This window comes from Exiguobacterium sp. s161 (assembly GCF_018619045.1).
Lineage (GTDB): Bacteria > Bacillota > Bacilli > Exiguobacteriales > Exiguobacteriaceae > Exiguobacterium_A > Exiguobacterium_A indicum.
In genome coordinates, this window is sequence record NZ_JACSNH010000005.1 from 1 (window position 1) to 57671 (window position 57671).

At 47.0% G+C, this 57671-nt stretch carries 55 protein-coding genes and 1 pseudogene (1 of these 56 running past the window's edge); 29 read left to right on the forward strand and 27 right to left on the reverse strand.

The genetic code is table 11. From position 1 onward, the window contains the following. Positions 1-318 precede the first annotated feature (318 nt). The gene (locus KNQ14_RS12550) at positions 319-1188 is read right to left on the reverse strand and encodes a nucleotidyltransferase-like protein (RefSeq protein ID WP_035398755.1); all 870 of its coding nucleotides are present in this window, start codon (positions 1186-1188) and stop codon (positions 319-321) included. 114 nt (positions 1189-1302) lie between these two features. On the opposite strand from KNQ14_RS12550, the gene KNQ14_RS12555 reads away from it, so the two are divergent. Continuing rightward, positions 1303-1665 carry a DUF2614 family zinc ribbon-containing protein gene (locus tag KNQ14_RS12555; protein WP_029340912.1) on the forward strand — a complete coding sequence of 121 codons (363 nt, stop codon included), beginning with the start codon at positions 1303-1305 and terminating at the stop codon, positions 1663-1665. Positions 1666-1679: 14 nt separating this feature from the next. Here KNQ14_RS12555 and perR read toward each other — a convergent pair whose 3' ends face one another. After that, complete coding sequence (gene perR, locus KNQ14_RS12560) at positions 1680-2102, reverse strand: peroxide-responsive transcriptional repressor PerR (RefSeq protein ID WP_369792039.1); 423 nt, start codon at positions 2100-2102, stop codon at positions 1680-1682. Positions 2103-2277: 175 nt separating this feature from the next. On the opposite strand from perR, the gene KNQ14_RS12565 reads away from it, so the two are divergent. Beyond that, entirely contained in the window at positions 2278-3576 is a 1299-nt protein-coding gene (locus KNQ14_RS12565) for a glutamate-1-semialdehyde 2,1-aminomutase (protein WP_214861207.1), read from the forward strand. A gap of 49 nt (positions 3577-3625) precedes the next feature. On the opposite strand, the gene KNQ14_RS12570 is transcribed toward KNQ14_RS12565, so the two are convergent. The 4 genes from KNQ14_RS12570 to mutY form a co-directional block, all read right to left on the reverse strand. Then, positions 3626-5359 (reverse strand): ABC transporter ATP-binding protein, encoded by a 1734-nt coding sequence (locus KNQ14_RS12570; RefSeq protein ID WP_055966722.1) that lies wholly within the window; start codon positions 5357-5359, stop codon positions 3626-3628. A 90-nt stretch (positions 5360-5449) separates the two neighbouring features. Then, positions 5450-5992, reverse strand: coding sequence for a nucleoside tri-diphosphate phosphatase (gene ntdP / locus KNQ14_RS12575; protein WP_023467311.1), 543 nt, complete (start codon positions 5990-5992; stop codon positions 5450-5452). Positions 5993-6108: 116 nt separating this feature from the next. After that, positions 6109-6534 carry an SRPBCC family protein gene (locus KNQ14_RS12580; protein ID WP_214861209.1) on the reverse strand — a complete coding sequence of 142 codons (426 nt, stop codon included), beginning with the start codon at positions 6532-6534 and terminating at the stop codon, positions 6109-6111. Further along, a complete protein-coding gene (gene mutY, locus KNQ14_RS12585; RefSeq protein ID WP_195865949.1) occupies positions 6534-7550 on the reverse strand; it encodes an A/G-specific adenine glycosylase in 1017 nt (338 codons plus the stop codon). The genes KNQ14_RS12580 and mutY overlap by 1 nt, the downstream gene beginning before the upstream one ends. Positions 7551-7653: 103 nt before the next feature. Between mutY and KNQ14_RS12590 the strand changes: the two genes are divergently transcribed. Then, a complete protein-coding gene (locus tag KNQ14_RS12590) occupies positions 7654-8637 on the forward strand; it encodes a metal-dependent hydrolase (protein ID WP_023467308.1) in 984 nt (327 codons plus the stop codon). 45 nt (positions 8638-8682) lie between these two features. Here KNQ14_RS12590 and KNQ14_RS12595 read toward each other — a convergent pair whose 3' ends face one another. The 5 genes from KNQ14_RS12595 to KNQ14_RS12615 all read right to left on the reverse strand — a co-directional run bounded on the left by KNQ14_RS12595 (position 8683) and on the right by KNQ14_RS12615 (position 14272). Beyond that, positions 8683-8955 carry a YfhJ family protein gene (locus KNQ14_RS12595; protein ID WP_023467307.1) on the reverse strand — a complete coding sequence of 91 codons (273 nt, stop codon included), beginning with the start codon at positions 8953-8955 and terminating at the stop codon, positions 8683-8685. Further along, positions 8952-9272: a DUF1811 family protein gene (locus tag KNQ14_RS12600; protein ID WP_214861211.1), complete on the reverse strand. Its 321-nt coding sequence runs from the start codon at positions 9270-9272 to the stop codon at positions 8952-8954. The genes KNQ14_RS12595 and KNQ14_RS12600 overlap by 4 nt, the downstream gene beginning before the upstream one ends. Positions 9273-9332: 60 nt before the next feature. After that, entirely contained in the window at positions 9333-11393 is a 2061-nt protein-coding gene (locus tag KNQ14_RS12605) for an ABC transporter ATP-binding protein (protein ID WP_174316031.1), read from the reverse strand. Positions 11394-11407: 14 nt separating this feature from the next. Beyond that, positions 11408-13135 (reverse strand): ABC transporter ATP-binding protein, encoded by a 1728-nt coding sequence (locus KNQ14_RS12610; protein WP_214861212.1) that lies wholly within the window; start codon positions 13133-13135, stop codon positions 11408-11410. A gap of 321 nt (positions 13136-13456) precedes the next feature. Continuing rightward, on the reverse strand, positions 13457-14272 hold the full coding sequence (locus tag KNQ14_RS12615; protein ID WP_214861214.1) for a RecX family transcriptional regulator: 816 nt from the start codon (positions 14270-14272) through the stop codon (positions 13457-13459). Between the two features lie 132 nt (positions 14273-14404). Here KNQ14_RS12615 and KNQ14_RS12620 point away from each other — a divergent pair, with 132 nt between their 5' ends. From KNQ14_RS12620 to KNQ14_RS12650, 7 genes are all read left to right on the forward strand, one after another. Beyond that, entirely contained in the window at positions 14405-15313 is a 909-nt protein-coding gene (locus KNQ14_RS12620; RefSeq protein ID WP_214861216.1) for a TIGR01777 family oxidoreductase, read from the forward strand. A gap of 18 nt (positions 15314-15331) precedes the next feature. Beyond that, a complete protein-coding gene (locus KNQ14_RS12625) occupies positions 15332-16471 on the forward strand; it encodes an amidohydrolase (protein ID WP_214861218.1) in 1140 nt (379 codons plus the stop codon). A 230-nt stretch (positions 16472-16701) separates the two neighbouring features. Beyond that, positions 16702-17262, forward strand: coding sequence for a GNAT family N-acetyltransferase (locus tag KNQ14_RS12630; protein ID WP_023467300.1), 561 nt, complete (start codon positions 16702-16704; stop codon positions 17260-17262). A gap of 127 nt (positions 17263-17389) precedes the next feature. Beyond that, positions 17390-18073: a response regulator transcription factor gene (locus KNQ14_RS12635; protein WP_023467299.1), complete on the forward strand. Its 684-nt coding sequence runs from the start codon at positions 17390-17392 to the stop codon at positions 18071-18073. Then, complete coding sequence (locus KNQ14_RS12640; RefSeq protein WP_023467298.1) at positions 18070-19464, forward strand: sensor histidine kinase; 1395 nt, start codon at positions 18070-18072, stop codon at positions 19462-19464. Before KNQ14_RS12635 ends, KNQ14_RS12640 begins: the two co-directional genes overlap by 4 nt. Further along, positions 19461-20027: a TVP38/TMEM64 family protein gene (locus tag KNQ14_RS12645; RefSeq protein ID WP_214861220.1), complete on the forward strand. Its 567-nt coding sequence runs from the start codon at positions 19461-19463 to the stop codon at positions 20025-20027. Before KNQ14_RS12640 ends, KNQ14_RS12645 begins: the two co-directional genes overlap by 4 nt. A gap of 32 nt (positions 20028-20059) precedes the next feature. Beyond that, positions 20060-20938: an aldo/keto reductase gene (locus KNQ14_RS12650; RefSeq protein WP_214861222.1), complete on the forward strand. Its 879-nt coding sequence runs from the start codon at positions 20060-20062 to the stop codon at positions 20936-20938. Between the two features lie 50 nt (positions 20939-20988). Here the strand turns inward: KNQ14_RS12650 and rlmD are convergent, their stop codons facing one another. Both rlmD and KNQ14_RS12660 read right to left on the reverse strand, forming a co-directional pair. Beyond that, on the reverse strand, positions 20989-22374 hold the full coding sequence (rlmD, locus tag KNQ14_RS12655) for a 23S rRNA (uracil(1939)-C(5))-methyltransferase RlmD (protein ID WP_058265782.1): 1386 nt from the start codon (positions 22372-22374) through the stop codon (positions 20989-20991). Positions 22375-22414: 40 nt separating this feature from the next. After that, entirely contained in the window at positions 22415-22627 is a 213-nt protein-coding gene (locus KNQ14_RS12660) for an SE1561 family protein (protein ID WP_023467294.1), read from the reverse strand. A gap of 84 nt (positions 22628-22711) precedes the next feature. On the opposite strand from KNQ14_RS12660, the gene yfkAB reads away from it, so the two are divergent. From yfkAB to KNQ14_RS12675, 3 genes and pseudogenes are all read left to right on the forward strand, one after another. Beyond that, entirely contained in the window at positions 22712-23824 is a 1113-nt protein-coding gene (gene yfkAB / locus KNQ14_RS12665) for a radical SAM/CxCxxxxC motif protein YfkAB (protein WP_214861224.1), read from the forward strand. Positions 23825-23911: 87 nt separating this feature from the next. Continuing rightward, entirely contained in the window at positions 23912-24094 is a 183-nt protein-coding gene (locus KNQ14_RS12670; RefSeq protein WP_023467292.1) for a hypothetical protein, read from the forward strand. 68 nt (positions 24095-24162) lie between these two features. Further along, positions 24163-25317, forward strand: a pseudogene (locus KNQ14_RS12675) (MFS transporter); the annotation flags it as partial. 41 nt (positions 25318-25358) lie between these two features. Here KNQ14_RS12675 and KNQ14_RS12680 read toward each other — a convergent pair. Continuing rightward, the gene (locus tag KNQ14_RS12680; protein ID WP_023467290.1) at positions 25359-25646 is read right to left on the reverse strand and encodes a hypothetical protein; all 288 of its coding nucleotides are present in this window, start codon (positions 25644-25646) and stop codon (positions 25359-25361) included. A gap of 163 nt (positions 25647-25809) precedes the next feature. Next, complete coding sequence (locus tag KNQ14_RS12685; RefSeq protein ID WP_214861229.1) at positions 25810-26739, reverse strand: DMT family transporter; 930 nt, start codon at positions 26737-26739, stop codon at positions 25810-25812. 185 nt (positions 26740-26924) lie between these two features. Between KNQ14_RS12685 and KNQ14_RS12690 the strand changes: the two genes are divergently transcribed. Continuing rightward, positions 26925-28874 carry a heavy metal translocating P-type ATPase gene (locus KNQ14_RS12690; RefSeq protein ID WP_214861230.1) on the forward strand — a complete coding sequence of 650 codons (1950 nt, stop codon included), beginning with the start codon at positions 26925-26927 and terminating at the stop codon, positions 28872-28874. A 49-nt stretch (positions 28875-28923) separates the two neighbouring features. On the opposite strand, the gene KNQ14_RS12695 is transcribed toward KNQ14_RS12690, so the two are convergent. The 4 genes from KNQ14_RS12695 to KNQ14_RS12710 form a co-directional block, all read right to left on the reverse strand. Beyond that, positions 28924-29832: a YihY/virulence factor BrkB family protein gene (locus tag KNQ14_RS12695; RefSeq protein WP_023467287.1), complete on the reverse strand. Its 909-nt coding sequence runs from the start codon at positions 29830-29832 to the stop codon at positions 28924-28926. An 86-nt stretch (positions 29833-29918) separates the two neighbouring features. Further along, on the reverse strand, positions 29919-30347 hold the full coding sequence (locus tag KNQ14_RS12700; RefSeq protein ID WP_214861231.1) for an NUDIX hydrolase: 429 nt from the start codon (positions 30345-30347) through the stop codon (positions 29919-29921). A 28-nt stretch (positions 30348-30375) separates the two neighbouring features. After that, positions 30376-31287, reverse strand: coding sequence for a guanosine-inosine kinase (locus KNQ14_RS12705; RefSeq protein WP_029340887.1), 912 nt, complete (start codon positions 31285-31287; stop codon positions 30376-30378). A gap of 175 nt (positions 31288-31462) precedes the next feature. Beyond that, a complete protein-coding gene (locus KNQ14_RS12710; protein WP_029340886.1) occupies positions 31463-32356 on the reverse strand; it encodes a 1,4-dihydroxy-2-naphthoate polyprenyltransferase in 894 nt (297 codons plus the stop codon). A 159-nt stretch (positions 32357-32515) separates the two neighbouring features. Here KNQ14_RS12710 and KNQ14_RS12715 point away from each other — a divergent pair, with 159 nt between their 5' ends. From KNQ14_RS12715 to menC, 6 genes are all read left to right on the forward strand, one after another. Beyond that, positions 32516-33901 (forward strand): isochorismate synthase, encoded by a 1386-nt coding sequence (locus KNQ14_RS12715; RefSeq protein WP_214861232.1) that lies wholly within the window; start codon positions 32516-32518, stop codon positions 33899-33901. Then, on the forward strand, positions 33891-35534 hold the full coding sequence (gene menD, locus KNQ14_RS12720; protein ID WP_214861233.1) for a 2-succinyl-5-enolpyruvyl-6-hydroxy-3-cyclohexene-1-carboxylic-acid synthase: 1644 nt from the start codon (positions 33891-33893) through the stop codon (positions 35532-35534). Before KNQ14_RS12715 ends, menD begins: the two co-directional genes overlap by 11 nt. Beyond that, on the forward strand, positions 35531-36307 hold the full coding sequence (gene menH, locus KNQ14_RS12725) for a 2-succinyl-6-hydroxy-2,4-cyclohexadiene-1-carboxylate synthase (RefSeq protein WP_214861234.1): 777 nt from the start codon (positions 35531-35533) through the stop codon (positions 36305-36307). The genes menD and menH overlap by 4 nt, the downstream gene beginning before the upstream one ends. A gap of 18 nt (positions 36308-36325) precedes the next feature. Further along, positions 36326-37150 (forward strand): 1,4-dihydroxy-2-naphthoyl-CoA synthase, encoded by an 825-nt coding sequence (menB, locus tag KNQ14_RS12730; protein WP_023469886.1) that lies wholly within the window; start codon positions 36326-36328, stop codon positions 37148-37150. Between the two features lie 63 nt (positions 37151-37213). Next, positions 37214-38596 (forward strand): o-succinylbenzoate--CoA ligase, encoded by a 1383-nt coding sequence (gene menE / locus KNQ14_RS12735; RefSeq protein WP_371743355.1) that lies wholly within the window; start codon positions 37214-37216, stop codon positions 38594-38596. Further along, positions 38593-39663, forward strand: a complete 1071-nt coding sequence (gene menC / locus KNQ14_RS12740) for an o-succinylbenzoate synthase (RefSeq protein WP_214861238.1) — start codon at positions 38593-38595, stop codon at positions 39661-39663. The genes menE and menC overlap by 4 nt, the downstream gene beginning before the upstream one ends. A 78-nt stretch (positions 39664-39741) precedes the next feature. Here menC and map read toward each other — a convergent pair whose 3' ends face one another. From map to KNQ14_RS12765, 5 genes are all read right to left on the reverse strand, one after another. Beyond that, the gene (gene map / locus KNQ14_RS12745) at positions 39742-40503 is read right to left on the reverse strand and encodes a type I methionyl aminopeptidase (protein ID WP_023467279.1); all 762 of its coding nucleotides are present in this window, start codon (positions 40501-40503) and stop codon (positions 39742-39744) included. A gap of 13 nt (positions 40504-40516) precedes the next feature. After that, positions 40517-41707, reverse strand: a complete 1191-nt coding sequence (locus KNQ14_RS12750; RefSeq protein ID WP_023467278.1) for an EAL-associated domain-containing protein — start codon at positions 41705-41707, stop codon at positions 40517-40519. A gap of 72 nt (positions 41708-41779) precedes the next feature. Further along, positions 41780-42046 carry a hypothetical protein gene (locus KNQ14_RS12755; protein WP_023467277.1) on the reverse strand — a complete coding sequence of 89 codons (267 nt, stop codon included), beginning with the start codon at positions 42044-42046 and terminating at the stop codon, positions 41780-41782. A 106-nt stretch (positions 42047-42152) separates the two neighbouring features. Next, positions 42153-43712 carry a degradosome RNA helicase CshA gene (gene cshA, locus KNQ14_RS12760; protein ID WP_035398788.1) on the reverse strand — a complete coding sequence of 520 codons (1560 nt, stop codon included), beginning with the start codon at positions 43710-43712 and terminating at the stop codon, positions 42153-42155. Between the two features lie 332 nt (positions 43713-44044). Beyond that, positions 44045-44899, reverse strand: a complete 855-nt coding sequence (locus KNQ14_RS12765; protein WP_023467275.1) for a CvfB family protein — start codon at positions 44897-44899, stop codon at positions 44045-44047. A 233-nt stretch (positions 44900-45132) separates the two neighbouring features. Between KNQ14_RS12765 and KNQ14_RS12770 the strand changes: the two genes are divergently transcribed. The 7 genes from KNQ14_RS12770 (at position 45133) to KNQ14_RS12800 (ending at position 52517) form a co-directional block, all read left to right on the forward strand. Beyond that, on the forward strand, positions 45133-45300 hold the full coding sequence (locus KNQ14_RS12770) for a hypothetical protein (protein WP_214856485.1): 168 nt from the start codon (positions 45133-45135) through the stop codon (positions 45298-45300). Positions 45301-45424: 124 nt separating this feature from the next. After that, positions 45425-45730, forward strand: a complete 306-nt coding sequence (locus KNQ14_RS12775; protein WP_023467273.1) for a hypothetical protein — start codon at positions 45425-45427, stop codon at positions 45728-45730. Positions 45731-45768: 38 nt separating this feature from the next. After that, positions 45769-46026 (forward strand): hypothetical protein, encoded by a 258-nt coding sequence (locus tag KNQ14_RS12780; RefSeq protein WP_023467272.1) that lies wholly within the window; start codon positions 45769-45771, stop codon positions 46024-46026. Between the two features lie 78 nt (positions 46027-46104). Beyond that, the gene (locus KNQ14_RS12785) at positions 46105-46803 is read left to right on the forward strand and encodes a lysophospholipid acyltransferase family protein (protein WP_214861240.1); all 699 of its coding nucleotides are present in this window, start codon (positions 46105-46107) and stop codon (positions 46801-46803) included. Between the two features lies 1 nt (position 46804). Then, positions 46805-48706 carry an ABC-F family ATP-binding cassette domain-containing protein gene (locus tag KNQ14_RS12790; RefSeq protein WP_214861242.1) on the forward strand — a complete coding sequence of 634 codons (1902 nt, stop codon included), beginning with the start codon at positions 46805-46807 and terminating at the stop codon, positions 48704-48706. A 171-nt stretch (positions 48707-48877) separates the two neighbouring features. Further along, positions 48878-50719: a diguanylate cyclase domain-containing protein gene (locus KNQ14_RS16940; RefSeq protein WP_214861244.1), complete on the forward strand. Its 1842-nt coding sequence runs from the start codon at positions 48878-48880 to the stop codon at positions 50717-50719. Between the two features lie 10 nt (positions 50720-50729). Then, positions 50730-52517, forward strand: a complete 1788-nt coding sequence (locus tag KNQ14_RS12800) for a GGDEF domain-containing protein (RefSeq protein WP_214861246.1) — start codon at positions 50730-50732, stop codon at positions 52515-52517. 55 nt (positions 52518-52572) lie between these two features. On the opposite strand, the gene KNQ14_RS12805 is transcribed toward KNQ14_RS12800, so the two are convergent. From KNQ14_RS12805 to KNQ14_RS12815, 3 genes are read right to left on the reverse strand one after another with little or no spacing between them, the layout of a single operon-like run. Further along, positions 52573-53217, reverse strand: a complete 645-nt coding sequence (locus KNQ14_RS12805) for a hypothetical protein (protein ID WP_214861248.1) — start codon at positions 53215-53217, stop codon at positions 52573-52575. After that, positions 53214-54386 carry a DEAD/DEAH box helicase gene (locus KNQ14_RS12810; RefSeq protein WP_023467266.1) on the reverse strand — a complete coding sequence of 391 codons (1173 nt, stop codon included), beginning with the start codon at positions 54384-54386 and terminating at the stop codon, positions 53214-53216. Before KNQ14_RS12810 ends, KNQ14_RS12805 begins: the two co-directional genes overlap by 4 nt. 28 nt (positions 54387-54414) lie before the next feature. Continuing rightward, positions 54415-54843, reverse strand: a complete 429-nt coding sequence (locus KNQ14_RS12815) for a hypothetical protein (RefSeq protein ID WP_023467265.1) — start codon at positions 54841-54843, stop codon at positions 54415-54417. Positions 54844-55182: 339 nt separating this feature from the next. Here KNQ14_RS12815 and pflB point away from each other — a divergent pair, with 339 nt between their 5' ends. Beyond that, positions 55183-57432, forward strand: coding sequence for a formate C-acetyltransferase (gene pflB, locus KNQ14_RS12820; RefSeq protein ID WP_055966668.1), 2250 nt, complete (start codon positions 55183-55185; stop codon positions 57430-57432). A gap of 34 nt (positions 57433-57466) precedes the next feature. Continuing rightward, positions 57467-57671 carry the 5' end (the start) of a pyruvate formate-lyase-activating protein gene (gene pflA / locus KNQ14_RS12825; protein ID WP_214861250.1) on the forward strand. 515 nt of this gene lie beyond the right edge of the window, so only the first 205 of its 720 coding nucleotides appear in the window; the start codon lies at positions 57467-57469; the stop codon falls past the right edge of the window.

Sequence of the window (57671 nt, forward strand, 5' to 3'; positions counted from 1 at the left end):
AGTCACGATTGACGAAGCTTGCGCTTCATTCGTTTTTGTATTCCGTAGAATACGATTTTTGCCTCATCGTTCAGTTTTCAAAGTTCGTCGTGTCGTTTTCAGCGACTTTAATAAGATATCACGGAATAACTTAAGCGTCAATCCCTTTTTGAAATCTTTTTTCTTTCTCGTCACCGTCCAGTGCGTGTTGCTCTGTCGACATGTATTAATATACTATCTCGGTATAATACCGTCAATAGTTTTTCTAAAAAAACTTTTGAAATCTTTTTCCTTCTATATATAGCCAAAACAACACATAGAAAAAAATAAAGCCGATCGTCATACGACCGGCTCATACGTTACGAGTTCGACCCCTGCTCCTTTAGTTGTTTGATACGAAATCCTGATCAGACCTTTTCGCATGAAGAAATCAATCAGACTACTTAAATCCACTTTGACTTCTTGCAGTCGCTCTTCTTCCATCAATTCATACATCGTCCAAGGACTTGTCCGCTCACGCATGATTTCAAATAAATAGCGTCCTCCCGATAAGACCTTCGACTGCAGAAGATGCTCAAGTCCAATCAAGGCGAGGTGAATACGTTGATCTAATGTCTCTTCACTCATCAATAATTGTTCATACAGTTTATAGACATCCGGATCGTCGAGTCGCGCTTGTTCCCAGACGACCGTCTCGGGATGTTTTCCTTTTTCCAGAACAGATAATCGCGCGAGATGATGTAATGCATGATGGACGTGTGTATAGGCATCATAATGATGTCCGCGACTGAACAAGTTCCTTCCGTCTTGGAAACGACGCAAAAGTTTAGCGAACGAAATCGTCATCTGTAAACATCTTTCCTCATCAGGAAAGTTTAATAGCTGCCGTTTTAAATCAACTAAGTAATCATTTCGTTCAAAAACGATCGTTCCTTCTGCAATCCAGTGAATCGCGCGTCGATTGGCATTTAACAAAATCCAGCGTGATAAGACATCTTCATGTACAAGGTGTAACGACACCTTTAGTGTATTCAGTCGATAATGTTTAATCGTCCACTCGACTTCTGGGTCTCTCGTGATGACGACAAGAAGTGTATCAAATTGATCCGTCAGGGAATCCCGCGGTTGCCGTTTCTCAACAGCAATGATCCCTTGTGTTTCGCGATAAGCCGCGTACTCCGAATAAATCGTTCGTGTTGCTTGTTCCATGTACTTCTCACCCTTCTATACGAACTCGTCGTTACCATTTTCGACAAAAAAACAAGCTTTCCTTCTTCAGGCAATCCCACTTCTTATGCTAGACTGACAACAGGGGGAATTCACTTGAAAAAACAACGTAAAAATAAAATAAACCGCGCGAGAAACTTAGCTATGTTTCTTGTGTTCGGTGGGATGCTCGTCATGTATGGCGGTCTATTACTCAAACAATTTGAAATCATCATGGTCTTACTCATGCTTCTCGGTTTCGTCATGGTTCTCGCCAGTACGGCACTCTATTTCTTGATTGGTCTGACATCAACGAAGGCAGCTGTCGTCACTTGTCCGAACTGCGGAAAAGAAACAAAGGTCCTTGGTCGCGTCGACTTATGTATGCATTGCGATGAACCACTGACGATGGATCCGTCTCTTGAAGGAAAAGAATTCGATGAAAAATATAATAAACATAATAAACGAGCTCCCCGCTAAGGCAGCTCGTTTTTTTATTGGACATTCGATTGACAGTCCGGACAAGTTCCGTACACTTCTAATCGGTGACGATCGACTTTAAAGCCCGTTAAGTGCGCCGCAACCGTTTCGACATCATCGAGCACAGGATAGTTGAAATCAACGATCTTTCCACAGTTCTCACAGATCATGTGGTAATGGCGTGTCGTAACGAAATCGAAGCGACTTGAAGCGTCTCCGTAATTCATTTCCTCAACGATTCCCTTTTCTCGAAACACGCGTAAGTTATTATATACAGTCGCCACACTCATGTTTGGAAAACGATGTTCGAGTGCACGATAAATCTCATCCGCTGTCGGATGCGTGTGTCCCGTCGTTAAATATTCCAAAATCGCGTGACGTTGTGGTGTCATTCGAACGCCTGATTCCCGAAGTGACTTCACGGCGTCATCCAGCATTTCGTTAGCCACGTCCATCCCCTCATTTCTATCTTTCATTGATTATCAGATTGTAATCTTTATAATTAGTCTACCTACAAATAGGCATTCCGTCAACGGCTCTGCACCGGATTTGACGTCCATGATACAATCATATCGTGATATTTTTCACGAATCATCGATTGGAGGAATCCTCATGTCTACCCACACTACACGTCCTACTTCAGAGGCGTTATATGAAATCGCACAAGAGTGTATCGTTGGTGGCGTCAACAGCCCATCCCGTTCATTCAAAGCCGTCGGTGGCGGCGCACCTGTCTATATGGAACGCGGAGAAGGTGCTTACTTTTATGATGTCGATGGCAATCGCTATATCGATTACTTAGCAGCCTACGGTCCAATCATCACGGGACACGGTCATCCTCACATTACGGAAGCGATCACCCATGCTGCCCAAAACGGTCTTCTTTACGGCACACCACACCGTCTAGAAATCGACTTTGCACATAAACTACAAAAAGCGATCCCTTCGCTTGAAAAAGTACGCTTTACGAACTCGGGAACCGAAGCCGTCATGACGACGATTCGTGTCGCACGTGCGTATACGGGTCGTGAGCTCGTCGTGAAGTTCAGTGGATGTTACCACGGTCACTCGGATTTGATGCTGATTGCAGCAGGTAGTGGACCGGCGACACTTGGTTCTCCTGATTCAGCTGGTGTCACGAAAGCGACGGCAAAAGAAGTCATCACGACACCGTTCAATGATATCGAATCGTACCGTCAAATCATGGAACAATGGGGCGATCAAGTCGCTTGTGTACTCGTTGAACCGATCGTCGGAAACTTCGGTATCGTCGAACCGCAACCTGGATTCCTTGCTGCGGTCAACGAAATCACGCATGCACACGGCGCACTCGTCATCTATGATGAAGTCATCACAGCCTTCCGCTTCACGTACGGCAGTGCACAAGAGTTACTCGATATCCGTCCTGATATGACGGCACTCGGCAAAATCATCGGTGGTGGTTTACCGATCGGCGCTTATGGCGGTCGCAAAGAAATCATGGAACACGTCGCGCCACTCGGTCCGGCTTACCAAGCAGGTACGATGGCAGGTAACCCAGCATCCATGGCTGCGGGTATCGCTTGTCTTGAATTACTTGAGAAGCCTGGTGTCTATGAAAAACTTGATCACCTTGGCGCCTTACTCGAACAAGGTGTGCTAGAAGCAGCAAAACGTCATGACGTCACGATTACGATCAACCGTCTAAAAGGTGCCATGACGGTCTACTTCACGGATGAAACAGTCATCGATTACGATGGTGCAGAACGTGCAGATAGCGAGATGTTCGGACGTTTCTTCAAATTGATGCTAGAAGAAGGCGTCAACCTTGCCCCTTCGAAATACGAAGCGTGGTTCTTGACGACGGAACATACGGAAGCCGACATCACAGAGACGATCGCAGCAGTCGATCGTGCCTTTGCTCGACTCTAAGTCCCCCCACTAAAAAAGCAGCGACCTCGCAAAGGTCGCTGCTTTTGTGTTATTCGACGAGTTCCAGATTTTGAATGGCATACAGTTCGAAATAAGCGCCTCGTTTTTGCATGAGGACTTCGTGTGTTCCGATTTCCGTAATTTGACCATTTTCGATGACGACGATCTTATCGGCATCGGTAATCGTTGATAAACGGTGCGCGACAGTAAACGTCGTCCGTCCTTTCGCGAGACGCGCTAACGAATCTTGAATCATCGCTTCGCTCTCTAAATCGAGCGCACTCGTCGCCTCATCCAAAATCAGAATCGGCGGGTTCTTCAAGAAGACCCGAGCGATGGCTAGACGTTGCTTTTGACCACCCGATAACTTGACGCCTCGTTCACCGACCGGCGTATGATAGCCGTTCGGTAACCGTTCGATGAATTCGTGGGCATTCGCTGCTTTTGCCGCTGCGACGACTTCCTCATCCGTCGCCTCCGGATTCCCCATCTTAATGTTCATCTGAACCGACTCACTGAAGAGAATCGACTCCTGCATGACCATCCCGATCTGATCGCGAAGACCACGCAACTTCAAGTCACGAATATCAACGCCGTCAAGCGTGATCCGACCGGCAGACACATCATAGAAGCGTGGAATTAAACTGACGAGCGTCGATTTCCCACCACCTGACATCCCGACGAAAGCAATCCGTTCACCTGCCTGAACGTCAAGCGTTAAGCGATCAATCGCTAGCTCGCCGCCTTCTTCATAAGCGAAACTGATATTTTCGAACTGAACGTTCCCGCGGACATCTTTTGGATCGCGTGCATTCGGTTTTTCCGTGATGTCATATGGCTCATCTAAAAACTCAAACATTCGGTCCATCGAAGCGATCGACTGCGTCAACGTCGTTGAGGAGTTGACGAGACGACCGAGCGGCGCATACAGACGGTCGATATAACCAATGAACGCAACCATCGTCCCGAGTGTCACTTGTCCGTTCAAGACGAAGAACGCCGCTGTCCCGAAGATCAGGATCGGTGCGAAGTCCGTAATCGTCGAGACGACGACGTACGTCCGCGCATTCCAGTTCGTTTGACGCAGCGCCGCTTTTAAGAACCCATCATTTTGATGTTTGAACGCTTTGTTCTCGTGCGGTTCGAGTGCAAAACTACGAATTACTGCCATGCCGTTGACCCGTTCCGTCAAATGACCTTGTAGTTCCGCAAGGGCTGCCGAACGTTCCCGTGTCAATCCGCGTAAGCGACCGTAAAAGAACTTAACGGCGAGGGCGTAGAATGGTAACGGAATAATGGCGACGAGCGTCAACTTCGGATCAATCGTCCACATGATAGCGATCGCAATGAAAATCGTAATCATATCAAGCCATAGGTTCATTAATCCCGTGACGACGAAGTCTTTCGTCTGCTCGACATCATTGATGATTCGCGAGATGACTTCTCCGGTTTTCGTATTCGAATAAAAACGAAGCGATAATTTCTGAACATGATCAAACAATCGATTACGAACGTCAAATAAAATCTTCGACGCTGACCATTGCGCGAGGTATTGACGGACGTATTCAAGCGGTGGCTTGACGATCAGGAAGATGAAGACACCCGCTCCGATCAAATACGCCAATTGTTTACTTTTTTCCGCCATCGGCATCGTGTTTCCAGTTAGGATATTGTCGATGATGTACTTATACAACAACGGAAGTCCAAGTGGGATCGAGAACTTGATGATCCCGACGAAGACCGTCAGGAGAATCTGTTTTTGATACGGCTTGACGAACGCCATATAGCGGCGGATCGAACCTTGTTTCTTACGTTTTGCTTGTGTTGCCACGTGTTTCACTTCCTTCAATTAAAAAAAGACGATGGCGAACCATCATCTCCGATATCTTGTTTCATATTCACGATACCACATATCCACGAAAGCCGGGTTGAATGGACCCTTCCGACTGCGAATCCACTGAATCAGGATTTGGACATTGTCTTTCAAAATACGATCAATCGCCTTCGGATAATTCATCTCGCGGCGATGTTTCTCATATTCGTCCTCATCGAGGATCATGTAGGACATGTCCGGATACACTTTGATATCTAAATCGTAATCAATGTACTTGACTGCTCGATCTTTCTCATCGAACGTAGAAGGTGATCCAAGATTGCAGTAATAGTAAATGCCATCCTCCCGAATCATACAAATGACATTGAACCAGAGTTCTGTTGAAAAGTAACAGATTGCAGGCTCTCGTGTTCGCCACTGACGACCATCCGATTCACTGACCATGATGCGGTCATTGAACCCAATCAATTCTTCTTCCGTCGATTTCAGCACGAGCGTTTCTTCCCAAACTCTGTGTAAGCTCCCGTTATGTTTGAAACTTTGAATCTCAATCTTGCTACTTTCTTTTGGGAATCGACTCATGTGCTACTCCTTTCTAAAGCGTTTTTCTTCCATTCTGTTATACTCTCGTGCTTATTATACCCATTTTCAGAACGCATGAAAAACGAAAGGGTATTTTTTCAGAAAAATGACGGAATTCAGGCTTGAAAGTGATTCAAAATCGCACTTTTTCGTTGTTTGAACATCGGTTTCAAGATGAATGCTTCAATGACGAAGGCGGGCAAGAAGGATGCATACGTCACTTCATCCACGAAAAAGACGCCAGATTCACGTTCTTCGACTCGGTGCACATGGCACCATGACCGGAATGGATATGGCACTTTTGTACCAACATCGACGAAGACATATTCTTCTACGAAAGGAATCCAAGACGTCCACGAGACAAATAGTGGAGGAACACCAACGCGTAAACGAATCGTATTTCCCGCTCGTGTCCGCGTATCGCCCGACGTCTTCACTTGTGGAAATACCGTCAATCGACTTAAGGCCTTGGCGTCACTTAAAAAATCCCACGCTTGTTCCTTTGATGTATCGACACGTGTCTCAAAACGAAAAGTATGCATTAGATTTCCCCCTTTAATAGTCGATCAATCTTCATTTGCGCGACAGATACCGGATGCGTCGCATATGTTTCCTGATCAACCAGTACCGTCTGGTCCGGCTGTTCCGTCACGCGATATACAGCAATTTCCCAAATCCGGTGTGAGAAGACATGTCGAACGTGTCCGACAAGCGTTCCATTACGATCTTCTTCTGCTTCTCGAAGTGGATATTGCCACATACCTGCGAGCAAGCCCGTTTCTGCTCGTTGTTCAATTGCGATTTTTCCGTTCGTTTCATAGACGAGAGCATCATACGGAATAATTTGCGTCTTCCCTTTCTTCGTCTTCACAGGTAGTTCTTCCTGTGCATTTCGATCATATGCAAAACAAACGTCTTGAACAGGACAGAGTCCACACATCGGAGACTTCGGTGTACAGACCATCGCGCCGAGTTCCATCAAGCCTTGATTGAAACTTGACGGGTCAGCCGGATCAATCAATTGATGTACCGCCGCCTCAAACAATTTCCGTGTCTTCGGTGCAGCAATGTCTTCATAAATCCCAAGTACACGCGAGAGGACGCGCATCACGTTTCCGTCTACAGCTGGTTCTGCTTGCCCATAAGCAATCGATAGAACCGCTCCTGTCGTATACGGACCGACACCCTTCAGTTGACTGAACAATTCCTTTTCGTCCGGAACGATCCCATCATATTTTTCAACAACTTCCTGAACCGCGATTTGAAGATTCTTGACACGGGAATAGTACCCTAAGCCCTCCCAGTGCTTCAGGACTTCACTTTGATCCGCTTCTGCTAAATCATGCGGTGTCGGAAAACGTTTCGTAAAGCGCTCGTAATACGGAATGACTGTATCGACGCGCGTTTGTTGAAGCATGATTTCACTAATCCAGATATGATATGGGTTTTTGGTTCTTCGCCATGGGAGATCCCGCTGTTCACGAAGGAACCAGGCAATCAGTTCTGTGGTAAATTGTGTTTTATTAAAGTTTGTGAAATATTCTTGAACGACAGTCAAAAGGTTACCTCTTTTCTCTTGGATACGATATATTTATTAAAAATTACTCGGCAGAACCTCGATGGATTCACCATCACGATTTTATAGAAGGAGCGAATTCGCATTGGATACTGGTACGCATATCGGCATGGGACTTTGTCTCGCCGCCATCTCGACGCTACACCCTGACGTCGCAGCGAGCACGACGATGTTTGCTGCCGTGACGACGACGGCGCTCGTCGGCTCACACGCACCGGACTTCGATACTGTCTTTAAGTTTAAAGGAAACAGCGCCTACTTGCGTCAACACCGTGGAAAATCGCACGGGTTGATCGCTTTGCTCGCCTGGCCGTTATTACTTTCAATCGTCATCGGCACGTTATTCGGTGTACCTCCGACTTCATTATGGCTGATGGCGCAGATCGCTGTCGCTCTTCATGTCTTCGTCGATCTGTTTAACGCTTACGGTACACAAGCCTTACACCCGTTCAAAAAATCCTGGATCGGTTGGGGTGTCATCAATACATTTGATCCATATCTGTTCACGATGTATTATGCCGCGTTCGGGATTTGGCTACTAACGAGAGCGACGATCGTCATCTTCCCGATTTTGATCGCCATCGTCATCATCTATTACGCTGTGCAGTTTAAGTTACGAAACGATGCCCTCGCGACCGCAGCCCGCTATTATCGCGGCGCGCATAAACTGTTCATCTCCCCTGGCATGAAATGGGATGAGTGGCATGTCGCGGCACGTTTACGCGATGAGTATTCTGTCGTTAAGATTAACAGTGGAACGGTCGTCGAATGCGGAAACTTTCGGATCAAGGACGAACCACACGGTGACGCCTTGTACGAAATCGTCAAACAAAACGCGGACTTGCAAGCGTTTCTTGAGTTTTCGAAGATTCATACGTATACGGTCTCACGAAAGGACGGTATTGTCGAATACCGCTTTACGAACTTACGTTACTTCACGAAGGAAGTCTATCCATTCGTTGCCGTCGTCAGAATCGACGCTGCCACACAAGAGATCGTCAGCTCCTATACCGGCTGGGTGTTTAGCGAACGGACCTTGCAGAAAAAACTGTTCATCCCTGCATTATAAAGACAAAGCTCCGCGCAACGGAAATCCCGATGTGCGGAGCTTTTTTCATTCGACGTTTCGACCTGTCATCAAATGCTTGAATTTTTCGTTCGTCGTATTAAACCGGTGTAACATTGCCCCGTGCTGTTTAATCTGTTGTTCGACGAAATGAACCGCGACGGCTTCACCTTGATATTTCTCACCCGCGCGCGCGAGTGTCGCTTCGAAATCCTCCCACAGCACTTCGACCCACGTCAGTGCTTCTTCCGGGGTTAATACTTCATTCACTTGCAATAATTCTTCGGCCAGTTGCTGAAGGGCTTGTTCTCGATTCGTCATGTCTGTTCTCCCTCTCCTGTGAATAACGCGAGCGGAATCGCGACTTCCTGAGCGGTTCCTTCAAAATGTCCCCAGCCCATGACGCCATTGACGAAGTGTAACTCAAATCGTGCCTCTTCTCCTTCGATTCGGTAAAAGGCTCCCCGTTCGAATCGTTCCGGATCAATCAAATAACTTTTCGCAATGGCGATTTTTCGCGTCACGACTTCCACTTCACTGACGTTCCCGTGTTGCTCCGCTTTTCGTTTTTGTTCACTTAATTTCGTGATCAACATCTCAAGCTCGTATTTCGATAATTGACTCATCCGTGTCTCCATTACAAAAACTCCCCCTCTTCGTTTTTCAGTATAAACGAAAAGGAGGAGAAACTGGATGGATTAGCTTGATTTCAATTCAAGATTCCGTTTACTTTGTAACGCATACATTTTCGCATAAATCCCGGACGTTGCAAGGAGCACATCATGAGATCCTCGCTCGACGATCCGACCATGATCGAGAACAAGAATCTCATCCGCATCCTTGATCGTCGACAAGCGGTGGGCGATGATGAACGTCGTCCGCCCTTTCGTTAACGTCAGCAAAGCATCCTGAATGACCGCTTCCGTTTCCGAGTCAACGCTCGCTGTCGCTTCGTCAAGAACTAGGATCGCAGGGTCGAACGCTAGCGCACGGGCAAAACTGATCAACTGCCGTTCCCCCGCTGATAACGTGGCACCTTTTTCGATGACTGGTTCATCGAGCCCGTTCGGTAAACGATCAATGAACCGATCCGCACCGACAGCTTCGATCGCTTGTCGTACTCGTTCTTCGGAAATATCAGGATTGCCGAGTGTGATGTTCGAGCGAATCGTTCCTGTGAAGAGGAACGGATCCTGTAGGACGATCCCCATATGCTCACGGACCGCTTGTTTCGGTAAAGTCGTCACGTCCTGTCCGTCAATCAACAACTGTCCTTTTGACGGATCATAGAAACGCATCAGCAAGTTCATGATCGAACTTTTCCCACTGCCCGTGTGTCCGACGAGGGCAATCGTCGCGCCAGGACGAGCATCGATTTGAATCTCACGTAATACGGGATTTCCCGCTTCATAACTAAATTCGACGTCCTTGAAGGACACCGCCCCTTTAAACCGAGCAACACGACCTTGTTCGACCGGCTCTCCCTTTTCGTCGAGCAACTGGAACATTCGGTCCGCTGACACGAGTGCTTGTTGTAGCGGTGACAGCTGATTCATGATTTGGGTGACCGGTTCGAATAACCGGGACACGTAATCGATATACGCATATAAGATCCCGAGCGATAAAAACGAGCCGTTCGTCAGACTTTTCCCACCGACGACCCAAATCAACAAGGCGAGCGTCAAGTTTTTCAAAAAGTAGGATAAGTTGTGGGACATCAGGGCATCAAGTCGTAACAACTTTGCCCGTGTCTGATAGTTCTCTTCGTTCTTTTGTTCGAATTCAGCAAGGACTTCCTTCTCACGTGCATAAGCCTGAATGATCGGCATCGTCTGGATGTTCTCATTCAGTTGACCATTCATGTCGGCAACGAGGGAGCGGACCTTGAAGTTGTTTTTCGTCGCGAGTTTCTGGAACAGCTGAATCCAGAAATAGACGATCGGAATGATGATCAGCGAGACTAGTCCTAATCGATAATCGAGGAAGAACATCGCAACGAGAATCCCCGCCATCGTGATGATCCCCGAGAAGACCCGGGCGAGCACACCGAGATATAGATCGCGAATCGTTTCCGTATCATTCGTGACGCGACTGACGATTTTCCCGATCGGTGTCTGGTCAAAATAACGAACCGGTAACCGTTGCAGATGCGTAAAGACATCAAGACGCATCCGTTTAATGATTTTATGAGCAGATCGCTGGAGCAAGATTTGCTGAATCCAGTTCAAACCAGCTGCTACTAGCAGCAAGAGGACGTAGATCAAGGACAACCAGCCGATTGCTTTTAAGTCTTTTGAATAAAAATCATAGACCTGTCCTTGTGTCAGTTTTTGAATATTATCATACGTGTAGACGTCGTCTCCACGCGTGACCGTCATCGTATTTCCACTGATTTTCCGCTCTCCTCCACTGACGACTTGTTTCGGTACGAAAAAGTAGCCGTTGGTCGTTTGGACGATCGAGACGGATTGAACGATCTGACTTTTCGAGACGTCTTGTGCTTTGGCGAACTGACGGCCGTCATACGTGACCGCTCCGTCCGCTTTAACTTCGACCCAGTCCTTCTCAATTGCCACGATATGTTCATCAATGATGACTTTGGCAATATACGGACCTGTCAATTCCGCTCCGACTGCCAGTACGAGTAGAAACAACCCTAAGAAAATCGCTTGTTTCTCATGCATCGCATAGCGGATCAACGAACGGATCGTCGTCTTCCGACGTGCCGGATCGAGTTGGTATAATTCTAATTCATTCATGCAGAGGCACCTCCTTACATCTCTTCACTTTGTCGCTCGAATTGTTGAGCGTACCAGCCATTTTGTGCCATCAGGCTGTCATGTGTTCCTCGTTCAGAAATCATTCCGTCTTGCAAGACGATGATTTCGTCCGCATGTGCTACTGCCGACAAACGATGGGCAACAATTAATGTCGTGGATTGGTGGCGATTCGATCGAATCGAATCAATGATATGTGATTCCGTTTTCGCATCTACTGCTGATAGTGAATCATCCAGCAACAGCAACTCTGGTTTTTTTAACATCGCCCGCGCGATCGAGAGACGTTGCTTTTGTCCTCCTGATAACGTGACGCCACGTTCACCGACCATCGTCTCAAGTCCTTGTTCCAGCGTTTCGATATCTTTTTCAAACGATGCGAGACGAATCGCTTCCTGCAATTCTTCTTCTCTCGCTTCACCTGCACCGAATAGAATATTGTCCCGAACGGATTTTGAGAATAATAAATGTTCTTGTGAGACGTAACCGGTCCATCCGCGAACCGTCTCTAGCGCAACATCTTCATACGGTACGCCGTTGACCGTCAGCATATCCCGTCCGATTGGATACTCACGTAAGAATTGACGCAAGAACGTCGTTTTCCCGGATCCCGTTGGTCCGACGATACCGATCGTTGTTCCTTGTTCAATCGTCATATTCAAATCTCGCAAGACCGGATGGGCTGTCTCTGGATACGTGAACGTCAAATCGTTCATCTCGATCCGCTCGGGATGTTCGACGTGTTCCCGCGGTGTCGAAGCAATCAACGGTTTGACTCGCATCGTCGCTTCTAAGCGGTCAAGACTCGCTGTTCCGCGCTGGATGACATTGATCAATTCACCAAAGGCGTACATCGGCCAGATCAGCATCCCGAGATAGATGTTAAAGGCGACCAATTGTCCGAGCGTGATGTCGTTCGTAAAGACGAGATATGTCCCGAACGATAAGCCGATCAAGTAACTGAAGCCGACGAGCAGCTTGATGATTGGTTCAAACAAGACATCAATTTTTGCGACGTGCATGTTTTTCTCAAAGACATCCGTCGTGACATCGTCGAACCGTTTAACATCGACCGGTTCTTGTACGAACGAGCGGATGACACGCAGTCCGGAAATCGACTCGACGACCTGGTCATTCATCGTTCCGAACGAATCCTGGGCAGTGATGAAGCGTCCGTGAATTTGACTTCCGAGCTTATTCATCGCGTAGGCGAGAAGTGGCATCGGTAACAAGGCAGCAAGCGTCAGCTTCCAATCGATCGCCACACCCATGACGACGAGCGTGATCGCTGTCATGTTCAACGAGTCGACGAGCGTCAAGACACCAAATCCAGCAGTCCGCTCGACCGCCTTCAAGTCGTTCGTCGCGAGTGCCATCAAGTCTCCCGTCCGATTCTTTTGGTAGAACGTCGGCGTCAGTTTCAATAAGTGCGTAAAAAAGCGACTCCGAAGTGTCCGTTCTAGTAAAAATGCCGTTCCGAATAATTTCGCTAACCACAGATACGTCAAGATGAAGGAAACGATGGAAATGACTGTTAATCCGATGACGTATTGCAAGAGCGTCGCCTGGTCCATCGATCCCGACCGCAATCCGTCGATGACCTTACCGATCAGCCATGGCGGCGTTAAATCGATGAAGCCGGTGATGATCAATAAGACGACTGCTACGAGATACGATGATTTGTGTTCTTTTAGAAACCAACTCAATTGCAGAAATAAACGCATGAGGGTCCCCCCTTTACTGTGAAATGAAGTACTTTTTCCGAGCACGCAAAAAGGCATACGGATTTCCGGATGCAGTCCGAGAATCAGTATGCCTTGAAATGGGCATGATGCATTCTTGTTCGTCTGCGCGCTCGGGAGACGAATCCCCTTGCTCGCACATGAAATGAATTACTTATACGTGCTCAAGAGTCTCCGTCGTATTCAGCTGTTGGATATGAGTGAAACCAATTGGCTTTTTCATAGGACGGTTCCTCCTTTTCTTAGTCTGTGCGTAGAATAGCACAATTGTCGGATAATTGTCAATTTTTCGTCTTGCTTTTATTATTCCGCCTCTTCTTCTTTGACTTGTTCGAGGACTTGAGCCGCTAGACCGTATGGAAATCCTTTTCGAACGAGCGCTTGCTTCACTTTCTGTTCGCGTTCGAACGGTTCAAGTTGCCGGTATTTTGGATAATACTTGCGTGCTTGATAAAGGGCCGCTTGTTCTTCTTCGTCCCCTTCTTCAGCTCGGAACACCTCTTCGATACCCGCCTTGATCAAGTCGGACGAGAAACCGCGTTGCATGAGTGTCATCTGTAACTTTTGCGTCAGTTCCCGCATGGAACGCCGTTGCAGCTCTTTTTGCTTTTGCCGCAAAAACTTCAGGACTTTTTCGTATTCCTCTTCATTCGTAAACGTTACGATCGCTTCATCAATCGCCGCCTTCGGTATCTTCAATGCCTCAAGGTCGCGGCGAATCCGTCCCGGTCCTTGAGGTGTCGTCGCTTTTTTCGTTGCCGTATAAGCAAGTGCGAACTGTTGATCATCCAGATAGCGTTGCTCCGTCAATCGCTCGATTGCATGTTTGATCGCATGCTCCGGTGTCTCCTTCTCTGTTAGATAGGCGACGACTTCACTCGTCGCCCGCATGCGGTACGATAAATGATTCAATGAGAGACGATACGCTTTTTGCTGTTCTTCAGCCGTCAACACTTCCTTGACGAAGTCGTCATCGAGTTCCTTATCGCGTTGTAGATTGTATTTAATTAAGATATCGACGTCTACGGCAAAGGCATATTCCTCTTTGCCATCACGCTCGACATAGATATTGAATCGTTCACTGTTCTTTTTCTGCGTCGAGATCCGTTTGATCTTCATGTCGTTCCCTCCCCTAACCTGATTCGGTAGTTCTACGATATCATGAACAGGTAGGTCTATGTTTGAGTGAAACCATGGAACGGGAACAAATGGAGAGAAGCTACTTTTACTTATTTAGGGAGGATGGATTACATGAACATTGCGATTACCGGTGGAACCGGTATGATTGGTCAAGCCTTGACGAAACGTTTACTCGAGCAAGGACATCATATCTTTATCTTAACGCGTCATCCGAAAGCGAATGATGCGCATGTCACATATATCAAGTGGATGACAGAAGACGCAAAACCGGAACAGCACTTAGAGGGCGTTGATGCATTCATTCATCTGGCTGGTGCTTCGATCAACGACGGACGTTGGACGGATGAACGTAAACGCGTCATTCTCGACAGCCGCGTCAGTACGACGAAGGAGCTCGTGCGAATCGTTGAAGCACTCGATCAAAAACCAAATGTCGTGTTGTCTGCTTCTGCGGTTGGCATTTACGGACAAGATCGGCATCAAACCTTCTCTGAAGATCAACCCCTTCCACCGACCGCTGACTTCTTAAGTCATGTCTGTGTCGCGTGGGAAGATCTTGCTCGTCCGATTGCCGACGCTGGCATTCGACTCGTCCATCCACGAATCGGTGTCGTCTTAACGAAAGCCGGTGGCGCTTATCCGTTAATGCGCCTGCCTTATGTCTTGTTTGGTGGTGGGACGATGGGCGACGGAAAACAGTGGGTCTCCTGGGTCCACATCGATGATTTAGTCGATTTATTCCTATTCGCACTTGAGACCCCGACAGTCGAAGGACCGCTGAACATCACTGCGCCTCACCCGGAGACGATGCGCCGTTTCGGACAGACGATCGGAAAAGTCTTACATCGCCCACACTGGCTCCCGGCACCACGCTTCGCATTAGAACTCGCACTCGGTGAAAAGAGTACGATTGTACTAGAAGGAGCTCGTGTCGTCCCGAAAAAAGCGCTCGAAAACGGATACAAGTTTCGGTATGCTGAACTAAAGGATGCATTACGAGCAATCGAGCATTCAAACTAGTACAGGGGTGGACGATACTTGGATATCTTAATTCGAAATGCACATATCTATCCGATTACTTCGGACAGTTTTTACGGGGACATCCGCATTCGTGATGGGAAAATCATTGAAATCGGTGAATTACTGGATCATTTAGAAGACGATCAAGTCATTGAAGCAGAAGGTCACTTTTTATTGCCCGGTTTCATCGATGCCCATACACATCTCGGATTATATGACGAAGGTACCGGAACCGTCGGAAATGATGCGAATGAGACGATTTTCGCGATGACTCCTCATCTGCGTGCCATTGATGGCGTCTATCCGCTGGATGAAGGCTTTAAGGAAGCTGTCGAACACGGAATCACGACCGTTCAAGTCATGCCGGGTAGCATGAACATCATCGGTGGCGTCACGAGTGTCATCAAGACGCACGGACGATTCATCGATGATATGATTCTTCGAAAGTATGCAGGTCTGAAGGTGGCGCTCGGTGAAAACCCGAAGCGTGTCCATAGTGCTGGTCGTGCCGGTGAACTGACACGGATGGGCATCATGGGGATGTTGCGCGAAGCCTTTCTTGAAGTTCGGACACAATCGGTTTCTGAAACCTTTGCCCACCAGATGATCAAACGAGTCCTTGATCATAAGATGCCGCTTCGTGTACATGCGCACCGAGCAGATGATATCCTTTCTGCCATCCGTTTTGCGGAAGAGTTCGATCTCGATTTGCGTATCGAACATTGTACGGAAGGTCATCTCGTCGCAAAAGAGATGGAACAATTACCAATCGAAAAAGTGACGGTCGGACCCACCTTCACGCGAAAGTCTAAAATTGAACTGAAGAATAAGACATGGGAAACGTACCGGATTCTTCATGAGCATGGTCTCGAAATCTCGATTACAACCGATCATCCGTATACCCCTGTCCAGTACTTGAATCTCTGTGCCGGTCTAGCTGCACGAGAAGGTCTACCGGTCGACGTCGCCTTACGCGCGATCACGATTCATCCAGCCCATTCGCTCGGTGTGGACGATCGTGTCGGATCAATCGAGGTCGGAAAAGACGCGGATCTCGTCTTGTGGAGTCACTTCCCACTCGACTATTTAGCGAAGCCGCTCATGACGATGATTGATGGAAAAATCATTTTTGAACACGCTCAACTGAACTTGACTTAATCCCACCCCCGCCAGGTGTTTTTTGCACCTTTCGGGGGTTTTAGACGCTTACGGAAAACATCTTGTTTTTGTATCTTTTTTCACAAAAATTATTTTCTTGCAATTTTAAAAAAAGAAGGTAATATTATCTTATCCGACAACTGAAGAAGGCATACCATGCGCGGTTCAAACGAGTCAGACAGGTAGCTTTCGACAATCATTCTTGCGGTCCTAAAAGGAGGAATGGAAGTATGCTCAAGCAACGGGAGCTGAGCGACTGCGCTGATTTGTTCGAACTGATGCAGCATCAAGACGTATATCCGTACGTCCGCCAAAAAACACGGTACTTTGATGAATTTCTGTTTACTACAAAGCAGGCAATCGAAGAGGAAGAACGTGGTGAAATCGTATCACGTACCATCCTAGATGAATTCGATCAACCGATTGGTACGATTAGTTTACTCGATATCGAAGGACAATATGGGTTTCTCGGTACATGGTTAGGTAAACCGTATCATGGTAAAGGATACAATCATTTAGCGAAAGAAGCCTTCTTCTCTGAGCTGTTCTTCGAGCTTGGATATGAGAGTGTCTTCATGAAAATTCGCAAAAGCAATATTCGGTCACAAAAAGCTGCTGAAAAATTGCCGTATGCGTTCTGTGCGGATGAGTTGCGCCCTGCGCTTCTTGAGCAATTGAATGCTGGCGAGACACAGTTCACGCTATATGAAGTCTCAAAATCTAGTTTCCACATGTACATTCATGGTCGGGAACTCGAAACACTATACGATCACCAACAACTCGAAGCATGAGAGCCTTGTCTCTCATGCTTTTTTGTGTCCACGCATGCGCTTCTAAAGTTTGAAATGGTATGATAAATAAGAAAACTCATCTTTATGGAAGAAACACTTTCTTCTACAGGAAATGGAGCGAAGACTAATGCCAGAATCGTTTAACATTCTCGTAGTAGATGATGAAGCACAAATGCGTGATCTTCTCGTCTCGAATCTTGAAAAAGAACACTACACGACGATGACAGCTTCTAACGGACAAGAAGCGATCCATCTCATTCAACAAAATACATTCCATCTCGTTCTACTCGATGTCATGATGCCGGAAATGGACGGCTTGACAGCATGTATGCGCATCCGTGAATTCTCAAACGTTCCGATCATCATGCTGACGGCACGTTCGGATGAACTCGATCGTATTCACGGGCTGAAAATCGGAGCTGATGACTATATCACAAAACCATTCAGCCCTCGAGAATTGCTTGCTCGCATCGAAGCGACGCTTCGTCGTTCTCATCGCTTTACAGTTGATCAATCGGCTACCTTGACGCTCGGCATGCTTGAACTCGACACTGAAAGTCGGAGTGTCCACGTCAATGGCAAGCCGGTCAGTCTGACGCGTAAGGAATTTGATTTGTTGCACCTGTTCGCTCAAAACAATGATAAGGTCTTTTCTCGCGAACAGTTACTCGATCAAATCTGGGGTGCGGACTATATCGGGAACTTACGGACGGTCGATACACACATCAAAACACTTCGCTTAAAGCTCGGGGAAGCTGGTGGCTCGATTCAAACGGTCTGGGGCATCGGTTATAAATTCGAGGAAGTATGATTAAGCGCTATACGATCCGGCGCCGGATTTGGATCACGATTTGGTTCACAAGCGTTTTTTCCGCTATTTTATTCGTCCTGCTCACTTTCTATCTCTACGACCGGTTCTATCTTCAGACGCAGGAAGATATCTTATTGAACCGAGGCGAAAAGCTGATCAACATTTATGAATCTGAAGGATTATCTGGTGCTTTTTACGATGGAATGACTTATACGAATGAGTTGACGGAATCGAAAGTCTTCTTCATCGATTTCCTGAAGAAAAATCCAGCTGGACTGCGCTTTTTGACGAATGCGGATATCGAAGAACTTCGAAACGGTGAAACCGTCGTCTCCAGTCGGACCCATCCGATTGAAGGAACGGACATTTTGATGACCGGGTTTCCGATCATCGAAAACAATCGACTGGTCGGTACACTGATTTTATATCTGGAACTTGGCCAAATCAGTGAACCATTCCGCCCACTCCGTCTGATGATCTTCTTCATGATCGGACTGATCGTCTTGAATCTCGTCATCTTCGGACGACAAATCATCGATACGATCATCCGTCCGTTGATTGACATGAAGCGCGCCTCGACTGTTTATGCGCAAGGTGACTTTGATTACCGGATTCCGATTCAATCGGACGATGAGATCGGGGAGCTCGCAGAAACATTAAATAAGATGGCGGAATCGCTCGGAGAAGTCGACGAGCAGCGGAAGGAGTTCCTCGCGAACGTCAGCCACGAATTACGGACACCTCTCTCCTACATCCGTGGCTATACGGAGATGATGCAGGATGATTCGCTCGAGGAAGAAAAGCGTGCGCAGTATTACCAAATCATCGAGCGGGAAACGGAACGTCTGCAACGTCTCGTCAATGATCTGCTCGATCTCGCTCAACTTGAACGCGATTCCTATCCGATGTCGAAACAACCACTTGTCTTCAGTCAAGTACTTGAAGATGTCATTTACCGGATGGAACCAATCGCCCAGTCAAAAGGAGTCACGTTCGTCATGAATCTCGACCCGGATCAAATCGTCTTAGGCGATACGGACCGCCTCGAGCAAGTCTTCGGCAATTTACTCGATAACGCCTTACGGTACACACCGCCTGGAAAACAGATTTTTTTATCGACTGAAACGATCGGCGACCGGACGCATTGTCTTATCCGGGACGAAGGAGAAGGCATTCCGGAAGAGCATCTTGATCGACTGACAAAACGTTTTTACCGTGTCGATAAATCACGGACGCGTAAAGATGGCGGAACCGGTCTTGGTCTTGCGATCACAAAACACATCATCGATCGTCATGATGGAACGATCCGGTTCGACTCCGTTCTTGGAGAAGGAACGACTGTCCACATCGAGTTACCGCTTCTTCCGGATGAAGAGGATGGATTCGAATGATGGAACATCATGTCATCCAAACCTTTGAACTCTTCGGACCGTTCGCTCCGTTCGTTAGTGTCTTAGTCGGCGTCGTCGTCAGTGTACTTGGTGTCCTACCGAGTACGTTCGTCACCGCTGCGAATCTCGTCTATTTCGGTCTATGGATGGGCACATTGCTCTCTTTCATCGGTGAAGTCCTAGGTGCGGTTTGTGCGTTTCTACTTTACCGAAAAGGACTGCGGTATGCCCTTCGTCGCCCACTTCCGGATCGATTCGCTCGTTTGCAACAAAAACTACAAGCACAACAAGGACGCGAAGCTTTTTTGACGATCATCTTGCTGCGGCTGTTACCGTTCGTCCCGTCTGGCATCGTCAACATCGTCAGTGCCGCTAGTGGTATTTCGATTCTACTCTTCCTGACTGCCAGTACGATCGGAAAAATTCCAGCCATGTTAATCGAAGTATTCGCCGTCCATCAGTTCATGCAATCCTCATCCATCGTTCAATGGTCGATTGCAGGCGTGGCACTCGTTAGTTATCTGATCTATCGTATTCAACAAAAACGAGCATCATCGATATAAAACTACAGGTTTTCTGAAAGGAAGTATCGTTCATGGAGTTAAGACGTTTTGGAACATCCGACCTACTCGTATCCCCGCTTGGGTTCGGAGCCGGTCACATCGGTGCAGAACAGATGACGGACCGCGAAGCAGTCTATTTGCTCGAACAAGCACGTGATCTCGGCATCAATCTGATCGACACAGCACGCGGCTATGGCTTATCGGAGCAACGCGTCGGACAATTTCTAAAGAATCGTCGCCACGACATCATTCTGTCGACGAAAGTCGGCTATGATGTGCCCGGTGAGCAGGATTGGACCTTTGAAGCGGTCCATGGTGGCATCGATCAAGCCTTACAAACGATGCAAACGGATTACCTCGACATCGTACACCTCCATTCTTGTAGTCGAGAAATTCTCGCCCAGGGAGATGTCATCGAAGCGCTTGAACAAGCAAAACAAGCTGGAAAAATCCGCGTCATCGCTTATTCCGGTGATCGGGAAGACTTGACATATGCTATCGAAACGAATCGCTTCGACAGTTTCCAAACGTCGTTCAATCTGTTTGACCAACGTGTCGATGAAGTCCTGCTCACCCTTCTAGATCACGGTGTCATCGCCAAGCGTCCGATCGGTAACGCCCCGTGGCGCTTCACGGAGCGTCCGGTCGGACAGTACGTCGAACCTTACTGGGAACGTGCGCAACAACTCGCTTATCCACTCGAGGAATCGAGTTGGCTTGAAACTGCGCTTCGTTTCACGGTCTTTGAACCAGGAATCACGACGGCCATCATCGGTACGTCTCGACCAGAACACCTCGCTTTGAATCAGCAATTAATTGAGCGCGGTCCACTTCCTGCTGATCGTGTTGCTCGGTTGAAGGAACGCTTCACTGAATGTGACGCAACGTTCGGTTATCCTTCGCAAACATGATAAAAAGCCCGTATGTCCACTCGTTCAAGGGGTGCATACGGGCTTGTTACTTAGAACTTTTTCTTTTTCTTCTTTTCGAGCACGACGATCGCTTCGACGTGCGCTGTTTGTGGGAACATATCGTACGGCTGAATGTACGACACCTTGTATCCCGCTTTCATCAAGTGATCACAATCACGCGCAAGCGTCTGCGGGTTACACGAGACATAGATGATTTTTTTCGCTTTAGACGAGATCATCGCGTTCAACAATTGTGTATCGCAACCTGAGCGTGGTGGGTCGACGATGAAGACATCCGGAATCCAGCCTTCTTTAACCCAACGTGGAATCCACGCTTCTGCCTTACCGACGACGTAGTGGGCATGGTCGAATCCGTATTGCTTCATGTGCGCATTGGCATCTTCGACAGCTTCTTCAATGATTTCCATACCGCGGACTTCTTTTGCTCCTTTAGCGATCCAAAGTCCGATTGAACCAACACCTGCGTAGGCATCAACGACACGTTCTTCGCCTGTCAAAGCAGCAGCACGCGCGATCTCTTCATACATCCGCTCTGCTTGTTCCGGATTCAATTGGAAGAAGGCACGCGGAGACAGTTGATACGTGAATTCGCCCATTTCTTCTTCAATCCGTTCCACGCCACGCAAGACTTCCGTCTCTTCTCCGAAGACACGTGATGTCAACTTATCATTGATGTTCAGTGCGACCGAGACGACACCTGGGATATCCATGATATCGCGTGACAAACCTTCTAGATCACGGAAGCCGTCTTTAAAAGCAACCAGTACGACCTGAATTTCACCCGTTTTGATTCCTGTCCGGACGACGATATGGCGCATGACACCGTCTTGTTTTGCTGCATGATAAACGGGTACTTTATAGTCATTGAGTAATTTCGTGACAGCTTGGTTGACGCGAAGCGTGTCCTTGTTTTGGACGACACAATCATCGATCGCGACCAGACGATTCGAATTAGCGGAATAGAGACCGCTGACAATCTCATTCCCCTGTTTACCGACGACGAATTGCGACTTGTTGCGGTATTCCCATTCCTTCGAACCGATTGTCGGACGGATATCCGCTTTCTCGACATTCAATTTCGTTGATTTCAAGAAAGCGTTGCGAAGCATTTCTTCCTTATAACGCAATTGTCCATCGTAACTCATGTGTTGTAATTGACAGCCGCCACAGACACTATAGACCGGGCAAAGTGGAGTAACACGGTCTGGTGAACGATCGTCACGCTTTAAGATTTTTGCATTCGCATAGTTCGCATGAATTTCCGTGATCTCGATTTGTGCCGTTTCCCCGACGAGCAGTCCTGGGATGAAGACGATTTGTCGCTCGAGTGTTGCAATCCCTTCACCGTTGATCCCCATCCGAAGACACGTGACCGAACGGACCTCACCTGTCTTTAATTTGATTTTTGTTGCCATTGATTTCATCCTTTCCGTTTGTGCAAATGAAAAAGCGGTCTCAATCTACCGCTTTTTTCGTTTCTTCTTGTTCTTTCATATCCTTCGCATATCGAACGACCTTCGCCTTGAGTTGATCCAGTGATACGATCAGTCGTTCCAAATCTTCGATATCTGATGATTCATCGAGTGAATCGATTGTATGACAGAGAAGCTGCATTCTTGATTTTAGCACATTCATTTGACCAAGTTTATCAGTTCTTGCTTTTCCCATTATTCAGACTTCCTTTCTTCCGCTGGATTCCGACGTTATTTTAGCATACGATACGAAGTGGAGCACTAAAAAGGAGGAGTATCTATGTCACATTCATCACCCATCACGATTGCGAACGATCCGTGGGAAGCTTATCGCGACATTGAACAATACGGCACGGTCCGTTTGACGAACATTGAAGTCACGACAACAAAACTGTGTAACATGCGCTGTGAACATTGCGCCGTCGGTTACATGTTATCCAGTAGCGAGTCACCTGAAATCCCAGTCGAACTACTCATTCAACGTCTGGATGAAATCGAACATCTGCGTGCCTTCTCAATCACCGGCGGAGAACCGATGCTTTCAATGAAATCCGTCAAGGAGTATGTCGTCCCTTTACTTAAGTATGCCCACGAACGTGGCGCTAAAACCCAAATCAACTCAAATTTAACACTTCCGTTATCCCGTTATGAATTAATCATTCCTTATCTAGATGTCTTGCACATCTCACATAACTGGGGAACAGCCGACGATTTCATCGATGGTGGCTTTGCGATGATGGAACGAAAACCGTCACGTGAAGCACGGACGAAACTTTTCGAGACGATGAAAGAGAATGCCCGTGTTCTGAATGCACGTGGTGTCATCGTTTCTGCAGAGACGATGATCAATAAACGGACATTACCACACCTTGAAGCGATTCATAAGGAAATCGTCGATATGGGGTGTGTCCGTCATGAAGTGCACCCGATGTACCCCGCAGACTTCGCGTCAATGATCGAAGCAGCTAGTTTATCTGAAATCCGTGACGGAATTCATCGTTTGCTTGACGTCCGCGATCCGAACGTTTGGATGTTGTTCGGAACACTTCCTTTCTACGCATGTTCGATGGAAGAGGCAGATTTAGAATTGCACCGTCGCTTGCGTCAAGAAAAAAACGTATCGGTTCGCAATGACCCAGATGGTCGTTCTCGTCTTAACGTCAACATCTTTGATGGTGAAATCATCGTGACTGATTTCGGCGACGAACTCGCTTCGCTCGGTACGATTCATGAGACGTCTTTCAATGATGCGTATGCCCAGTGGCAAGAGACAGAACTGAATATAAGCTTGTCGTGTCACTGCCCTGCGGTGCACTGCCTTGGACCGAACGCGCTTGTGAAAAACGCTTATTACCCTGAGATTGATTTCACAAAACAATCGAGTCGGCTTTAAGAATCAAAAATAGGTTTTGAACGATGGCATCCCGGGAAAAATGTCACAAAGTAGACACATTCTGTTTTTCTAAAAGGGGTGACCGGGATGGAATGGCTCGTAGGTATTGTCGCAATCATCGGTACGTTCAGTATGGTCTTGTTCGTCATGATGGTTGGTATTCGCGCTTCACACAGCATCGAACATGATGAAGTGTTCGATCAGACAGACTGGGACGAACATCTTCTGCATATGCCGCGTCCGACACGTTTTGAACAAGAAAATAAATGAAGCACGCCCCGGTCTCCCGTTTCAGAGACCGGGGCGTGTTATGCTAAAAGAAAAAAGAAAGGTCGTCGTTACTTGTGTCACGTCGTTTTGCTCTTATCTTATCGATCGTCTTCATTTCCGGATTCACGCAAGGTCTGCTGATTCCACTGTTATCTATTTTACTTGAACGCCAAGGAACCCCCGCTTTCATCAACGGTCTCAGCGCTGCCGTTCTCTATATCGGTGTCATCGTCGCCGCCCCTCTCATGGAAGGTCCACTACGACGACGTGGTTATATTCCGGTCATCTCGTTTGGACTCGCTCTTGTTGCAGTAGCGGTTTTCTTATTTCCACTTCTTCCAAGCGTCATTGCTTGGATGATTTTACGGTTCCTCGTCGGATTTGGTGATCAGACGTTACACTATGGATCACAGGTTTGGGTGACGTCCATTACCCCAAATGAACGGTTAGGACGAACGATGTCACTATACGGAATGGCATTCGGTCTCGGTTTTGCTCTCGGTCCTCTTGCGGCACCTCTCGTCGATGTCATCAACTGGCTACCATTCGTGTTGACTGGTACATTGACTGTCATCGTCCTGATCTTATTATCGCGTATGCCGAACGAAAAACCGTCATCCGTCATGCCGGAGGAGCTGCAAAGCGCCGCCTCACGGTATAAACTTGTCCTATCAACTGCTTGGTTCACGTTACTTCCTGGCTTTACATATGGTTTTCTCGAAGCCACACTGAATGCCAGTTTTCCCGTTTTTGCGACGCGTAACGGGTACGGTCTATCTGAGACGAGTACCTTGATCACGACATTCGTCGTCAGCTCGTTGATCATGCAACTTCCACTTGGACGACTTGCGGATCACTTCGGAAAACGTCGGACGTTAGTAACCGTTCTTTCGATTGGCTCTGTCGCTTTCCTGGTTGCTTGCTTCGTCTTCGAGCGATATGGTTGGTTATTCGCGATTTTTGCTATTAGCGGGATGGCACTTGGCTCGACGTACTCGCTCGGTGTCGCCTATATGACGGAACAGTTACCGCGACACCTTCTTCCGACGGGCAACTTGCTTGCAGGGATTGCCTTTAGTCTTGGTTCGATCCTTGGACCGATTGCTGGTAGCTTGTTCGTTCTGCTTCCAGCTATGCTTTATTTCAGTCTATTCGTTCTGGTTCTAGCGACACTTGCGTTTCTCTTACGATACGCGAAACGTCACGAATCATCCCGGATCTAAAACAAAGGATCTTGCGCTAATGATGCGCAAGATCCTTTGTTTTATTTCACGATTCCTTCTTGCCGAAAACTCCGCCAGAGCTTATCGTCGATCGCATACGGCTGTTCTTTTGCACGCTTCAGCTCTTCTGTCTCGAGCAGCACGACGACCTCTCGACCGTTGATTGACCACACTGAATCGTAACCTCTCTCCGCCTCGATGATTTCCACATCCACATCTCCATGGGTTTCCTTCAATTGTTGACTGACGCACGTTACGACGAACCGGGCAAACTCATCACGTGGACGACGAGTGGCAATGATCTTTCGAACGATCTCATTCCGTTCCATTCGTTTTCATCTCCTTTCGTTTTATAGTCGCACTAGCCTTTCAGACAAGGCCGAATCGGTCTTCACTTGACCGTACAGAAAAAAGCCGAACAGGTCGGCTTGAGCAACGAACGATTGGGAGTTACTTTGATTGAAACTATTCTTGCACGATTCTGAATCTTCGTCAACCTCGCTTTTGAAACCATACAGGAAGGTACGTCGAGACTAAGATACCACTGACGACGAAGAGTAATCCAAGCAACGCTTGCGGTGGAATCGTCTCGCCGAGAATCAAGGCCGATAAACTGACACCATAGATCGGTACGAAGAACATGAACAACGACACTTTACTGACTGGATTATATTTCATTAGTAAATTCCAAAGTGTAAATCCAGTCGCTGATAAGAAGGCAAGATACATGAGCATCCAAGCACTTGTCGTTGAAAAGGTGAATGGTGCGACGTGACCATCGAGAATGACTCCTGCGATAAAGAGACCGATTGATCCAATGACCATCGCCCATCCAGTCATCGGTGCCACCGGATAACGTGCCGAGTATTCTTTGGCAATCAAGTTACCGAACGCCCCGGAAACCATTGCTGCGATCAATAATCCTTCCCCTACTCCAAACGAGACACCTTGCCCACCTTGTGGCCAGTTGGCCAAGATGACACCTGTGAATCCAAGGAATAAGGCGAGTCCTTTAAATCGATTCAGTCGATCGTCTTCATATCGAAAATGTGCCAGCAACATCTGGAAGAACGAAGTCGATCCGGCAATGATTGATCCTTGTACGCCAGTTGATAAAGATAGACCGATATAAAAGAAGACGTACTGCAAGAACGTCAAAAAGAAGCCGAGACGACTATAGGCGTAGGTCCGCTCCTTCAGTGTGATCGTCTGTTTGAAGACGAAGACACTGACGACAAGTAATAACACACCTGCTAAAAAGAAACGATAGCTCGCAAACAGTAATTGCTCTCCGTATTCGGAAGATGTGATCTGTAATAAGTCATAACTTTTTTTAATGAAGGGAAACGCACTTCCCCACAAAAAAGTCGTCAGTAACGCAAAGACGACGAGTCCAATCCGATGGGTTAAAATTTTTTGCATCTTTCTAGTTCCTTTCCTGTTCCTTTTCACTGAAGCATGGTATAGTAATTCTACAGATAATAATAATTATAATCTAGAGACAATGAAACTCATTATCAATCAGTTAAACTCATTGATATATCACATTCTCATTCTCTTTCTATAATGATTTCATTTCTCATTTACATTTTGAAAGGAGTTTTAATATGACGACTTCCACTACTACCGATGTTCAACAGCGTTCCGTATTCCGTCATGCTTGGGATGAGCATCACGAATTGATTCTAGCATTGTTTAGCGGAATATTGATTTTAGTTGCTTACGGACTCGAAAAATTCAATACGGCGTCTGCCGTTTATGTCACATTGTACTTATCGGCTTATGCAATCGGAGGATATGCGAAAGCGAAGGAAGGATTGACGGAGACGTATCAAGAAAAAACGTTGAACGTCGAATTGTTGATGATTTTAGCTGCCATCGGTGCGGCTGCTATCGGATACTGGATGGAAGGTGCGATCCTCATCTTCATCTTTGCGTTATCCGGTGCCCTTGAGACATACACGATGAATAAGAACGAACGTGCCTTGCAAAGCTTGATGTCCTTACAACCGGAGGAAGCAACACGTCTGAATGCAAACGGTCAACTCGAAGTCGTCGGAATCGAACAATTAGCGATCGGTAACCTCGTCTATGTTCGTCCTGGGGAGCGGATTCCAGTCGATGGTGTCATCGTTCGCGGTCAAGCCGCGATCGAAGAAGCATCGATTACAGGAGAATCGATTCCGGTTGAAAAACAAACAGGTGATACCGTTTATAACTCGACTGTCAACATGAATGGTGTCTTGACGATTGAGATGACGAAAGCTGCTGACGAATCGTTGTTCCAAAAAATCATTCATATGGTCCAAAACGCACAAAGTGAACAGTCTCCATCTGCTCAGTTCATCGAACGTTTCGAAAGCCGTTATGTCAAAATCGTCCTCCTCGTCGTCGCACTGATGATGGTCCTCCCTCATTACGTCGTTGGCTGGACATTTGAGACAAGTATTTACCGCGCGATGATTCTTCTCGTCGTCGCCTCACCTTGTGCCCTTGTTGCGTCGATTACACCTGCTGCCTTATCTGCAATTGCCGCATCTGCGAAAAATGGCGTTCTTTTTAAAGGAGGCGCCCACATCGAAACGCTCGGTCAAGTCGATACGATCGTCTTCGATAAAACGGGAACACTGACAACAGGGAAACCCGTCGTCACTGAAAGTCGTTACGCGGAAGGCATGGACGTCCGCGCAGTCCAACAAGCGGTCGCTTCCATCGAAGCGCAGTCGAACCATCCACTCGCACAAGCAATCGTCGATCACTTAAAAACCGATGTCCGCGAACCATCAACGTTTAAAGATGTGACAGGATACGGGATTGAAGCAACTGTCGATGGTGTCACGTATCGTATCGGTAAACGGGCGTTCCATGATGGTTTAGACGATCCATTCGTCGCAATCGAACAGTCATTGAAAGAGCAAGGGCATACGATCGTTTATGTCAGCAATGGAGCACAGATCGTAGCGCTTTATGCGTTACGTGATACGATTCGTCCGGAAGCCAAAACAGCGATTGCTGCCTTAAATGATCTCGGCATCGCAACGATCATGTTAACTGGTGACAATCCGGTCACGGCAGCTGCTATCTCACGTGAGGCGGGATTGACGGACTTCGTCGCTGAGTGCCTACCGGAAGATAAAGTCCGCTACATCAAACAATACCAAACAGAAGGTCGGACCGTCGCGATGGTCGGTGACGGCATTAACGATGCCCCAGCCCTTGCATTAGCACATGTCGGGATTGCGATGGGTGAAGGAACGGACGCTGCGCTTGAGACCGCTGACGTCGTCTTGATGAAAAATGATTTAGGTCGTCTTGCCTATGCTGTGCACAAAGCCCGGAAGATGAACCGGATCGTCAAACAAAACATCACGCTTGCGATCGGTGTCATCCTCCTATTGATCGCATCGAATTTGTCCCAGTTCCTCATCATGCCGTTCGCCGTCGTCGGACACGAAGGATCAACGATTCTCGTCATCCTGAACGGTTTACGCCTTCTTCAACAGGATGCTTTACCAAGTCTTCCACAGCGTTCATCTGAAAAACGATTAGCTGCTTAACCATCAAAAAAGCCTGACCGCCACATGGCAGTCAGGCTTTTTTGTACCTTCATCCGAACGTATTCGTCGGAATCGCATCAAGTTCGGCTTGTTCCTTCAAGCGCTTTTCTTCCATTTTCTTCGGATCCGCTTTTTTCATGAACCGTTCCCATGATGCGTTCAATTCAGAACCGAGTAAGATGATCAGCCCTGTGAAGTAGAGCCATAATAACAAGATGACGACACTACCGAGCGAACCGTACGTTTGATTGTAGTTCGAGAAGTTCGAGACGTAAAATCCGAATCCAACCGATAATAATTGCCAGACGATGACACCAAAAACAGCTCCTGGAATTGCTTCTTTGAATGTAATCGGGCGCTTTGGTGCGACGCGGTAAAAGATCGATAAGATACCGATCAATAGAATCGTCGACACGACATACCGTAAGACCGTCAGTAGGATTTTTTGCCCCATATCGATCGGAAGCACGAAATTGGCAAGATACGTGATGATCGGACCACCGAGCACATTCAAGACGATCAGCAGCAACATCCCGATTCCGAGTACAATCGTGAGCAATAAGGCAATCCCACGTGCTGCGACGAAACCACGTGGCGAGAAGTCACCATAGGCATGGTTTGCTGTCGTGATCAAACGATCGACCCCTTTGGAAGCGGACCAGACAGCAAGAATCGCACCAATCGATAACAGACCACCTTGTGGTTCCTTGATGGCTTGGAAAATCGTATCCGTGAATGTGTTGACGGCTCCACCTGGCGCTAAGTCGCGAATTTGTGATTCGAGCGTCTGACGATCGATGTCAAAGAAAGATAAGACGGAAATGACGAAAATGATACCTGGGAAAATGGATAAAAACCAGTAATAAGCGAGTGTCCCTGCATAATCCGTGATGTTATGATCGGACATTCGTTGCTTTAAGTTCAGGGCAAGCCCTTTTGGATCGCGTGAATGCGCCATCGTCATCTCTCCTTCATGAAAAAGAGGCAGTCAACGACCACCTCATTGTTTTAATATACTTTTCCCATTTTATTTCAACTAAAACCTCATTCGTTTTCAGAAAGGATTAATTCATAGAATGGTTCTGTCATTTCTGCCAGCTGTTTGGCAAGTGACGGTGGACGAACCGGTAACGAAGGTAGCTCCGAACGCTTGATCCAGACCGGTGTATAACCCGATCCTTCCTCTTCGAATTCTTCACCCGTACCCGTGCCAAACCGACCACCAATTGTTTTCGCCCAAAAATAAGGATTATCAAATCCATTAAAACGGACGATGGCGGCAATACCGGTCAACTCCACGTCGATTCCAAGTTCTTCATGTGCTTCACGAATCGCTGTTTCTTCTAACGATTCTCCATCATCTTTCCCACCGCCTGGAAAGACATAATACGTTTCGTTTGGTTTATCCCGACGAATCAACGCAACTTCATCTTGTTCGTTTCGTAAAATGATTGCACTTCGTTGAATCGGCATGACGCCACCTCCCTTTTATTATTTCGACTTATTGAAGAGCATCCAGCATTTCAGGAACGAGTCCATTCTCTGTCGAAGCGATGACTTCTGCTGCAACCTTCATACCAAGCTTCAATGCCTCTTCTGCTGACTTTTCTTGTGTCAATTCAGACAAGACAGCAGAGAAGAATGAGTCGCCTGCTCCCGTCGAGTCAACGACTTTTACTTTTTTCGTTCCGACATGACCTGATGTCGCTGTACGACGATCAACGTAGACCGCTCCGAGTTCACTCATCGTCACGACCGTGAACGGAGCACCCTTTTTCGCTAGCTCATTCGCTACATGAATCGCATCTTCAACAGTCACGATCGACAGATCAGACAGAATTTCCGCCTCTTCTCGGCTACAAATGAATCCAGTGAACCCTTGTAGCAGATGACGATTACGTTCGATGACGCTCAAGTGACCACAAACACCAAACAATGGCAACTCCATTTTACGGCATAGATGAATCAAACGTTCTAAAACCGTAACGGACAAATCAAGATCGATTGCAACGGCATCGACTCCATCGAGTGCATAGATTGATTGACGTAAGATCGCCTCTTCGAGCAACTTGGCATCTGGTTGTTTTGAGATCGATGTTTGCAAATCGCCTTCATTATCCATGACAGCTAGCCACATGCCCATTCCATGATCTTCTAACATTTCGACGTGATCCACATTTGCACCGTAAGATTTCAGCTCATCGAGCACTCCCACGCCAATCTGATCATTCGTAACCGTCGAGATAAAGCGAACTTCATTCCCGAGGACGGCTAGATTTTGTGCTACATTGCGTCCTGTTCCTCCATTTGAAAACGTGATGTCTCCTACGTTTTTCGCATCCTTATGCAAAGGAGCGAACGAAGTTCCTTTTATGTCGACGAATACTTTTCCGATTACCGCGATTTTATTCATTTCAGTTCCACCTCTAACCATATTTCCTGATTTCCGACCTTGTTTGATCTTTCAGGCACATTGCTTCAATTATAGTAAAATTTTAAATCAGTGACAACCGAAGTAGTTTTTTTCTAACTGTTCGCTATCTTCACGTTAAAAAAGCAGCAAGCGAATCGCCTGCTGCTCCAAAGAATCAGATATTCGCGATCACGAGACTGATTGCAAGTAATAGTCCGAAAATCGTGTTCACTTTACCGGTCTGTGCCATGCCAGGCATCAGCTTTTCCGGTGGCAAGTCTTCCCAGAAGAGACGGACCGCTTTGATCATGAGCGGAATACTCAATAACGCGAGTAACGCAAACCATGAGACTTCGAATGCGAGTACGGCAATAATGAGAGACAGGACAGCCGCCGCAAAAAATCCGATCAAGACGTACACGGCACGGCGATGTCCGACGAGACAGGCAATCGTTTTTCGTCCGTTGACCTTATCATTATCCAAGTCACGAATGTTATTCGCAAGTAGGATCGAACCAATCAAGATGGCGACTGGTACCGAAATCGCAACGGCTTCTGTCGGAACATAACCAATTTGTAAGTACGCCGAAATCGCGATGATGATATATCCCATGAAAAAGCCTGCAACGACTTCTCCAAACGGTGTATAGGCAATCGGAAGCGGTCCTCCTGTATAGATATATCCGACGAACATCGAAATGAGTCCTACGACAAGTAACCACCACGATGTCTCGATGCACAGATACACACCGAGTAATGCTGAGATGCCATACAATGTAAGTGCGAACGCTAGGATCGTTCCCGGCTTGAATCCGTCACGAACGATCGATCCACCGATTCCGACCGACTCCTCCGTATCTAAACCACGTTTGTAATCGTAGTATTCATTGAACAGATTCGTTGCGATTTGAATCAACATCGATGCGATCAACATCGCCACGAACAAATCCAAGCGTATCGATTCCACGCGTGGTGCGACAACTGCCGTACCGACGACGACCGGAACAAAACTTGCTGTTAATGTATGCGGTCGTGTCATTCGCCAATAGACAGCGATTGATTTATTCATATAATAACCCCTTTCCTGTCTAAGTGTAGCGGGTTTCGTTTTTTGCTGTCAATGTTCAATCCGAGATAGCTTATTCCTTCTTTTTTGTCCGCAAAAAGTTTACACTTAGATTAAGTGAAACATATCACAGTATCTATAGACTAGGGGGCAATGAGCGGTATGGCTTACGCTCAACAAGAGCTAAAACAGTGTATCGAACAGGCCGTCAGTCAGGCGAACGCCTCACAACGACCTATACTCGCTTCGTATTCATGGGAAATCGAAGCAATTGACATGCGTTCCCTCGAACAGGGTATCGAGGAACGATTTTATTTCGCGACACCTGATCGCTCGATGCGGGCCATCGGGTTTGGCATCGTACAACAACTTCAGGCTTCAGGAACGGATCGTTTTTTACGAATTCAATCGCAATGGGCAAACTTGAATCGCGATCATGTCGGTCATGATTTATTTGCGTTCAGCGGATTTTCGTTTACCGAACTTAAACAACCGGATTATCGTTGGTCTTCCTTCGGAGACGCTTCGATGACGATTCCGAAGTTTTTATTTCTAGAACAAGATGGCAAGACACGTGTGACGATTTTTGCTCGCGTCGAGCCAATGGATCAAGTCGATTCTATCTTAAATGAACTCTCACTCGATTTCGCCAAAGTCAATCAACCGCAACCATCGACTGAGGCAGGCGTCACGCGCTTACGACTATCGCGAGATGGGAATGAAGCCTTTGAAGCTTCGTTCCAGCAAGCGATGCACTACTTGGAGACGACACTTGAAAAAATCGTCCTGGCGCGCGAAGTCGTCTATGAGCTGGATCGTCCACTCGACGTAGCCGCTGTCGTCGCTGAACTCGAAGATACGCAGCCCGGCAGCTACGTCTTCTGTTTCCAACCAAATCCGGAAGAAGCCTTTATAGGCGCTACACCGGAACGACTCGTCTTAAAACGTGGACGTCGTCTTGAAACCGCAGCCGTCGCTGGTTCTGCACCACGCCACGCAACGGATGAGATGGACGAAGCACTCGGTCAATCGTTATTACAAGATCAAAAGAATCGGGTGGAGCACGGAATCGTCGCGGATTCGATCGAACGGACATTATCTGTATTTTCAGAGGAACTGGATTGTCCGGATACGCCGATTCTCTTGAAGAATCGCCATATTCAACATCTTTATACACCGATCACAGCTCATTTAAAAGAAGATGTGACGTTATTCCAATTAATCGAAAAACTGCATCCGACACCTGCACTTGGGGGCGAGCCCAAGCAGTTAGCAGTCGATGCCATCCAAGAAATCGAAACGTTCGAACGAGGATGGTACGGTTCACCTGTTGGTTGGATGAACGGACAGGATGACGGGGAATTCATCGTTGCCATTCGATCTGGATTGTTTACAGAACGGGCGGTCATTCTTTACGCCGGTTGCGGTCTTGTCGAAGGCTCTCATCTCGATAGTGAACTGGCAGAGACGGAAACTAAACTATCACCGATGGTACAAGCACTTGGACACATCGGTTCGATTGAAAAGGATGATATTTATGTTGACTAAGTGGATGCACACGTTAATCGATACGCTCGTCGCTTCTGGTGTCCGGGACTTCGTCATCAGTCCCGGTTCCCGTTCGACACCACTTGCCATTGCTGCTTTTCTGCATCCTTCTAGCCGTACCCACGTCCTTGTTGACGAACGGTCGGCTAGTTTTTTTGCTTTAGGTCTAACACGGACGGAAGAACGCGTTCGTCCCGTTGCGTTGATTTGTACAAGCGGTACCGCTGCGACGAACTATTATTCAGCAGTGACCGAAGCGAACATCTTTGAACTTCCGCTGATCGTCTTGACCGCCGATCGACCACACGAATTACGGAATGTCGGTGCGCCACAAGCTATTGATCAGGTCGATCTGTACGGGAAGCAGGTTCGCCATGCGTTTGATCTTCCGTTAGCAGAAGAAGCAAGTCTTCCTTACGTCGCTCATGTCGCACAACGCGCAACCTTACTCTCCCTGACGGAACCAGCTGGTCCGGTTCAAATCAATGTTCCGTTACGTGAACCGCTCGTGCCGGAACTCGATCTCTTACGGACAGGACGCCCGGTCGGTATTTTACCTGAACCGACACCGGGCGTAAACGACGCTTTAGCGACCACACTTCAAGAAGAGCGTCTTCTTTTTGTACTTGGACCACAACTTACTGCGGCGGACAGTCAGGTTGTCATCTCGTATGCGAAACAAGCAGGGATTCCGGTATTGGCGGATCCACTCAGTCAAGGACGACAATCGCATGATGCTCACGTTTTTGCCTATTACGATACATGGCTCAAACATCCAGCTACCGCTCAGCACGTCCGACCAGACCGAATCATTCGTTTCGGTGCCATGCCGACGTCAAAACCTTATCTGCTTTGGTCTCGGGATATTCCGACGACGGTCGTCGGTCATCCAGGAAACTGGCGCGATCCACAGCTTCATTCGGATTTCGTAATTGGTCACGCGCGACAACTCGCGCATCATGAATCTGTTCCGCACGATCCTGCGTATCTGACACTGTTGCAACAGGCGGAGCGACGCGTCGCCGCTGCTTTTGCGACAATCGATCAAGAGGAGATGACGGAATACAACGTCATCCGTGCATTGACGACGTTACAGGACGGAAGTCTCTTCGTTTCAAACAGCATGCCGATACGGGATGTCGATACGTTCCTACCGACAGGAACACCGCTTCGTCTACTCGCGAACCGAGGTGCGAACGGAATTGACGGCATTCTCTCAAGCGCTCTAGGAGCAACGTTTGACGCCATACACCGCTATTTACTCGTCGGCGACTTAGCGTTCATTCATGATATCAACGGTCTGATGACAGCACGGACGCTTCCGTTAACGATCATTCTCGTCAACAATGCGGGTGGCGGAATATTTAGTTTTTTACCGCAACAGCAACTCGAGCAAGAGGTGTTCGAGCCACTTTTCGGTACACCGCAGCATCTCGACTTCGCTTCTCTCGCTTCCGGATATGGCGTAACCTATCAGGCGATCGATTCCATCGCCGCGTTACGTCAAGCACTTGCGGAAGAGACGAACGTCACTCGGATTCTTGAAGTCAAGACGACACGAACAGAGAACGTACAGATGCACCGTTCGATCTGGGACGTGACGAATCATGCGTTAGCCGAGGTGTTCCAATGATTTTGCGTGGGCATACGTATCATGTGAAAATCGAGGGATCGGGTCCACCGCTCCTATTGCTTCATGGTTTTACAGGCTCGCTCTCGACGTGGGACATGCTAAGTGAGCATTTATCGACTCACTTCACCGTCTATCGCCTTGATTTGATGGGGCATGGAAAAACGACACCGGCGTCTGAGCAACGAATGCGTTTGACGCAACAGGTCAAGGATCTCGAGGCACTGCTCGCTATGCGATCCGAGCCATGGATCGTCCTCGGGTATTCGATGGGTGGCCGAATCGCTTTAATGCTGAGCGTCGTCTCTGAGCAAATCGCTCGGACGATCGCTGTTAGTACGACACCGGGTCTTAAGACGGCAATCGAGCGAAAAGTACGTCGTACATCGGATCGATTGCTTGCGGAGCGACTCGAAAAAGGCGGACTCGAAGCTTTCATCGATCACTGGGAGACACTTGGACTATTTAAACCCCAAGCCCTTCTCCCGGAATCGCAACGTACGCGACTGCGTCAGGAGCGCCTGTCCCAAACGGTTGAAGGTTTAAGTGCTTCGTTACGTACACAAGGTACAGGAAGCATGCCACCCCTATGGTCATGCCTTCCGAAAGAGATTGATTGGATCGTCGGGGCAGAGGATGAAAAATTCCGTGCCATCGCTTCACGAGCGGCATCACCTGAAAAAATTCACGTGATTTTGCACGCTTCGCACGCCCCACATATCGACCAACCGCAAAAGTTTGTTACAATGGTAGAGAATCTACTTATTCATCACTAACATATTGGGGGAATTCACATGAAATATGCTCCGGAATGGGTATCAGCCCGCAGCTATGAAGACATCAAATATGAACAATGGAACGGGATCGCGAAAATCACGATCAACCGTCCTGAAGTTCGCAATGCGTTCCGACCACACACGGTCCACGAACTCATCGACGCATTTTCACGTGCACGTGACGATCAAAATGTCGGCGTCATCATCTTAACAGGTGAAGGCGATCTCGCATTCTGTTCTGGCGGAGATCAAAAGGTACGTGGACATGGTGGATATGTCGGTGACGATGAAATTCCACGCTTGAACGTTCTTGATCTTCAACGTTTGATTCGTGTCATCCCAAAACCAGTCATCGCTATGGTCGCAGGTTATGCGATTGGCGGCGGACACGTCCTTCACCTCGTGTGTGACTTGACGATCGCTGCAGACAACGCCCGCTTCGGACAAACTGGTCCAAAAGTTGGTTCATTCGATGCTGGATATGGCTCTGGTTACCTCGCACGCGTTGTTGGACACAAGAAAGCGCGTGAAATCTGGTACCTCTGCCGTCAATATGACGCACAGCAAGCACTGGATATGGGACTCGTCAACACGGTCGTTCCACTCGCAGATCTCGAGCAAGAAACGATTCAATGGTGTGCTGAAATCCTTCAACATTCACCAACGGCTCTTCGTTTCCTCAAAGCGGCATTCAATGCTGATTCAGATGGTCTTGCAGGGATTCAGCAACTCGCAGGAGATGCAACGTTGTTGTACTACACAACGGACGAAGCAAAAGAAGGACGCGATGCGTTCAAAGAAAAACGCAATCCGGACTTCGGACAGTTCCCGCGTTTCCCATAATGAAAAAAAGGTTCAATCGTCTTACGACATTGAACCTTTTTCGTATATTCATCTCAAAAGGAAGTGACTATTTTGTATCCTTGGATCTATACACGGGCAAAAGAACAGCCGGATGACATCGCGCTCATTACGGAAACGGAGCGTTGGTCGTGGTCTGAACTATATACACGCGCACATCGCTTAGCAAGTACTTGGGCGACGATCGTGACACGTGGAGACCGGATTGCTCTTTACGGTCCATCGAGTGCGCGCTACATCGTCGCACTTCACGCAGCTCAATTGCTTGAATTGACCGTCGTCCCGATCAACACACGTTTGACGCAAACGGAAGTATTACGTCAATTCAAACAGGCAGATGTACGGCTCATCGTGACGGACCGGACACTTGATACAAGGATCCCGTGCGTGGCTTTCTCTTATGAAAAAGAAGCACCTGACCTGTTAATACGCCATATGCCCAAGCAATACGTCCAATCGATGCTCTTTACGAGTGGTACGACCGGACATCCGAAAGCCGTCGAACAAACGATGTTGAATCATTTTTCAAGTGCGACGAACGCCGCGCGTCATATCGGATCACTGCCAGAGGATCGTTTTTTGATCGTCACGCCGCTGTTCCATATGAGTGGATTAGCTGTCGTCTATCGGGCAGTCATCTATGGAGTACCAATCATTCTTGAGCCACATTTTTCACCAGAACGCGCATTACACTGGATTACGACGGAAAAGATCACCCATGTCTCACTCGTCTCGGTCATGCTTGATCGACTGCTCGAAGCCGGGCTACGTCGCCACGCACTTCGCGTCGTACTGACAGGAGGCGGTCCTGTACCATTACCGATTCTGACGCGTGCACTCGACCGCAATATCCCGGTCATGCAGACATACGGGATGACGGAAACCGCTTCTCAAATCGCAACCCTCTTGCCTGAGGATGCCTTACGAAAGATTGGATCGGCCGGACAAGCGATTCATCCGACACAAATTCGCATTACACGTCATCAAGAAATCGAAGTCAAAGGACCGACGATCATGAAAGGCTATTTTCATGAGGAAGAGAAAACGGCAGACGCCTTTACGGCAGACGGTTTTTTCAAGACTGGTGACTTAGGACGTCTGGACGCCGACGGATACCTCTATGTTCTCGATCGTCGAAGCGATCTCATCATCTCAGGTGGGGAAAACATTTATCCAGCTGAAGTCGAATCAGCACTTCTCTCGATTGATGGAATTCAAGAAGCAGGTGTCGTCGGACGATTTGATGCTAAATGGGGACAAGTTCCGGTCGCCTTCATTGTCAGTACACTCGATGAAGTCATCGTCCGAACGGAAATCAGTCAATTGCTCGCTAAATATAAATGTCCGGTTGATTATATCTATCGTAGCGCGCTGCCACGCAATGCGAACGGTAAACTATTGCGGAAGCAACTGAAGGAGTCATTATGAGTATCACTCTCCGGTCTGCCGAACTGTTCGATGTTCCGCTCGTCTTTCGTCGTCCGATGCAAACCGCCCTCTCGACGCTGACAGTACGCCAGACGACGATTTTGCGTCTGACCGATTCGGAAGGACGAGTGGGTTACGGGGAAGGTGTCGCGTTCGATACACCGTGGTATACATCGGAAACACAACACTCCCTCCAAGGAATTGCTCCACTGCTGTATCGGTTACTTGAACAACCGCTCCATCATCCAGCAGACGTTACGAATCGTTTCCGCATCGTGCAAGGTAATCCGATGGCAAAGGCGATGTTCGAAGGAGCGATCTATGAATTATTTGCAGCAGCTACCGGTCAATCGCTCGCCACGTATCTCGGAGGTGATGAATCATCTCTCGTACCTTGCGGGAAAGCACTCGGACGGGCTTCTGCAGCACAGACCGTCGAAGCCGTCGGACAAGCGATCGCTTCCGGATATGGACGGATCAAGCTGAAGCTCGCTCCGACGGATACCGTCGTTCTTGAGCAAGTACGTGCCGCTTTCCCTGATGCGCCCTTGATGTTTGACGCTAACGGCAGCTTCACTGAAGCAGACTTCCCTCTATTACAGCAGTGGGATTCATTCGGTCTCGTTATGATGGAACAGCCGCTCGCAGCGTCGGATTGGTCCGGACATCAACGTCTCGCTATACTCTTACAGACACCGATTTGTCTGGATGAATCCATCGTCGCTCCAGTGGATGCCGAGTTGATGAAGACGCTCCAAGCTGGTCAGATTCTGAACATCAAGCCGGCACGCGTCGGTGGACTGACGAACGCTTTGTCCCTTCGAACAAAAGCACCCTACTGGCTCGGTGGGATGTTCGAGAGCGGTATCGGGCGTCGTCAGACCCTTGCTTTTGCAACACTTCCTGGACTCGCTTATCCGATTGATATGGCAAGTACTGCCGATTATTTCGAAGAAGATTTGCTTGAGACTCCGTATCATGTCGAACACGGACACATTCGTTATTCCGCTCCAGCCGTATCCGAGTCACAGTTAAACAAATTGGCAACGTCCCGGATATCCTTATAATAGGAGTACTACAACAAAAAAGAGGCAATGGATTGACTTCCATTGTCTCTTTTTCGTATTTTACTATATAAGCTTTTCTTAGAACGATTCTTTGCCTTCGACTTTCGTCAAAATCTCATACCCGTCTTTTAAGACGACGACCGTGTGCTCGAATTGTGAGACGAGACTCCGGTTCGGTGTGTATAACGTCCAACCGTCCCGCTCATCTTCGATACAGAACTCATCTCCTGTTGAAATAAACGTCTCGACAGCGATGACTTGCCCTTCCTTCAACAAATCATTCTCTTCACGATTGAAGTAGTTCGAGATGGATTCTGGCTCACCATGGAGTGTCTTACCGAGACCATGTCCCGCTAAGTTACGGATGACCGTGAAACCGCTCTTACGTGTTTCGGCATAGATTGCTTTTCCGATCTGGTTGACCTTCGTTCCGGCTTTGACTTTTTCAAGTCCTTTCTCAAGCGCCGTCAATGACACTTCAACGAGTCGGACATCTTCCGGACGTTTTGCTTCTCCTGCGATGACCGTCTTCCCTGTGTCCGAGTAGTAACCGTTCTTCACAGCCGAGACATCGACATTGACGATATCACCTTCTTGAATGACATACTTCCCTGGGATACCGTGTGCTGCGATATCGTTGACACTGATACATGTCGCTCCTGGGAAATCGTACATGACGATTGGAGCAGACTCTGCTCCCTGTTCCTTCAGGATGCGTGCTCCGATGTCATCGAGTTCCTTCGTCGTGATTCCCGGTTTGACGGCATCCGCCATCTCATCGCGTGCCATGGCGACGATTCGTCCAATTTCTCGTAATGCCTCGTAATCATAATCTAACACTTTCATTTCCTCCTCATTCACTCAATCGTTCTTGATATAGATAATCTGCAGAGATATCCGCAAATAAGAACATCCCATTACTGAGCGGCATACTAAATGTCCGCGTTTGTTCACTCGAGCTGAAGTCGACGTACCGTTCGGATAAATATCCACTATGTCGTCGTTCCATCGCTACCGTCGTCCGGATGAAGTAAGGACGGAAACTCCAGTTGTACCCTTTGTAGAAGGAATACAGCTTCCACTCCCCACTCTTTTTACTGACGTTTGAAGATTGTTGGAATCCATTCGCATCCGTGATATAAAACCGTATGAATTCCGGCTCCATCTTCCGGGCGAGCGTCAGCAACCATTGATCGAGATCTTGCTCCGGCTTCAAGGACTGACAATCTTCATTAAATCGAACCGTCCAGTCTTGCTCTAGCTGAAACAAGCGATTCATCTGCTCGCGATCATATTTATAAAACATCGGGACTTCATGGATCAACACTTCCATACCAGGACAGGTCATGACCCATTCAGGTGATGCTTCTCCAAGTAGATTCCCCATGTAGTAACGTCCTCCGTGTTGCCACGCATACCGAAGTTGACCGAGATGACTGATATTCTTATACAAAAGTGGCGCTCCAAGCTGGTCGCAAAGATGCTCCATCGTCTGTAAGAGATGTGGATACGACGCTGAGACGGTCTTTTTTTCAATCATGGAGGATAAATCGACGATCAACATATCCGGCGACATCGAAAAGACACGTTCAAGACTCGTTGCTTCCGCACGGTCCAGCGCTACCTTCAGTCCAGAGTTCTGGTAATACGCGACGATCCGACCCAGACGGTCAAAATCATCGACTTGGACATCCGTCAAAGTAACGTACATCCGCTCTTTTGGAAACGACGAGTCGACCGTCCGTAAGACATGCAAGAAGTCCTCCCCACCGTTTTCAAACAGCCAAGCTGGACGACAACGGATCAGAATAAACGCTTGTGCATCGGAGGGTACTTTTTGGAATGCTTGACGGACGACATGCCCCATGACTTCGAGTTGATACTCGATTGGAACATCATCTTCCTGAAAAAATGGTTTTAACGGTTCTCCACGAAAATGGGACTGGATTTCATACCCTTCCACCTTAAAAGGGGCAGCGCCTACGATCGGTTGAAACCATGCCTCTATCTCTTCGGGATGAACGATGACATCTAATGCATCCATTCTATTCCCCCCTTGTACTCTTGTTCTATCTTAACAAAAAAAGAGCCTCTCTGTAACGAGAGAGCCCCTGTTTTACGATAACGTCGTATCTTTCCGCAATGCGATATACAAGTACACACCGAATGTCGCCGTCAAGTAGATGATACTCAGGACACCGTATTGGATTCCGACGGCTCCCCCCTTACCGATGGCTAACACAAGAAAGATGATGCCGCCAAATAATAAGGTCGCCAACGGAATATAACGAAAATGTCCTTTTGTCGTCCGCTCACAAATCTTTTTCGTCGCGACGATCAGTGCAACGAGACAGACGGATGCTGCTACATAAATGGTATACACGAATGATTCAGCCCTCTCCCTATCGTTCATGGCTCATTTTATCATGACCGCTCAGATAAATCATAAAAAAGAACCGACTTGTCTGTGACAAATCGGTTCGAATCGTTTACTTTTCAAAACGTGGTTTACGTCCACCACGGTTACGATCGCTTTCGCTACGGTTGCTACGTCCAGCATAACCGCCTTCACGACGATCTGATGAAGAAGATGAACGACCACCTTCACGACGCTCGCCACCGCGCGGGTTGTTTCCACGGTATCCGCCACTGCGGTTGCCGCTTCCACTTCCACCTTTGTTTCCGTAAGGACGACGGTTTCCACCACCGTTGCTACCGAAACGTTTCACGCGGATTGGTTCGATTGAAGAGATTTGGACTGGTGTTGCATCCGGCTCTTTCGTCAATCCTTTAAGTGCTGCTGAAAGAAGTTCCACTGCTTCGTACTCTTCTAAGAGTTCTTGTGCAAGTGTCGTATATTCTTTTGAGTCTTTTGCTTCAACGCGTTTGATGAGTTCTTGTGCAGCAAGCTTCAAGTTGCCTTCTAAGATTTCATCAAGTGTTGGTGCATGACGACGTGACATTTTTTTGTTCGTGACACGTTCGATTGTTTTGATTTGACCGAATTCACGTGGTGTAACGAATGTGACAGCCGATCCTGTTTTACCAGCACGACCCGTACGACCGATCCGGTGAACATAGCTCTCTGGATCTTGTGGGACGTCGAAGTTGTAGACGTGTGTGACACCAGAGATGTCAAGACCACGTGCTGCAACGTCTGTCGCGACGAGGATATCAATCGTTCCTTTTTTGAAACGACGGATGACTTGGTCACGTTTTGCTTGTGTTAAGTCACCGTGTAAACCGTCAGCTGTGTATCCACGTTGGATCAAACCTTCAGTCATTTCGTCAACACGTTTTTTCGTACGACCGAAGATGATTGAGAGTTCTGGAGAATCCGTGTCGATCAAACGGCAAAGAACGTCGAATTTTTGGCTTTCTTTCAATTCGATGAATGACTGGTCGATGTTTTCAACTGTCATTTCTTTTGCTTTGACTTTGATGTGTGTCGGAGTCGTCATGAAACGATCTGCGATTTTACGAATTTGTGGTGGCATCGTTGCTGAGAATAAGAGTGTTTGACGTGTTTCAGGAAGTGCACCGAGGATTTTCTCGATGTCTTCGACGAATCCCATGTTCAACATCTCATCTGCTTCGTCAAGGATGACCGTTTGAACGTGATCGAGGTTCAACGTCTTACGGTTCATGTGGTCCATCAAACGTCCTGGTGTCGCAACGACGATTTGTGGATTTTTGCGAAGTGCGCGGATTTGACGATCGATTTGCTGACCGCCGTAAACAGGAAGTGCATGAACGCGTTTTACTTCACCGATCCGGTTCAATTCTTCTGCTACTTGGATTGCGAGCTCACGTGTTGGAGCAAGAATCAACGCTTGGATGTTGCGTGATTTTGCGTCAAGACGCTCGATTGTTGGGATACCGAATGCTGCAGTTTTACCAGTACCTGTTTGTGCTTGACCAATTAAGTCAACGCCGCTGAGTCCGACTGGAATTGTTTCTGCTTGGATTGGTGTTGCTTCTTCGAAGCCCATTTTTAGGACACCTTTGATAAGTGCCTCACTAAGATTTAATTCACGAAATGTTGTCAATGCTAAATACTCTCCTTTGTCATATGAAAAGCGTCTGCCACTAAACAGACGCTACCGTAACGAATACAATCGACTACCTATTATAACAGAATCTATCACATAAAGATAGAGTGGTTTCTCTTATAATAATGTTTAGGGAAGTCACCATCATAATCGTTGCCATAAGGGCGAGGGAAAGGCGAAGTGCCCGGACCGTGCGATGTACGTCATCGCGTGCCCCCACTAGTGATGGGGTATATTCAGTAAATGGTCGCCGGTAATCAAACCAGCCGCAACCACCAAAATGATGAATTCCTTACTATCTATTCGAAACGCAGGCTTACTCGGTCCGATTATTTCGTCAACCGAATACCCGTTTCATTTTTTTCTATTTTTTTATCTTTCAACAGGCGACCGAGCGCTCGTTTGAATGCTGCCTTGCTGAGACCGAATACTTCATCGATCGTCTCGGGAGCTGTCTTATCACCATACGGCATCTGACCATCATGTTCAAGTAGATGGTTCAGAATCAACTCCGCGTCTGTATCAATGGCTTCAAAGGCACGTGGTCGTGCTGAAAGTAATACTGTACCATCTGGTTTTACATTTGTCACTCGTAATTTCAAGACTTCTCCAAGACGCGGCCAACGTTCCATCTCACGTTCATGCAAGAATCCGATCGATTGATCGTTGACCCAGACGTTAACGCCTGGTTCACGTTGTGAGAAGACGAGACCTTCGACGTCCATGTTGTTCCACTCCTCTGGAGCTGGCTTCGCACGTAAGTTGAAGTATGCATAAGGTGCAGGGTCTCCGAGTAACCGAAGCTTCTGATCATGTTTCAGACGAATGAAGAGTTGATCGCCTTCTTCTGGCCAGAACATCCGGCGCTGCGGCAAATCGTCGAGTGAGACGAGAACGTCTTTTTGAATACCGATGTTCGCGAACACTCCTGTGTTATAGCGTGTCCCATTGATCGTCGTCTTGACATAGTCTTCAAATGAAGCTTCTGGAATCGTCATCGATGATGCTAGACGCCCTTCATTATCTTGATACAAGAAGACTTCTACCTCTTCATCGAGGGCTACTTTCCGTGTTTGTTCATTGTTATGCAACAACACATCTTCATTTCCATCTGTCAGAAACACTCCGAACTCTGCTTCGCGTTCTACTTTTAATGTGACAACCTGTCCTGCGCGTAATCCCATTTCGGGTCATCTCCTCTCTGTATTTGAATCGATTCCAGTTCTTGTGAATCGTTCTGCTGTTCTTTCCCTACCATACTATACTCTTTTTCCATTCATCTCTGATATCGACACAATGGTGACAGTTGTGACATATTTGTGAACGGAACACATTTGCGTGATTTTTTTGAAAAAAAGATATATGATTAAATAACAGGAAAAAGAAGGTTTAGTTTAGGTAAATATGGGGGATAAAAATGTTTCATAACATTCAATCGCGTTCGTTCGCACGACGCTTCACGAAAACATTGGTTTTTGCATTTTTTGCGTTCCTTGCTACGATTGGAATTGTCTTCGCAGAAGGATCGAACAGTACGAATATGACACCGAAGACACCAGCGCTTCAGCAAATCGATCGCCCTTAAAATCTACACCTTCCGTGTGGATTTTTTATTTTTTCCGGACATTTACAGGACGATAAAGGAAAATTGCGTTTGACCTCGAATTAAATGAACATGCATCATTTTAATTTTTGAGGAGGAAACGGACGTGCTCTTCTACTTATTTACGACGATTACGGGTCTCATCACTACATACTTAAGTTTTGTTACCGGTTATTATACGAGTTCGATCGGTGTGTTCGTCTTTACACTAGCGATTTGTCTGTCACTATCATCGATCCGCCAGTTGATCCGTACGTCCTATCTGACTTACATTGAATACATTCAACACCGTCGTGTCAAAAAACAGTACGAACGGATGAAGAAACGAGAACAATCTTATCAAATCGGCTATCCTCATCGAGATTCGAGTACACCACTTGCATTCTCCGCGACAGACCAGCATGATAAGTAAAGAACACGATTTCATCACCTAGGAGGAACAGATTCATTATGAACGAAATCCCTTTATCAAACGGTTGGACACTTCGCTACTCTCCTGTCATCGATTTATGGTTGAAGGAAGATGGCGTACTGCTCGTAGATCACGAAGATAAGGTCCGCTTGACTCTCATTTTGGATGAGGAAACGATGGAAATCAAACAGATCGACAATACGAACGCCACGTTCTCTGTTGATCCGACGACACGTCGCCTCACCTTTGAACTTGGAGAAAGCGAAGAGGAATCTGAGCCTCGTTACTGGGAATAATCACGCAGACTGGGTGCGACGCCCGGTCTTTTTTTGTACAATAACATCAGCAATGAAAAAAGGAGCTGTCACTTCACCATGATCCGTACTGTCATTTGGTTCATTTATTTTGGACTTGTCTTACCCTGTACCTTACCGTTTTTACCAAGCGCAAAACGTCGAACGCATCTCGCGCGCTATGCATTCGTTCAGCGTGTAGCGAGCGTCTGGGCAAACTCTCTTCTCCGACTCGCTGGCGTTCGTGTCAACGTGACGGGTCGTGAGCATATCCCGGCAAACGAACCCGTCGTCTTCATCTCGAATCACCAAGGGAACTTCGATGTTCCGATTCTACTTGGAACAATCGATAAACCGAAAGCATTCATCTCAAAAATCGAAGTGAATAAAATTCCAATCGTCAATGTTTGGATGAATCTGATGGGATGTGTCATGATCGATCGAAAAGATCGACGCCAATCGCTGAAAGCGATTCGTTCTGGTGTCGAGACGATCAAGGACGGACAATCGATGATCATCTTCCCGGAAGGAACACGCTCTAAAGGCGGACCGATGGCGGAGTTCAAAGCGGGAAGCTTTACCCTTGCGACATCAAGTGGCGCACGCGTCGTTCCCGTCGCGATTTCAGGTAGTTACCGTGTCATGGAGGAAACGGGTAAGATTCGTCCGGCTACGGTCGAAGTCACAATCTTACCCTCGATTGATCCGAGCACGATGACACAAAAAGAACTCGTCCAGACAGTCGAACAGCAAATCAAACAGATTGTAGAAGGTGTCTAATATGTTAATGAAAGCAGAAAATCTCAAAAAAGAATTTGCCGATAAAATCGTCTTCGAAGATGTGACATTCTCCGTCTCACCTGGCGACCGGATTGGCATCATCGGCGTCAATGGTACCGGTAAGTCGACTCTCCTGCATATCTTGGCAGGTAAAGAGACGGCAGACGCTGGTACGATGCATCACCCGAATGATTATCGGATCCGCTTGCTATCGCAAACGACCGATTATCCGGAAGACCAAACGGTCATGGAAGTACTATTGTCTGGTGATACACCAACGATTAACGCCTTACGTCACTATGAAACGGCGCGTCTAGCACTCGAACAAGATCCGACGAGTGAAACGTTACTCAATCGCTTCATCATTGCTCAGACAGAAGTCGATGCTGCGCAAGCTTGGGACACGGAATCACGCTTAAAAATGATTTTAAACAAACTCGGTATCCTCGACTTGAACGCGTTGATCGGCTCGCTTTCCGGAGGACAACGCAAACGTGTCGGACTCGCTGAAGCTTTACTCGATGAAGCCGATCTTCTCCTGCTCGATGAGCCGACGAACGAACTGGATGCCGAAACGATCAGCTGGCTTGAAACTCAAATCAAGGAATACCGTGGTGCGATTCTACTGATCACCCACGATCGCTATTTCTTGAATCGTGTGACGAATCATATGATGGAGATCGCGAACGGTACAGCTTATTTCTATGTCGGAAACTATGAATCATTTCTTGAAAAACGTGCCGAACGTCGTGAACGGACAGCTTCTATGGAAGAAAAACGTCAAAACATCCTCCGTCGCGAACTCGCCTGGTTGCGTCGCGGAGCAAAGGCGCGGACGACGAAACAAAAAGCGCGGATCCAGCGCGTGGATGCTTTACAAGACCTCTCGTACGAGGAAGAAGAATCAACACTCGAAGTACAGGTCGGTTCGACCCGTCTTGGTAAAAAAGTCATCGAAGCGCATGATGTCTCGCATCGATTTGGTGAACGGACTCTTTTTGAATCGTTTAACGCTCTGATCGGACGGAAAGAACGGTATGGTATCGTCGGGCGAAACGGGAGCGGAAAATCAACACTTCTTTCAATCCTTGCGAAACGCTTAGAACCAACAACCGGTGAAATCATTCACGGCGAAACGGTGAAGATCGGCTTTTATGGGCAATTTGCCGAATTCACGCATCCCGAACGCCGTGTCATCGATGAGGTCGAACGAATCGCAAAAGTCATCACGACACTCGCTGGCGAGGAGATCACGGCAAGTCAGATGCTCGAACAGTTTCTCTTTAAACCGGAAGCCCAATATAAACAAATCGGTAAGCTGTCCGGCGGCGAAAAACGACGTCTGAAATTGTTGACAATTTTGATGGAAGAACCAAACGTCCTCTTCCTTGATGAGCCGACGAACGACTTGGATACTGAGACGTTATCCGTACTCGAAGATTATTTAGAATCATTCCCAGGCACCGTCATCACGGTCAGCCACGATCGCTACTTCCTCGACCGGGTCGTCAATCGCTTGATTGCATTTGAAGACGGGAATGTCGTCTTTTATTATGGACAATATACAGACTATCTTGAGCAAATGACAGCACCCGTTCCCTCAATCGTTGTTGAAAAGACGGTTGAGGTTGCTACAGCACCAAAGATAGAGACGCCAAAGAAACTAAGTTATCAGGAGCAACAAGATTGGGCAATCATTGAACAACAAATCGAAGAAAGTGAGGCAGAACTGGAGCAATTAGAAGCCGAACTTGCTTCGGCAGGAAGCAATCTCGGTAAAGTCAATGAACTGTATCAAGCCATTGAAAAAACGAAAGCGATGCTTGAAGAACGGATGGAGTATTGGACGTACCTTTCTGAAAAAATCGAGGCATTTGAAAACTATCGTCAATCTAATCAATAATTTCGATAAGCGGAGTTCTTCCTTAAAGAAGAACCCCGCTTTTTTCATGAAATGGGAATTGCCTCTTATTTTCATTTTAAATCTGAAAATAAATGTGAATTCAAACTAGATATCGGGTAATGTTATAGCATATTTCATTTTCATGGAAGGCTTGCGAAAGGAGGAGTTCCGGTGAAACGGATCGTTCAAAACATCTACCCTACCGTCGCATTCTACTTAGTTGTTACGTACACCCTACTATGGCTATTGCCACAAGATCGCTCGTTACAACTTTCAGCGATCATTAGTCTAGTCGGTTCTTTCGTCATCTTCCTACTTAGTCAATCGAAGGCTTTCAAACAATCTTCCATTCCATATAAATGGTTATCGGTCGCCTTTTTCTCGTATTTTCTAGGCGATCTCCTCAATATGATTGGTCGTCTTTTTCAATGGAACGCTGTTAACCTGAACGTCTTATTAGATCTGCCTTATACGGTTCATTTAACGATGATGGTCATCTTCTTATTTCGGCAGTTGGATTTGACTTTGTTTCAAAAACAAAAATTATTGATTCTTGATTCTTTAACATTGTTCACTGTATCAATGATTGCTGGATACATCGCTATTTTCCGCTTTGTCCCCTCTTATACTAGAACGGTACTCGAGCAAATCAGTTGGACCTTCTATGCCTTCTTGACGATTCTGTTGACGCTGTTCTTTTTCTTACTTTATGCTTCTGGACTAAAGCGAAACGTATCGAGATTAGGGTTCCTCTTCCTAGTACTCGGAACGTTCGTGCTCGGTATGACGAACTTTATTTTTTATACGTTGTTATTGAACGGTGAACCGCGAATAGCTGGATTATTGCTTCCGCTATACCCACTCAGCGGACTCTTCACCCTTGCCTTCATGAATACTCGCGCTCTTCCCATCAGTCATGAACAACAAGCAACTCTTATTCGGGTCGAAACACTTACGCGTTCCTTGATGTCGTACATCTTATTATCTGTACTGATTCTCTATATTACATTCTTCCCTGTCTCCCAAACCTTCTTCTCACTTTCCGTCGGCATTACGTTTTTATTATTTTTAACACGACAGCTTTTTTCATATCAGGAAAATCTGCTGTTGTTACAGGAAACAACAGCACTGCAAACGAATCTAGAAGACATTGTCCATCAAAAGACAGCACTCTTACAGTTAAGGGAAAAGGAACTAACATCGCTTTTTCTATCTTATCCAGAAATTGTTCTTGAAATCGATGCTACGTATCAGATTCGATCTGTCAATCCAGCTGCTGTCGAAGCTGGATGGAGCAATTTACCGCTCGGACCGAGCCAACGGCTACAACTTGATCGACTCATTCCATTGCTTCAACAAGCGCAGCTGATTTGTCCCTCTCACTTGCTACATGTACCGGCCACGGAGGAACATCCGGAAATCTTTTTGAATACGACAATCATCGATATCCCGGATCAACAACGCTATTTCGCCATCTTGGCGGATATCACGGAAGATTATCAACAGGAAGTATGGCTAGAACGTATGGGGTACTATGATTCGCTCACGCATTTGCCAAACCGGCGTTACTTCGAGGAACAACTTTATCTGACTCTGCCGACGTTAGAATACGGCTCCTTACTATTCATTGATTTAGACGGTTTCAAACAAATCAATGACACTTATGGGCATGATGTTGGTGACCTCGTGTTACAAGAGACGGCGAGCCGCCTTCAATCGATGACGACGTCAACTGATCTCGTTGCACGTCTTGGAGGAGATGAGTTCTTGATCTTCATTCAGGCATCTGCTTCGGAAACACGTCAGTTTGCCGAACACGTTCTCGAAGTTCTAAATCATCCGTTCTACATCCAGACACATACGCTTCAAGTCACACCATCAATCGGAATTTCCTTATACCCTGAAGTTGGTAAAAGCTGTGAACAATTATTGATTCGAGCAGATGAAGCCATGTACCATATTAAGAAGACCGAAAAAAACAATTTTTTGTTCGCTACTCAAATTAAACGTTAGGAGGGAGTCCATGCTTAAATCGAACTATTTCATCCGTTGGTTTCCTGCCATGCTCGTCATATCTTTTGCTCTAATGATCCTTGCTACATGGACTCCTTCCATTTCTAATCGGATCTTTGAACAAGTACTACAGTATGCCTCTCTTGGATTGATTGCTTACTTTATTCTTACTGCTTATCGTAAGGAACAAACATTGGTCGTACCCAGACGAAAGTTTTGGCTGATCGCTTTAGGATCACTGGTTTTAACCTGCATCGGTTCCGTTCTTGAGACATTACATTTCTTCGATCAAGACTTTCCAGTTCCATCTATTTATAGCCTGATTTTATTTTCAATATCTCATTACGTATTCTTATACGCGATTTTTTACCGAATCATCACAAAACGGACACTCGGACAACACGTGGTCGCTTTCGTCGATGCCGCGATCATCGTCGTTTTCGTAGCACTTGTTGCGTTTCATGTCCTCAATGAATTGACGAATCCGGGACTGCAAACTGTTCCTTATGCCATCATCGTCATTACGAATACATCACTCGGTTTATTCGTCTTCTTCTATTTCACGTTCATTCAAGAAACTCATTGGGTATCAAGAATGGCATTATTCTTATTGTTCTTATCCATTTTCATTCGCGGTATCTACGAAGTCTCAAGTGTTTATTTCCCGGACTTCTCAGCAAATTATCTATTGTTTTTCCCGATCTTGATCCGTTTGGCGCAAAGTGCAGCTATTTTATGGCATATTGATCATATTGAAGAAGGAACCACTCGAACGAAAGTCATTCCCCGTTCCTGGCTCCCTCTACTGGCCGTTCCTTTATTCATTCACTATATGGTGGAACAAGAAGGCGGGAAGCTCGATATCTTCATCATTTTAGTTTTACTAATCATTCGACAAATCTTGATTGCTCGTCAGCATAGGTTGATCGTTGCACAATTACACGAACGGAATGAACAACTCGCTTCACGCATCGAACATCGCAAACAACAAATCAAAGATAGTGAACAGCAAGTCATCCCACTCTTTCTCGGTCATCCTGACCCGATGATTCGACTCGATCAATCCGGAACGGCACTATACGCAAATTTAGCTGCCCAACGTCTGTTTCATTTACCCGACATGACGATTGAACATATTCCTCGTACGATGCGTCACTTATTAGAAACACTTGAGACAGATATCGATGAGCATGAAGATGAACAACACAGAAAGTATGAGATCATTGATATTCCGATTCAGATTGCTGCCACCTCGATGGGGCGTTTCACGATTTTACATGACGTCACTGAACGAAAGCTCCGGCAAAAAAGGATCGAATACCACGCCTACCATGACGCCTTGACAAGTATCGGAAACCGTCGTTCGTTGGAGCGAGATTTTTCAAACCATCTCCTCGAGATGAATTATCTTGCGGTAGTCGATTTAGACGGTTTTAAGCAAGTCAATGATACGTATGGTCATGAAGCAGGTGATTACGTATTGATCGAAGTCGCGAAACGATTGAGCGAGCATACGAATTCTTTAGAACAGGTGTATCGACTTGGTGGAGATGAGTTCGCGATCCTCTTACAAGCCGATGATGAACTGTCCTTACGTCGAAAATGTAAATCCTTCTTACACTTTTTAAGACGTCCTTACGTTTATAAAGGACAATCCTTATTCGTTTCTGCAAGCATCGGTGTGACCGCGTGTCATAAGGCTGATCTTGAAACATGCTTAAAGCAAGCCGACCTTGCCATGTATCGCGTGAAACATCGGGATAAAAACGATGTCGCCCTATATCGAGCAGATTCATGAAAAAAACCTAGAATACGTTGACCATAATCGGGTCATGTATTCTAGGTTTTTTCGATTATTCTTCTGGTCTCGGTGCAATATTGCCTTCTTCGATATCGAGGAGTAAGTCAATCAATTCCGCACAAAATTCTGGATACTGACGAAGCAACGCGTCTTCTCCTACTTCATCCACGAAGTCCGTCAACAAAGCGAGGACTTCTGGTACCAGTGCGCGCGCTACTTTCATATAGGCAATCGCAAAGCGCCATTTCCCAGAAATGTAGAGCAGTTTTCCAATCAACAAATCACCTGGTTTGACTTCAATCTCAGACAAATCCGTTTGATACGTCTGTTTTGACATTAAATCAACGACACCATCCACCTCGACTTGAAACAACGAAGGCATCGGGTCCGCTAATCCACGCAAGGCGCGGTAGAGGCTAGGCGATAACTCTTCTTTGACCTGCTCAAGAAAACGACCGTGCGGCGTTTTTCCTTGATCATCCGTCTCATAGAAGATTGCCCAATCTACGAATAAGTCCCGGAACAATTCAGCATCTTTTAAATACCAACGTCCCTCCGTCGCAATCTCTTCAATGAAAGCGACCCAATCCGTACTACGCGCTGTCGCTGCTTCTTGATACATTTTCTTCAAGGCTGCATTCATTTCCGCTTCAGAAACCGTCGTCGGAAACGGAATTACTTTTCGATCGTTCTTCATTTCGATCGCCCTTTCCGGTGAGGAGTAGCCGGTCGTTTAATCGTCTGAGGTGCTGTGAATTCACGTTTTGGAATGACTTCCCCACGGTAAATTTCCATCGCTTCCATCTCGACGCCCATTTGCTTCGCAAGTGTTTTTAAGTGTTTTAAGTCTTGATCCGTAACAAGAGCAAGTACCATTCCGTTCGCGTTTCCACGTCCCGTCCGACCTGAACGGTGTACGAAATCGTCAAGCGACTCCGGCAAATCATAATGGACGACATGCGTGACTGCTTCGATATCTAACCCACGTGCCGCAAGACCTGTCGTGACGAGTAAAGGAAACTCTCCCTTTTTATAAGAACGCAATGTCTCCATCCGCTCTCGTTTGCCTTTTTCAGCGTCTAAAATCCGGTATTTCAATGAGAATTTACTCAACTCGCCATTCAATGGTCCGAGGAAGGAACGGTTATTAATGAATGTCAGTACTTTTGATCCTTGCATGTTCGCCAGACGACGTAACAATTCCGGCTTCTGACGACGTGAAGTCTCCAAATAACCGAATGTCACTTGTGTGCTGACGGCACGCTCAACACGAATTGTCTCAGGATTATTCGCAAGCGTCCGTCCCCATTCTGCTGTCCGTTCCGGTAATGTAGCTGAGACGAATGCCAGTTGTCGATCGCGTAGTGCACTGTTTGCGATCCGCGTCGCCGAGTCACTCATACCACTCTCATAGATTTGATCCGCTTCGTCCAAGACGATCAATTTCACCTTATGCATCTTCAGCTTCTTCGAATCAATCAACTCAACGAGACGCCCTGGCGTTCCGACGATGATTTGTGGTTTTTTCTTCAATCGTTCATATTGTCGTTTTAATTCAACACCACCAATGAATGCACCGGATTTGATACCACTTCCTTGAGCAAACAATTGAATGACTTGATGAATTTGCATGACGAGTTCCCGTGTTGGTGCCGTGATCACGACTTGCACGTGTGGTTCTTCTACTTCAATCTTTTCTAAAGCTGGAATGACATAGGCAAGCGTCTTCCCTGTTCCTGTCGGCGCTTCCGCCAGGACATCTTTTCCTTCGCGCAACAACGGAATCGCTTGTTCTTGAACAGGCATCAACTCCGTAAAGCGTGCGCGTTCCCATGCTTCCTGTAAAAATGGTTTTGTAAAGTTCATAACGATTTCTCCTACTCTCTTAATTCCATCATGCCGTTACGTATTCGACATGATCTCCTGATGCATCACGGTATCCCCGTAATGTCTGTGTATATTCATTTCCTGCGTCGAGCAATCGAATATGGAATCGAATCTCGCTTTCACCGGCTTCTTCTTCTAAAATTTCGAATCCTTGGATGACACGATCCTGTAATTCTGCAGCGAGTGCCGGGTACTCCGCAAGACTCGCATACGTCGCTTTTACGTCAACCGGACGACGAACAAGCGCAATCCAATACGATTCATCATAGCCGATAAAGTCTTCATAATCAAAATCATCTTCAAATCGAATCCAGAATCCATCATTTTCGAATTCCGTGATCATTCCCGTTCGCGTTGAACCGTCCGATCCGATTTTCAGCGAGACCCAGTCTCCCGACTGATACTCTCCTTGTTGTGTTAATGATACATACTCCATTTGGCACACCTCCACGTTCTATATTCCCTTTTTCATTGTCAACGATACGTCTTAAAAATACAAGGCACCGTAGCGTGACATTCCTCACAGTTTCAACTGTTCTAGTGAATCTTTTTCAAATCAACTCATACAGTTTCCAAAAAACCTTGAATTAGCAATCTAAAACTGTTTTTTTCAAACTATTTTCATATGAATACAGAAGTAAAGAAAGCCCGTCATATCAACGTTTGTCCACTTGTTAAAACATTCACATGAACGTAAAGGGAATCTCCCCTTCCTTTTGTTACACTATTCACATAAGGAACTGATGATTAGCTCAATATTAAAGGAGTGGTATCCATGTTATTAGAAAAAACGAGTGCTTGGACGAACTTTACGTCTGGTGAATGGGTAAAGACGATCGATGTCGCAGATTTCATTCGACTCAACCGCACGGAATATACAGGAGATGATCACTTTTTAGTCGGTCCGACGCAAGCAACGGAACGTCTCTGGCAACAAATTCTACAGCTGACGAATGAAGAACGACAACGTGGTGGTGTATATGCCGTCGATGCTAAAACACCATCAACGATCCTCTCGCATGATGCAGGGTATCTGAATCGCTCACTTGAAAAAATCGTCGGTTTACAGACAGACGAACCGTTTAAACGTTCGATTCATCCGAACGGTGGGATTCGGATGGTGAATGATGCCCTAGCTGCGTATGGCTTTGAAGCAGACGAGACCGTCACGAAAACTTTCAGCGAGTACCGGAAGACACATAACCAAGGGGTTTTCGATGCCTATACCCCTGAAATGCGCGCTGCACGTAAAGCCGGTATTATCACCGGATTACCTGATGCTTATGGTCGCGGACGGATCATCGGTGACTATCGCCGTGTTGCTTTGTACGGAACGGCACGCTTGATCGAAGAACGTAAGAAGGATTTAAAGGCACGTGGCGGGTTCTTATCTGAATCGATGATTCGCGACCGTGAAGAGATGAATGAACAGTTGCGCGCATTAACGGAATTGACCGAGCTTGGAGCTCGCTATGGTTTCGATCTCTCCCGCCCTGCAGAAACAGCACAAGAAGCATTCCAGTGGGTCTATCTTGCCTATCTTGCTGCCATCAAAGAGCAAAACGGGGCAGCCATGTCACTCGGTCGAGTCTCGACGTTCCTTGATATTTATGTCGAACGTGATCTTGCGGCTGGTCGCTTGACGGAAGAGACTGCACAAGAACTCGTCGATCATTTCGTCATGAAGCTTCGGATCGTTAAGTTCTTACGGACACCAGACTACAACGATCTATTCTCAGGTGATCCGACGTGGGTAACGGAATCAATCGGTGGAATGAGTGAAGATGGACGATCAAACGTCACGAAAAGTTCATTCCGCTTCTTACACACTCTCTCGACACTTGGTCCGGCACCGGAACCGAATCTAACCGTTCTCTGGTCTACTCAGCTTCCACGCGGATTCAAGGAATTCTGTGCGAAGATGTCGATCGTTTCAAGCTCGATTCAATATGAAAACGATGATTTGATGTTACCGGTTTATGGAGATGATTACGGCATCGCTTGTTGTGTCTCCGCGATGAAAATCGGGAAACAGATGCAGTTCTTCGGTGCGCGAGCAAACCTGGCAAAAGCATTACTTTATACGATCAATGGCGGAATGGACGAGAAGCTCAAAATTCAAGTCGCCCCAGCAAGTCCATTGATGCTTGATGAAGTACTCGATTACGAAACCGTCATGGCGGCTTATGATCGTCAACTCGATTGGCTCGCAGAACTGTACGTCAACACACTGAATGTCATCCACTACATGCATGATAAGTACAGCTACGAACGGATTGAAATGGCTTTACATGATCCGGAAATCTTACGGACGATGGCATGCGGTATCGCTGGTTTATCGGTCGTCGCTGACAGTCTATCTGCCATCCGTTACGCAACAGTTCGTCCAATCCGAGATGCGGATGGGATTGCAGTTGATTTCAAGATCGAAGGCGAGTTTCCGAAGTTCGGGAATAACGATGAACGGGTCGATCAGATGGCGGTCGATCTCGTCACACTGTTCATGGAGAAAATCCGTAAACATCCAACGTATCGCAATGCCCTTCCGACGCAGTCTGTCCTGACGATTACTTCAAACGTCGTCTACGGTAAAAAAACAGGAAATACGCCAGATGGACGCCGTGCGGGTGAACCATTCGCACCGGGTGCTAACCCGATGCATGGACGTGACACTAGAGGAGCTGTCGCCGCACTGACATCTGTCGGAAAATTACCATATGAACATGCGCTCGACGGGATTTCCTACACGTTCTCGATCGTTCCAAAAGCACTTGGTAAGGATGAAGCCACACGCATTCGCAATACAGTCGGATTACTTGACGGATATATGGGTGGTACGACTTCAAAAGGACACCATTTGAATGTCAACGTCTTTGACCGTGAGACGTTACTCGATGCCATGGAGCATCCAGAACAATATCCACAGTTAACGATTCGGGTATCCGGTTATGCCGTCAACTTCATTAAACTGACGCGTGAACAACAGATCGATGTCATCAATCGAACGTTCCACGGTTCTCTCTAAAATGATGTGTAGTATGTGAAAGGAAGTGAGCAGGATGACCTATGGTATGATCCATTCCGTTGAATCATGTGGAACAGTCGATGGTCCTGGCATTCGATTCATCGTCTTTACGCAAGGATGTCCACTACGATGTCAATACTGTCATAACGTGGATACATGGGAGTTCGGTTGCGGACGGCGTGTCTCAGCAGACGAAGTCGTAAAAGAAGCGATCAGCTATCGCTCCTTTTTCGAGGCCA

What these genes read in the sequence shown, in the direction of transcription:
- KNQ14_RS12550 (WP_035398755.1), bottom strand. Translation starts at nt 1,188, where the DNA reads ATGGAACAAGCAACACGAACGATTTATTCGGAGTACGCGGCTTATCGC.
- perR (WP_369792039.1), bottom strand. Translation starts at nt 2,102, where the DNA reads ATGCTGGATGACGCCGTGAAGTCACTTCGGGAATCAGGCGTTCGAATG.
- KNQ14_RS12565 (WP_214861207.1), top strand. Translation starts at nt 2,278, where the DNA reads ATGTCTACCCACACTACACGTCCTACTTCAGAGGCGTTATATGAAATC.
- KNQ14_RS12570 (WP_055966722.1), bottom strand. Translation starts at nt 5,359, where the DNA reads ATGGCGTTCGTCAAGCCGTATCAAAAACAGATTCTCCTGACGGTCTTC.
- ntdP (WP_023467311.1), bottom strand. Translation starts at nt 5,992, where the DNA reads ATGAGTCGATTCCCAAAAGAAAGTAGCAAGATTGAGATTCAAAGTTTC.
- KNQ14_RS12580 (WP_214861209.1), bottom strand. Translation starts at nt 6,534, where the DNA reads ATGCATACTTTTCGTTTTGAGACACGTGTCGATACATCAAAGGAACAA.
- KNQ14_RS12595 (WP_023467307.1), bottom strand. Translation starts at nt 8,955, where the DNA reads ATGACGAATCGAGAACAAGCCCTTCAGCAACTGGCCGAAGAATTATTG.
- KNQ14_RS12600 (WP_214861211.1), bottom strand. Translation starts at nt 9,272, where the DNA reads ATGGAGACACGGATGAGTCAATTATCGAAATACGAGCTTGAGATGTTG.
- KNQ14_RS12605 (WP_174316031.1), bottom strand. Translation starts at nt 11,393, where the DNA reads ATGAATGAATTAGAATTATACCAACTCGATCCGGCACGTCGGAAGACG.
- KNQ14_RS12610 (WP_214861212.1), bottom strand. Translation starts at nt 13,135, where the DNA reads ATGCGTTTATTTCTGCAATTGAGTTGGTTTCTAAAAGAACACAAATCA.
- KNQ14_RS12615 (WP_214861214.1), bottom strand. Translation starts at nt 14,272, where the DNA reads ATGAAGATCAAACGGATCTCGACGCAGAAAAAGAACAGTGAACGATTC.
- KNQ14_RS12620 (WP_214861216.1), top strand. Translation starts at nt 14,405, where the DNA reads ATGAACATTGCGATTACCGGTGGAACCGGTATGATTGGTCAAGCCTTG.
- KNQ14_RS12630 (WP_023467300.1), top strand. Translation starts at nt 16,702, where the DNA reads ATGCTCAAGCAACGGGAGCTGAGCGACTGCGCTGATTTGTTCGAACTG.
- KNQ14_RS12635 (WP_023467299.1), top strand. Translation starts at nt 17,390, where the DNA reads ATGCCAGAATCGTTTAACATTCTCGTAGTAGATGATGAAGCACAAATG.
- KNQ14_RS12640 (WP_023467298.1), top strand. Translation starts at nt 18,070, where the DNA reads ATGATTAAGCGCTATACGATCCGGCGCCGGATTTGGATCACGATTTGG.
- KNQ14_RS12645 (WP_214861220.1), top strand. Translation starts at nt 19,461, where the DNA reads ATGATGGAACATCATGTCATCCAAACCTTTGAACTCTTCGGACCGTTC.
- KNQ14_RS12650 (WP_214861222.1), top strand. Translation starts at nt 20,060, where the DNA reads ATGGAGTTAAGACGTTTTGGAACATCCGACCTACTCGTATCCCCGCTT.
- rlmD (WP_058265782.1), bottom strand. Translation starts at nt 22,374, where the DNA reads ATGGCAACAAAAATCAAATTAAAGACAGGTGAGGTCCGTTCGGTCACG.
- KNQ14_RS12660 (WP_023467294.1), bottom strand. Translation starts at nt 22,627, where the DNA reads ATGGGAAAAGCAAGAACTGATAAACTTGGTCAAATGAATGTGCTAAAA.
- yfkAB (WP_214861224.1), top strand. Translation starts at nt 22,712, where the DNA reads ATGTCACATTCATCACCCATCACGATTGCGAACGATCCGTGGGAAGCT.
- KNQ14_RS12670 (WP_023467292.1), top strand. Translation starts at nt 23,912, where the DNA reads ATGGAATGGCTCGTAGGTATTGTCGCAATCATCGGTACGTTCAGTATG.
- KNQ14_RS12680 (WP_023467290.1), bottom strand. Translation starts at nt 25,646, where the DNA reads ATGGAACGGAATGAGATCGTTCGAAAGATCATTGCCACTCGTCGTCCA.
- KNQ14_RS12685 (WP_214861229.1), bottom strand. Translation starts at nt 26,739, where the DNA reads ATGCAAAAAATTTTAACCCATCGGATTGGACTCGTCGTCTTTGCGTTA.
- KNQ14_RS12690 (WP_214861230.1), top strand. Translation starts at nt 26,925, where the DNA reads ATGACGACTTCCACTACTACCGATGTTCAACAGCGTTCCGTATTCCGT.
- KNQ14_RS12695 (WP_023467287.1), bottom strand. Translation starts at nt 29,832, where the DNA reads ATGGCGCATTCACGCGATCCAAAAGGGCTTGCCCTGAACTTAAAGCAA.
- KNQ14_RS12700 (WP_214861231.1), bottom strand. Translation starts at nt 30,347, where the DNA reads ATGCCGATTCAACGAAGTGCAATCATTTTACGAAACGAACAAGATGAA.
- KNQ14_RS12705 (WP_029340887.1), bottom strand. Translation starts at nt 31,287, where the DNA reads ATGAATAAAATCGCGGTAATCGGAAAAGTATTCGTCGACATAAAAGGA.
- KNQ14_RS12710 (WP_029340886.1), bottom strand. Translation starts at nt 32,356, where the DNA reads ATGAATAAATCAATCGCTGTCTATTGGCGAATGACACGACCGCATACA.
- KNQ14_RS12715 (WP_214861232.1), top strand. Translation starts at nt 32,516, where the DNA reads ATGGCTTACGCTCAACAAGAGCTAAAACAGTGTATCGAACAGGCCGTC.
- menD (WP_214861233.1), top strand. Translation starts at nt 33,891, where the DNA reads ATGTTGACTAAGTGGATGCACACGTTAATCGATACGCTCGTCGCTTCT.
- menH (WP_214861234.1), top strand. Translation starts at nt 35,531, where the DNA reads ATGATTTTGCGTGGGCATACGTATCATGTGAAAATCGAGGGATCGGGT.
- menB (WP_023469886.1), top strand. Translation starts at nt 36,326, where the DNA reads ATGAAATATGCTCCGGAATGGGTATCAGCCCGCAGCTATGAAGACATC.
- menC (WP_214861238.1), top strand. Translation starts at nt 38,593, where the DNA reads ATGAGTATCACTCTCCGGTCTGCCGAACTGTTCGATGTTCCGCTCGTC.
- KNQ14_RS12750 (WP_023467278.1), bottom strand. Translation starts at nt 41,707, where the DNA reads ATGGATGCATTAGATGTCATCGTTCATCCCGAAGAGATAGAGGCATGG.
- KNQ14_RS12765 (WP_023467275.1), bottom strand. Translation starts at nt 44,899, where the DNA reads ATGGGATTACGCGCAGGACAGGTTGTCACATTAAAAGTAGAACGCGAA.
- KNQ14_RS12770 (WP_214856485.1), top strand. Translation starts at nt 45,133, where the DNA reads ATGTTTCATAACATTCAATCGCGTTCGTTCGCACGACGCTTCACGAAA.
- KNQ14_RS12780 (WP_023467272.1), top strand. Translation starts at nt 45,769, where the DNA reads ATGAACGAAATCCCTTTATCAAACGGTTGGACACTTCGCTACTCTCCT.
- KNQ14_RS12785 (WP_214861240.1), top strand. Translation starts at nt 46,105, where the DNA reads ATGATCCGTACTGTCATTTGGTTCATTTATTTTGGACTTGTCTTACCC.
- KNQ14_RS12790 (WP_214861242.1), top strand. Translation starts at nt 46,805, where the DNA reads ATGTTAATGAAAGCAGAAAATCTCAAAAAAGAATTTGCCGATAAAATC.
- KNQ14_RS12800 (WP_214861246.1), top strand. Translation starts at nt 50,730, where the DNA reads ATGCTTAAATCGAACTATTTCATCCGTTGGTTTCCTGCCATGCTCGTC.
- KNQ14_RS12805 (WP_214861248.1), bottom strand. Translation starts at nt 53,217, where the DNA reads ATGAAGAACGATCGAAAAGTAATTCCGTTTCCGACGACGGTTTCTGAA.
- KNQ14_RS12810 (WP_023467266.1), bottom strand. Translation starts at nt 54,386, where the DNA reads ATGAACTTTACAAAACCATTTTTACAGGAAGCATGGGAACGCGCACGC.
- KNQ14_RS12815 (WP_023467265.1), bottom strand. Translation starts at nt 54,843, where the DNA reads ATGGAGTATGTATCATTAACACAACAAGGAGAGTATCAGTCGGGAGAC.
- pflB (WP_055966668.1), top strand. Translation starts at nt 55,183, where the DNA reads ATGTTATTAGAAAAAACGAGTGCTTGGACGAACTTTACGTCTGGTGAA.